Source organism: Vogesella alkaliphila, from assembly GCF_014652475.1.
Lineage (GTDB): Bacteria > Pseudomonadota > Gammaproteobacteria > Burkholderiales > Chromobacteriaceae > Vogesella > Vogesella alkaliphila.
This window is the reverse complement of sequence record NZ_BMYW01000013.1, coordinates 1-56458: the sequence shown is the minus strand read 5'-3', so window position 1 is coordinate 56458 and position 56458 is coordinate 1. Positions and strand designations below refer to the sequence as shown.

The window sequence follows — 56458 nt, the reverse complement described above, 5'->3', positions numbered from 1 at the left end:
TCTTCTGCTGGATTTTCCTGATGAACACCATGGACCTGCTGCCGGTTGACCTGCTGCCGATGGTGGCGCAGTGGATCGGTCACACCTTCTTCGGTGCCGACCCGGCTCACGTCTACCTGCGCGTGGTACCGTCCGCCGACGTGAACGCCACTTTCGCGATGTCACTGTCTGTGATGCTGTGCATCATCGGTTTCTCCATCGCTGCCAAGGGCCTGGGCGGCTGGACCAAGGAACTGTTCACCGCACCGTTCCATGCCGAAGGTCTGGTGATGACCATCATCTTGGCACCGGTCAACTTCGCGTTCCAGCTGGTTGAACTGGCCGCCAAGCCGATCTCTCTCGCACTTCGTTTGTTCGGTAACATGTACTCCGGCGAACTGATCTTCATCCTGATTGCACTGCTGCCGGTTGCGTTCCAGTGGATTCTGGGCGCGCCATGGGCGATCTTCCACATCCTGGTGATCACCCTGCAGGCTTTCGTGTTCATGATGCTGACCATCGTGTATCTCAGCCTCGCGGTCGAGAAGCACTGATTTAACGATTTTCTTAGTACCTTTTTTCAAACCATCCTTGCACTTAGTCTTTAGGAGATTTAAATGGAAGCTCTCGTTTCTCAGATCCAGTCGATGACCGCTCTGGCCGCAGCCCTGATCATTGGTCTTGGCGCGATTGGTACTGCCCTGGGTTTTGCCATCCTCGGCGGTAAGTTTCTGGAATCGTCCGCTCGTCAACCTGAGCTGATCCCTGTTCTGCAAACCAAACTGTTCATTATCGCCGGTCTGCTGGACGCGATCTCCATGATCGGTGTGGGTGTTGCCATGCTGTACACCTTCAACAACCCGTTCCTGACCGCAGCTATCGCTGCCGTTAAAGCTGGCGCTTAATTTTTAACGCAAGCGGTTGTTGTCGTAACCCCACTGGAGGAAAACAAGCGTGGAATTCAATGCAACACTACTAGGCCAGGCGATCACGTTCGCTATCCTGGTATGGTTCACCATGAAGTTTGTTTGGCCTCCGCTTACCAACATGATGGACGAGCGTGCCAAGCGTATTGCTGATGGCTTGGCCGCTGCAGAGCGTGGCAAACAGGATCTGGAAGCAGCCGAAAAGCGCGTTGCTGACGAACTTCGTCAGGCAAAACAACAAGCTACCGAGCTGGTCCTAGCCGCTGAAAAGCGTGCCAACCAGATCGTGGATGAAGCCAAGGACGCAGCTCGCACCGAAGGTGCAAAGCTGGTGGCGGACGCGAAGGCCCAGATCGATCAGGAAGTCTTGCGTGCCAAGGAGTCGCTGCGTGAGCAGGTTGCCTCCCTGGCCGTGAGCGGCGCGGAAAAGATCCTGCGCAAAGAGATCGATGCAGCCAAGCACGCTGATCTGTTAGCTTCCATCAAAGCGGAGTTTTAAACAACTCATGGCAGAACTTATTACCGTAGCAAGGCCCTATGCCGAAGCGGTATACAGCCTGGCCGCCGAGCAGCAGTCGCAGGCCAAATGGTCTGAAGCGCTCGCGTGGCTGGCTGCCATGGTGACAAACCCGGACGTGGCCCAGGTGGTCACCAACCCGAAACATACCGCGCAAGAGGTTGAGGCGCTGTTGTTGGACGTGTTGGGTGAACGTGGCAGTGACGACATCAAGAAGTTCGTTGTCACCCTCATCGAAAACCGCCGTCTGACATTGTTACCGGAAATTGCTGGCCAGTTTGAACAGCTCCGAGCCAAGTCCGAGGGAGTCGTCGACGCAGTCGTCGAATCGGCTTTCCCGCTGACCGAAGCTCAGCAAACCGATCTGATCGCCGCGCTTACCAAGAAGTATGGCAAGACCGTACGAATTGAAGTGCGCGAAGCTGCCGAGCTTATCGGCGGCGTACGCATTTTGATCGGTGATGACGTGATTGACGCGTCTGTGAGCGGCAAACTGCACGCAATGGCGGCAAGCCTCAAGAATTAGGAGAGATCATGCAGTTGAACCCCTCTGAAATCAGTGACCTGATCAAGGCCAAGATTCAGAACCTGTCCGAAGGTGTAGAGACGCGTACCAAAGGTACCGTGATCTCCGTAACTGACGGTATCGTTCGTATCCACGGCCTGACAGACGTGATGCAGGGTGAAATGCTCGAGTTCTCGGGCAACACCTTTGGCCTGGCCATGAACCTGGAGCGTGACTCCGTTGGTGCCGTGATCCTGGGCGAGTACGAGCACATCTCTGAAGGTCAGGAAGTTAAGTGTACCGGTCGCATTCTGGAAGTGCCGGTAGGTCCTGAGCTGGTTGGCCGCGTGGTGAACGCGCTGGGTCAGCCGATCGACGGTAAAGGCCCGATCAACGCGGCCAAATCCTCCCCGATCGAAAAGATTGCTCCGGGCGTGATCGCCCGTCAGTCCGTTTCGCAGCCTATGCAGACCGGCCTGAAGTCGATCGACTCCATGGTACCGGTTGGTCGTGGCCAGCGTGAGCTGATCATTGGCGACCGTCAGACAGGCAAGACCGCTGTCGCACTGGATGCGATCGTTAACCAGAAAGGCACCGGTGTTGTCTGCATCTACGTAGCCGTAGGTCAGAAAGCATCGTCGATCGCCAACGTGGTTCGCAAACTGGAAGAGCACGGTGCACTGGCCCACACCATCGTGGTTGCCGCGACCGCTTCCGAAGCCGCCGCGCTGCAGTTCATTGCCCCGTACTCCGGTTGCGCAATGGGCGAATACTTCCGCGACATCGGTGAAGATGCGCTGATCGTATACGACGACCTGTCCAAACAGGCCGTTGCCTACCGTCAGATCTCGCTGCTGCTGCGTCGTCCACCGGGCCGTGAAGCCTATCCTGGCGACGTATTCTACCTGCACTCCCGTCTGCTGGAGCGCGCTTCCCGCATCAACGAGGACGAGGTAGAGAAGCTGACTGGTGGCGCCGTGAAAGGCAAAACCGGCTCGCTGACCGCGCTGCCGATCATCGAAACCCAAGCTGGCGACGTTTCCGCCTTCGTTCCGACCAACGTGATTTCGATTACCGACGGTCAGATCTTCCTGGAAACCGACCTGTTCAACGCCGGTATCCGTCCTGCGATCAACGCCGGTATTTCGGTGTCGCGCGTGGGTGGTGCAGCTCAGACCAAAGTCATCAAGAAGCTGGGCGGCGGTATTCGTCTGGCCTTGGCCCAGTATCGCGAACTGGCTGCGTTCTCGCAGTTTGCTTCCGACCTGGACGAAGCAACCCGCAAGCAGCTGCAGCACGGTGAAGTGGTTACCGAACTGATGAAGCAGAAGCAGTTCTCGACCCTGTCGACCGCCGAAATGGCGCTGACTCTGTGGTCCGTGAACAAGGGTTACTACGAAGATGTGCCAGTGAAGAGCGCGTTGGCTTTCGAAGCCGCCTTCCTGGCCTATGTTCGCGCCAACCATGCTGATGTACTGGCTGCAACGGATGCGAGCGGTGACCTGTCTGCCGACAACGAAAAAGTACTGGCCTCGGCGATCGCGTCGTTCAAGGCTGGCTACAGTTTCTAAACTGAGTCTTTCGGACAACCTCGAGTTAAAGAAAGGTTCGGGATATGGCAGTCGGTAAAGAGATTCTCACCAAGATCCGAAGCGTGCAGAACACGCAGAAGATCACCCGCGCTATGCAAATGGTGTCAACCTCCAAGATGCGCAAAACGCAAGAGCGTATGCGCGCTGCCCGTCCTTACGCCGAGAAGGTGCGCTCCGTTATGGCGCACCTGGCTTCGGCCAACACGGATCTGGAGCACCCACTGCTTGCACGTCGTGACGTTATCAAGCGTGCCGGTATTCTGTTGATCACTTCGGACAAAGGCCTTTGCGGTGGCTTGAACGCCAATACCCTGAAGCGCTTTTATGCCAAAGTCAGCGAACTGCAAGCGCAAGATGTCGCAGTTGACGTCTGCGCGATCGGCCAGAAAGGCCTTGCAGCATGCCAGCGCGCCAAACTGAACGTTGTGGCAAGTGCGGTTCAGCTGGGCGATGTGCCCAAGCTGGAAAAATTGATCGGCCCGCTTACAGTACTGCTGAAACAGTATGCTGAAGGCGAACTGGATGCGGTTTATATCGTGTATTCCCGTTTCATCAACACGATGAAGCAGGAGCCAGCCCTGGAACAACTGTTGCCGTTGACCGACGAGCATATGGTATCGGAGCACACCCATTCGTGGGACTACCTCTACGAGCCGAATGCCACTGACGTGATGGAGTTCCTGGTGAAGCGTTATCTGGAGTCCGTGGTGTACCAGTCCGTGGCGGAAAACATTGCTTCCGAGCAAGCCGCCCGTATGGTCGCCATGAAGGCTGCAACCGATAACGCGGGTAATGCGATCAAGCAACTGCGTCTTGTGTATAACAAGTCGCGTCAGGCAGCAATTACCAAAGAGCTGTCCGAGATCGTGTCTGGTGCCGCTGCGGTATAACCGTCGCAGGACTGTAAAAGTTTATTGAGTTAGGAACCGATAATGAGCCAAGGCAAAATCGTACAAATCATTGGCCCGGTGGTTGACGTGGAATTCCCACGCGACGCCATGCCAAAGATTTATGATGCCCTGAAGCTGGTTGACGCAGATCTGACGCTTGAAGTCCAGCAGCAGCTGGGTGACGGCGTCGTGCGTACCATCGCGATGGGTAGCTCTGACGGCCTGAAGCGTGGCATGGCGATCACCAATACCGGCGCACCGATTTCGGTACCGGTTGGCGCTGCCACCCTCGGTCGTATCATGGATGTACTGGGCAATCCGGTTGACGAAGCAGGTCCGGTGGCTAGCGAATCCGTTCGCGCCATTCACCAGACTGCGCCGAAGTTTGACGAACTGTCCTCCGCTACTGAACTGCTGGAAACTGGCATCAAGGTTATTGACCTGCTGTGCCCGTTTGCCAAAGGCGGTAAGGTGGGTCTGTTCGGTGGTGCCGGTGTCGGCAAGACCGTTAACATGATGGAACTGATCAACAACATTGCCAAGGCACACTCGGGTCTGTCCGTGTTTGCCGGCGTTGGTGAGCGCACTCGTGAAGGTAACGACTTCTACCACGAGATGAAGGACTCCAACGTTCTGGACAAGGTGGCAATGGTGTACGGCCAGATGAACGAGCCGCCAGGCAACCGTCTGCGCGTAGCGCTGACCGGTCTGACCATGGCCGAGCATTTCCGCGACGAGAAGGACGAAAACGGCAAGGGCCGCGACGTGCTGTTCTTCGTGGACAACATCTACCGTTACACACTGGCCGGTACCGAAGTATCCGCACTGCTGGGCCGTATGCCTTCCGCAGTGGGTTACCAGCCGACCCTGGCCGAAGAAATGGGCCGTCTGCAAGAACGTATTACCTCGACCAAGGATGGTTCCATTACCTCCATCCAGGCCGTTTACGTTCCAGCCGACGACTTGACCGACCCGTCTCCTGCCACAACGTTTGCCCACCTGGACGCAACCGTGGTGCTGTCGCGTGACATCGCTTCCCTTGGTATCTACCCTGCGGTAGACCCACTGGATTCGACTTCCCGTCAGTTGGATCCGCTGGTTGTTGGCGACGAGCACTACACCGTTGCCCGCGGCGTGCAGACTACCCTGCAGAAGTACAAGGAACTGCGTGACATCATCGCGATTCTGGGTATGGACGAACTGTCTGAAGAAGACAAGCTCACCGTATACCGCGCGCGTAAGATCCAGCGTTTCCTGTCCCAGCCGTTCCACGTGGCAGAAGTGTTTACCGGCTCGCCGGGCAAATACGTTCCGCTGAAGGAAACGATCAAGGGCTTCAAGGCAATTATCAGCGGCGAGTACGACCATCTGCCGGAACAGGCGTTCTACATGGTCGGCTCCATCGACGAAGCTGTCGAGAAAGCCAAGACCCTTTAATCAAGGAGAGGGCTAATGGCCAAGATGCATGTGGAAGTGGTCAGTACCGAACAGCAGATCTACTCCGGTGAAGCCGAATTTCTGGTGGCACCGGCTCAGGAAGGCGAGATCGGTATCTATCCACGTCACGTGCCGCTGTTGACCCGTATCAAGCCAGGTCTGTTGCGTTTGACAGTGCCTGGTTCCAAGGAAGAAGTGCTGGTGGCGGTATCCGGTGGCATGATGGAAGTGCAACCGAACCACATCACGGTTCTTGCGGATACGGCGATTCGCGGTGAGGATCTCGACGAAGCGCGTGCGGCAGAAGCCAAGCGTACTGCTGAGGATGCCCTCAAGCATGCGGCCAGTGATCAAGACACGGCGAAAGCACAAGCTGCTCTGGCTTCTGCGATTGCCCAGCTCAAGGCACTGGAGTATCTGCGCAAGCGCGTGCACTAAGCGCGTCAGCGTTTGCTGTATAGTTCAGGCTGTCACTCCGGTGACAGCCTTTTTCATTTCTGGATAGACAGGCATACTCGCCGCCTGGCTATTGTCATTATCTGGACGGTTCATGGACTCTCTCAGCGTTGTCATTCTGGCTGCCGGCAAAGGCAAGCGTATGTATTCGGCCTTGCCCAAGGTATTGCACCCGATCGGCGGACAGCCGATGCTGGCGCGCGTGATCGCGACCGCCCGCCAGCTGCAGCCGGCCAAGATCGTGGTGGTCTACGGTCACGGCGGCGAACAGGTACGCGAGCAGATCCAGGACCCGGACATCGCCTGGGCGCTGCAGGCCGAGCAGCTGGGCACCGGCCACGCGCTGAAGATGGCGCTGCCGCACCTGCCCAAGGTTGGCCGCACGCTGGTGCTGTACGGCGACGTGCCGCTGACCACGGTGGCGACCCTGCAGCAGTTGCTGGCGGCGGCGGAGCAGGGCATGGCCTTGCTGGTCGACGTGTTGCCGGATGCCAGCGGTTACGGCCGCATCGTGCGCAATGCCGCCGGCGACATCGTCGCCATCGTGGAAGACAAGGACTGCAACCCGCAGCAGAAGGCGATCCGCGAGATCAATACCGGCATGCTGGTGCTGCCGAACGAGCGCCTCGACGGCTGGCTCGGCGCGCTGAAGAACGGCAACGCGCAGGGCGAATACTACCTGACCGACGTCATCGGTCTGGCGGTGGCCGACGGCCTGGCGGTCGCCGGCGTCACCGTGGCCGCCTCGTGGGAGGCCGCCGGCGTCAACAACAAGTGGCAGCTGGCCGAGCTGGAGCGTCAGCTGCAGCTGAACCAGGCGCGGGCGCTGCTCACCGCCGGCGTCACCCTCGCCGATCCGGCGCGCATCGACGTGCGCGGCGAACTGCAGCACGGCATGGACGTCAGCATCGACGTCGGCTGCGTGTTCGAAGGCCAGGTCAGCCTGGGTGATAACGTGCAGATCGGCGCCTACTGCGTGCTGAAGAACGTCACCGTCGCCGCCGGCACCCGCATTGCGCCGTACTCGCATCTGGAAGAGGCGGTGGTCGGCGAAGGCTGCCGCATCGGGCCGTACGCCCGCCTGCGCCCGGGCGCCAGCCTGGCCGCACACGTGCACGTCGGTAACTTTGTCGAGATCAAGAAGGCGACCGTGGGCGAAGGTTCCAAGGTCAATCATCTCACCTACATCGGCGACGCCGACATCGGCAGCAAGGTCAATGTCGGCGCCGGCTCGGTCACCTGCAACTACGACGGCGTCAACAAGTACCGCACCGTGATCGGCGACGGCGTGTTCGTCGGCTCCGGCACGCTGATGGTCGCGCCGGTGACGCTGGAAGAGGGCGCCACCATCGGCGCCGGCTCGGTGCTCACCAAGACCGCGCCCGCCGGCCAGCTCACCGTGGCGCGCGCCAAGCAGCTGACGGTGCCGGGCTGGCAGCGTCCGCAGAAGAAAAACTGACGCGTTTTCGTGCAGCAGAAAACCGCCTTGGCCGTCCGGCAAGGCGGTTTTTTCTTGCCTGTTTTGTCAGCAAAGGTTGGTCGCAAGACAGCTGTCCGCTAAGTCGACAAACTGGACTTGTGCCGGTCAACTTTCGCTGATATATTTCGCGAAACTTTCGAAACGAAATATTGCATGACCAAGCGAAATACTCAGCAGCGTCGTCACGCCATCGTTGCCCTGGTGCAGGAACATGGTGAAGTCAGCGTCGATGACCTGACCCGCCGCTTTGATACCTCGGAAGTCACCATCCGCAAGGATCTTGCCCTGCTGGAAACCAGCGGGCTGCTGCTGCGCCGTTACGGTGGTGCGGTGGCCTTGCCGGCCGAGATCGTGAGCGCCGATGCCGAAAAAGTTTCGCAACGAAAGATGGCGATTGCCCGCGCTGCCGCCGAGCGCATCCGCGACCACAATCGCATCATCATTGACAGCGGTAGCACCACCTGCGCCGTCATCCCGCTGCTGGCGCCGAAGCAGGGCCTCGTCGTGATGACCAACTCGCTGAACGTGGCCGCTGCACTGCGCGAACTCGAAAACGAGCCGACCCTGCTGATGACTGGGGGCACCTGGGATCCGAACTCCGAGTCCTTCCAGGGCCAGGTGGCCGAGCAGGTGCTGCGCTCCTACGACTTTGACCAGCTGTTTGTCGGTGCCGACGGCATCGATCTCGAACGCGGCACCACCACCTTTCACGAGCTGGTCGGCCTGTCGCGCGTGATGGCTGAATCGGCACGCGAAGTGATCGTCATGGCCGAGTCCGACAAGGTTGGCCGCAAGATTCCGAATCTCGAGCTGCCGTGGCAGCAAATTCACACCCTGATTACCGATGACGGCCTCAGCGATGCGGCCCGTACCCAGATTGCCGCGCGCGGCGTGCAGGTGATCTGCGCCCCAGTCGGCGAAACGCCAAGGAGAAAATGAATGTGTGGCATTGTTGGCGCGATTGCTTCGCGCGATATCGTTCCGGTACTGGTCGAGGGCCTGAAGCGCCTGGAATACCGTGGCTATGACTCGTCCGGCATCGCCGTGCACGCCGGCGACCAGATCACCCGCGTACGCCGGGTTGGCCGCGTGGCCGAGATGGAGGCCGCGGCGCAGGCCGACAAGGTGCACGGCGAGCTGGGCATCGGCCACACTCGCTGGGCTACCCACGGCGGCGTCACCGAATACAACGCCCACCCGCACGTGTCGCACGGCCTGATCGCGGTGGTGCACAACGGCATCATCGAAAACCACGAACAGAAGCGCGCCGAGCTGAAGGCCGCCGGCTACGTCTTCGAATCGCAGACCGACACCGAGGTGATCGCCCACCTGGTGCACCAGTACTACCTGCAGGAGAAGGACCTGTTCCGCGCCGTGCACAAGGCCACCCGCGAGCTGACCGGCGCCTACGCCATCGGCGTCATCGCGCTGGACCGTCCGGACGAACTGGTGTGCGCGCGCATGGGCTGCCCGCTGCTGGTCGGCCTGGGCGACGGCGAAAACTTCATCGCCTCCGACGTCTCCGCCATTCTGTCGGCCACCCGCCGCGTGATCTTCCTGGAAGAGGGCGACATCGGCCGCCTGACCCGCGACGGCGTGACGCTGATCGACAAGGACGACCAGCCGGTGGAACGCAAGGTGCACGTGTCCGACGTGTCGCTGGCCTCGCTGGAGCTGGGCCCGTACAGCCACTTCATGCAGAAGGAAATCCACGAGCAGCCGAAAGCGCTGTCCGACACCATCGAGGCGATTCTGGACGACGGTTTTAGCGCGGCACTGTTCGGCGCCAATGCGGCCAACGTGTTGCCGACGCTGAGCGGCGTGAAGATCCTCGCCTGCGGCACCAGCTACTACGCCGGCCTCACCGCCAAGTACTGGATCGAAAGCATCGCCGGCGTGGTGTGCGACGTGGAAATCGCCAGCGAATACCGCTACCGCGACGCCTTTGCCGATCCGCAGCACCTGGTGGTGACCATCTCGCAGTCCGGCGAGACGCTGGACACCATGGAAGCGCTGAAATACGCGAAGTCGCTGGGCCACCGCCACGCGCTGTCGATCTGCAACGTGCGCGAATCGGCCATCCCGCGTGCCTCCGACCTGGTGTTCTACACCCGCGCCGGTGCCGAAATCGGCGTCGCCTCCACCAAGGCGTTCACCACCCAGCTGGTCAGCCTGTTCGCGCTGGCGGTGACACTGGGCAAGGTGCGCGGCCGCGTGACTGCCGAGCAGGAAGCGCAGTACTTGGCCGAATTGCGCCACCTGCCGGGCAGCGTGCAGCACGCGCTGAACCTGGAGCCGCAGATCACCGCCTGGTCGGCACAGTTCGCCGCCAAGAACGATGCGCTGTTCCTCGGCCGCGGCCTGCACTACCCGATCGCGCTGGAAGGCGCGCTGAAGCTGAAGGAAATCTCCTACATCCACGCCGAGGCCTACCCAGCCGGCGAGTTGAAACACGGCCCGCTGGCGCTGGTGGACGAGAACATGCCGGTGGTGGTGATCGCCCCCAACGACGTGCTGCTGGAGAAGGTGAAGTCCAATATGCAGGAAGTGCGCGCCCGTGGCGGCGAGCTGTTCGTGTTCGCCGACGCCGACAGCCACTTCAGCGATTCCGACGGCGTACACGTGATCCGCACCCCGCGCCACGTCGGCGTGCTCAGCCCGATCGTGCACTCCATCCCGGTGCAGCTGCTGGCCTACCACGTGGCGCTGACGCGCGGTACCGATGTCGACAAGCCACGTAACCTGGCAAAAAGTGTGACAGTTGAATAAAAATGCTTAAATTTACATGACTACTGTTTTGATAAAATAAAGTTCTTTATTATCAAATAAAGTTCTTTCTCAATAAATAAAGTACTTTACCGTTTGATGATTGAAAAAATTACGTTTTTCATTGCATCGGCATTGCCAGCTTGTTGCTGGTAGATCAAAAAAAAGAGGCCCGGAAGGGCCTCTTTTCTTATACGACTGGTGATCTAAGAGAACAAAGTCTGTCACGAGGTAATGAAGTCTGTCACGACGATGGCATGATCAATTTTTGCCAGTAGTACTAAACAAAGAGGCCCGCGAGGGCCTCATTTCGTTTGAGATTGCTGGTTTTGACGGTGCGCAAGAGCAAGGATCGATGGGGCTGCTTGTCGGCCAGAGCAGTCATTCATGCCATGAATAAAAAATGACTGCTTTCACAACATGAAGCAGCCATTTAAGTATCTAGTAGACCCGAAGCGACTCAGGAAAGCCTATCAGACCAAGAACTGTCTAATTGTGACTCTCTTCACTCATAGGCTAACCGAACTAATTACTGACACCACAGCCTTGCCCACATCGACAGTGGTCGCATTGCCACCCATGTCCGGCGTGCGTGGCCCTTCTGCCAATACCGTTTCGATCGCGCTCATCACCACAGCAGCAGCCTCCGGATAGCCCAGATGCTCAAGCATCATCGAACCGGCCCAGATCTGGCCGACTGGATTGGCGATGCCCTTGCCGGCAATATCCGGTGCGGAGCCGTGGACCGGCTCGAACAGCGACGGGAAGCGCCGCTCCGGATTCAGGTTCGCGGATGGAGCGATACCGATCGTGCCAGTGCAAGCTGGACCAAGATCGGACAGAATGTCACCGAACAGGTTGGACGCCACCACCACATCAAACCAGTCGGGGTGCTGCACAAAGTGGGCTGTCAGGATGTCGATGTGGTATTTATCTGTGCGGATGTCCGGATAGTTGGCTGCCATTGCGGTAAACCGCTCGTCCCAGTACGGCATTGAAATCGAGATGCCGTTCGACTTGGTGGCGGAGGTCACATGCTTCTTCGGCCGTTGCTGCGCCAGCTCAAAAGCGAACTTCATGATGCGGTCGGTACCCTGCCGTGTAAACACGCTCTCCTGCACCACGAACTCACGCTCGGTGCCGGTGAACATCTTGCCACCCAGACTGGAATACTCGCCTTCGGTGTTTTCGCGCACCACGTAGAAGTCGATGTCGCCGACCTGGCGGTTGGCCAACGGTGACGGGATACCCGGCATCAGTCGCACCGGGCGCAGGCTCACATACTGGTCGAATTCACGCCGGAACTTTACCAACAACCCCCACAGCGAGATGTGATCATGCACCAGAGCCGGCCAGCCGACGGCACCGAAGTAGATGGCGTCATGCGTGCCTATCTGCACCTTCCAATCCTCGGGCATCATCACGCCGTGTTTGAGATAGTAGTCGCAGCTCCAGTCGAACTCGTCCCATTGGAACGCGATGCCGAATTTGCTGGCCACAGCATCGAGCACGCGCAGCCCTTCTGGTATCACTTCTTTCCCAATGCCATCGCCAGGGATGACGGCAATTCTGTGAGATTTCATCATTGTCTCCAGGTAAACGCTGCAGAGCAGCGATTGGGGCTGGTCTTATCGATTGGCGTAAGTCTCCGCGCTTCTGACAGCATTTCGAAGCGTTCCGATTCCTTCAACATACACCTCGACGGTGTCCCCGTCTTGCAAGAACAGCGGTGGGGTGCGCTTCTTACCGACACCACCGGGCGAGCCGGTCAGGATGACGTCACCGGCGGACAACGCACTGAAGGTGCTGATGTATTCAATCAGCGCTGGTATTTTATGGATCATGCCGCTGGTCCTGGCATCCTGAACCTTGCAGCCATTCAGGTACGTTTCGATTGCCAAATCATGAGGGTCAGGCAGTTCATCGCTCGTTACCAACCAGGGGCCAAACGCGCCAGTTTTGGGCCAGTTCTTGCCCGCAGTAAACCAGCTATGCTGCCAGTCTCGTACACTGCCATCCATATAGCAGCTGTACCCGGCCACATAGGACATCGCCTCTTTCTGATTAATGTTTCTACCGGCTTTGCCAATGACAATTGCCAGCTCACCTTCGTAATCCAGTTCATTTGATTCTTCTGGCTTAAGTACGAAATCGCCATGACCTGTTTGTGAATCAGGAAATCGGACAAACAAAGTTGGCGCGGGGCTTGAAGCATCAAACTCCTGGCGTTTTTCTTGGTAATTCATTCCCACACCAAAAATCTTGTTTGGATTATCAATGACAGGAAGGAAACAAACTTCGTTAGATTGGTAGTCTGCGGGATAATCACAGAACACCTGCAGGGATGACACCGCCTCAGCTGCAAGGACAGCCTTGAGATCAGCATACTGATAAGCGAGGCGACAGCCTATGTCGACAATGCCTTTCTCGGTAACAAGCCCATAGCTTTTCCTTCTTTCAGCAAGAGAAATAAAATTTATCAGCTTCACTTCAAAACCTCCAAGTATATAATGTTGTTTATAATTATTCTTACAAAACTAAAATGACAGTCTTCACAAAATATGTGACCAGTTTTGATAAAAAACACAACAAAACCAACGTTGATTAATTTTAAATTTTAAAAATTGCCACAGATTCATGAAGACCGCTAGATATAACCTTTACCTTTTCTACTAAATCATCACTTGATCTAATTGCAAGGTGGTTTTCGCTAGCCATCTTGGCTATTTTTTCAACATTTAATGCAATGTCTTTACTAGCCGCCGCCTGCCCCTGTACTGAATCTGCCATTAGCATGGCCCCACTACTAGTTTTTTCAACGGAGGCACCAGATGCAGAAAGTACGAGGATCATTGATTCTAAATATTTTCGACTAGCATTGAGTGATTTCTGCCCACTATCCAGAAAGCTTTCTACTTTTATTGATTGACGATTGAGGGTGGCGGTTACTTCATCAATGTGACCTGCTGACTTAGCAGATTCCTCCGCTAGTTTTCTTACTTCATCGGCAACTACAGCAAAACCACGACCAGCCTCACCGGCCCGTGCTGCTTCAATAGCAGCATTTAGTGCCAACAAGTTTGTTTGTTCGGCTATTGATTTAACCTGCTCAGTCATATCTGTAATGGAGCGTACACTTGCTACAAATTCATGAACTGAAGTGGAAATATCCTCAACTGCCTGCTCGGTATTTCTAACTTCGTCAACTATCAAGTTCATAGCCTGATTACCTTCCTGAACCTGAACAAGTCCTACTTGTGTCAACTTCTGTAATTCGTTAGCGTTTTGGCTAATAGATATAATTCCAGTAGATATTTTCTCCACAGCAACAGCAGTTGATGCAGCAGCTGTACTTTGTGTTTGCGAACGTAGCGCAATTTGTTTTGATGCACTAGCAATCTGAGAGGTCATAATAGCGGCCTCTTCTGCGTGGCATCGCACCCTCTTTACTGCTTTGGCAAGACAATCAGACATGTCGGCTAATGCCCGCAGTAAGTTACCTGTTTCATCGGAAGCACTTGTATTAACCTTAACTCTCAGGTCTCCGGCAGCAACCAGATTAGCAACATCAATGGCCTTCTTCAGAGGGCGTGTGATGCTCCTGGCAATTACCCAAGCAATAATAACTCCTAGTAACACAGCGCCAAAACCAAGGGACAGCATCCAAGTTCGACTCTCACGATATGTCTCATCGACATAACGAGCATGGTGATCGAGTTCATCTCTCTGCATTTTGAGAAATACCTGTATCTTCTCGAGATAGATCCTTGAAGCAGGAAGAAACTGGTCTTGAAATAGTTGCTCTGCAAGATCGCTCTGCCCTTCCTTCTTCGCATTGGTCATACGATCTCTAGCCTGCAGAAAGCGTTGCCTTTTGTCCCCAATTTCTGCAAATAAAGCTTTCTCACTAGGAGAAGACAACAAATCTTCTATCTGCTTTTGCAGATAATTATTCTGTTGGGTAGATTTTTTTTGATCTTCAGCGAAAAACTGAGCAAGATTTTCATCCTTGCTAACAGCTATCGCAGTACTTCGACGAACGCCAGCGTTAACATTTGTATACCAGTCACTTACTAGACGTTCTTTGACTATCGGTCGACGCATCATCTCTTGGGTGGCAAGAGCTACATCATGCAAACACCATATTCCCATGGCTGTGATTGTTACGAAGAGGCTAAGCACTGTGGCAAATCCTGCGCTCAGACGCTGACCCACGGTCATATTTAAATTAAAGATCATCCAGTATCTCTCAATATTGTTATGGCAATAATTATCTGGTTTGCTCTTAAATAAACTATGTGCAACAGAGAAAGCAAAATCAGCTCAATTGCTTGCTGCCACATTCGAAGTAGCACCGCTTCATGATATTGGTGTTTATGCAGTTCAATCTTTACATTGGAATAATTTTGGCACCACAATAACACACCACTCATTTCGAATAACAATGAAAATGCGGCGCGTGGGCAAATCACCCTCCACGCCGCACATTCATTACAGCACTAAAAATATCAACTACTTAATAAAACTCAACTCTTTGCAAATCCGATCAAGAATTGGTTTTTTCTTTTCATTGAACGAAGTTTTATTCTGCTGGATCAGATTATTTCCTTTAATGTCAATTGAAATAATAAGCGGTCCAAACTCCTTAACACGGTTTATCCAGAGAGTCTCTGGCATACCAAGATCTTGCCATTCAGCGCCCTCAATTTCCTCAACTTGAGTCGCGGCAAGTACAGCACACCCGCCCGGAAAAATGGCGTGAACTGCAATGTGCTCCTGGCACCCTGCTGCCGTTTCCGGCCCCATGCCCCCCTTACCAACAATTAGTTTGACGCCGGTTTGTTTGATAAATTCACGCTCAAACTTTTCCATACGCATACTGGTCGTTGGGCCAATAGAGACCATTTCGAAGTTACCATCATCCTTTTTACGAACGATCGGGCCGGCGTGAAAAATAGCACCGCCTTCGAGATTGACTGGCAATTCACGCCCCTGTTCGATCAGGCGGCGATGCGCCACGTCACGGCAGGTCACTAGACGCCCGGTCAAATAAACAACGTCACCGACATTAAGGCTTGCAAGATCTTCGTCCTTGATGGGTGTAGTCAGAATTTTTTTCACAGTACCACTCCTTCGTGGGAAAGAATTTCGTAAGACATATCGGCATTAATACGGATCTTGCCGCGACGGTGTGCCCAGCAACCGGTATTTACGGCTACACCGATAGTGGAAGGGTGACGAGCAGATGACTCGATATTCACACCCATCACGCTGTTATTACCAGTTAGGCCCTGTGGCCCGATGCCAACCTCATTGAGGCCCTGCTCCAATAGCTCTTCCATCAAGGCAGCACGAGGGTTGGAGCTCTTGGAATCGACCGGACGCATGATCGCTAACTTGGATAGGCGAGCTGCGGTCTCTACCGAGGTAGAGACCCCGACACCAACCAAAAGTGGTGGGCATGCATTGACACCACGTTCAGTGATGACGTCCATGACAAACTCTGCAACTCCCTCGTAGCCTTGACCCGGCATCAGCACTTTGGCTGCCCCTGGCAAAGTGCAACCGCCACCTGCCATGTACACATCGATGGTGCAACTATCCTTCTCCGGAACAATGCGCCAGTCCAACCATGGGATATTGGTTCCAGTATTAGTACCAGTGTTCTTTTCATCGAAGGTTTCGACTGCGTTATGACGCAATGGTCCGATACGGGTGGCTTCAGCAGTCGCTTCCTTTAGGATTTCCTCCAGCTCGCCGAGGAGCGGAAAGTTTGCGCCGGCTTCGACGAAGTATTGAATAACGCCGGTGTCCTGACAGCTTGGGCGGTTCAATTTGTCCGCTGCTTCCTGATTGCCAGCCATTGAGTCATAAATTGACTTGGCCAAAGGGTTGGTTTCCATCGTACGCAGGTCGGCTAGTTTGGCCTTAACGTCTTTGGGCAAGCGCTTACCGATGTAGGCGGTGAACTTAGCCATTACGTCCGTCAGGGACTGGACTGCAAATTCTTTGTCCATTGGGTACTCCTTCACTAATACATTTGGTGGTGGGTTGGGGGTAGCCTGATCAACGGGCCGCAGCATTGGCCGTTTCCAACACAGGCTTAGTTGAACGTGCCAGTACTAGAGTGAGAACAGCAGAGAGCACAAGCAAACCGGCGACGAAGTACAGGCCACCGGCGTAGCTGCCAGTTTGGTCCTTGACCCAGCCGATCATTGCCGGACCGGCAAAACCGCCGAGATTGCCAATAGAGTTGATGGTGGCAATGCCTGTTGCTGCAGCGGCACCGGACAGGAACATTGTCGGCATACTCCACAACGGTGGCTTGGCGCAGCTAATACCAACATTCACGATGGTCAGGGCGGCAATCAAACCAACGACGCTATTTGCGCCAGCGGCGATCACAAGACCGATCGAAGCAGCCAAGCAAGCCAGAATGACGTGCCAAGTACGCTCGCCAGTGCGGTCGGAATGACGCGACCACAACACCATGGCAATCACCGAGACGACCGGAGGGATGGCATTCAGGAAGCCAACAGTCATCGACGACACGCCCAACTGCTTAATGATCTGAGGAGCCCAGATACCGAGGGTGTACAGACCGGCCGAAGTACCGAAGTAAATCAGGGCCAATGCCAGTACTCGGGGATTGGCCAAGCCACTCAGAATTCCGTGCTTGGCATTGCCAGCTTTGCTGGCATTTTCCTCGGCCATCGCCTTGACCAGCCAGGCGCGCTCGTCGTCCTTCAACCACTTGGCCTGTTCAGGCTTATCGGTCATGTAGAAGAATACGACCACACCAAGGATCAGCGCCGGAATCGCCTCGAGAACGAACATCCACTGCCAGCCGTGCATACCCATGACCCCGTCCATCTCCAGCAATGCAGCAGAAATCGGAGAGCCAAGAGCGGTCGAGATCGGCGCGGCCGCCATGAAGAGAGCAGTGACACTGGCACGATGCCGGGCCGGGAACCAGTAGCTGAGATAGAGGATAATGCCAGGGAAGAAGCCAGCCTCCGCCGCACCAAGCAGGAAGCGCATGATGTAGAAGCTGGTCGCCCCTTCGACGAAAGCCATACAGCCCGAGATGATGCCCCATGTCACCATCACTCGTGCGATCCAAACCCGGGCTCCGAATTTATGTAGGACGATATTGGAGGGGACTTCAAACATGAAGTAGCCCCAGAAAAAAATGCCAGCGCCGAAACCTAGGACCGAGGCGCTGAAGCCAAGATCCTCTTTCATGGTCAATGCGGCGAAGCCGATGTTGACCCGGTCGAGGTAAGCGACGAAGTACAAAAGCATGATAAATGGCACGATGCGCCAGGTGATACGGCGCAAGGTCCGCTTTTCGATATCCATTTCCATGGAATGTCTCCTCTTTCTTTGTTAACTCTTCGTTGCGAATGGCAACGAACTCTCTACCGTCTTGTGCGGCTTGATTTGCAGTCGTCAATCCGATGTCTCGAATCGAGCGGCACTCAATCAGGTGTGGCTTGAAATGGAGAATAGAGCTTTTCTAAAGAAGATGAATCGATGTAAAGTTAAAATATCATTGCAAAAAACTTACCAATCAACATGAACTCAGAACTCGCCTTCTTCTGCCTCCTGGTCAAGCAGGGCAGTCTTATTGCCACTGCACGGGAATTGAACCTGACCCCACCGGCAGTATCCCGCCGCCTGGCTCAAATGGAGGAGCGACTGGGCGTGCGCCTGATGAACAGGACGACCCGCAGGATTAGCCTAACCAGCGAAGGTGAGGTCTACTTCCAAAATGCGATACGCATTCTCAGTGAAATAGATGAGATGGAGCGATTAGTATCTAGTAGCCGAGCCGACCCGAAGGGGCTGTTACGGGTCAATGCGCCGCTGGGCTTCGGACGCTCTTACATTGGCCCAGCCATTTCTGCGTTTACGAAGCAGTATTCGGATGTCGAGGTACAGTTGCTTCTTTCGGATCGGCCAGTCAGTCTGCCGGATGAGGCAATTGACGTGTCAATTCGCTTTGGCGACATCCCGGACTCACGCTTGATTGCCAAAAAGGTTGCTGGTAACCGGCGCTTGCTGGTTGCTTCTCCAAACTATCTGCGTGCAAACGGCCTACCAAGCTACCCCCACGATCTAACAAAGCATCAATGCATCGTGTTGAGACAAAACGAATCCGCTTATGGCAACTGGCGTTTGAGCCGGGGAAAACAGACAGAGACCATCAAAGTGAATGGCAAGTTAAGCACGAACGATGGGGAGGTTGCCCTCAACTGGGCGCTGGAAGGGCACGGCATATTGATGCGAGCAGAATGGGATGTAGCCAAGTACTTGAGAAGTGGCCGACTGATGCAGGTTCTAGCAGATTACGACACACCACCAGCCGATATCTATGCTGTCTACCCGGAAAGGCTCAATCTATCGGCCAAAGTTGCCTATTTTGTCGAACATCTGCGCAACTACCTGAGTCAACATGCTGATAGCCCAAACCCAGGTAACTCAAACTGGTAACTAGTCTGTCCTCTCTTGGGGGCAATGAGATAAGGCAGCTTTCTCACGAGCAGCTGTCAATTCAATGAAACATGGCCTATGGCTGCTTTGGCCGATCCGCGGCTTCCTCCTCGCTGTACTGCGTTGCCACCAATAATCAGATTCCTTTCCACTGAAAAGGAGTCTGTCATGGGTACCACACCGAAGCGTGAGGCATGGAACAAAGGCAAGCTGATTGGCCAGAAACCGCCTCTAAAGCCAAAAGACATCTGGGCGATCCGGATCCACCTCCAGAATAAGCACGCGGTTCGAGACTTAGCCATGTTCAATTTGGCAATCGACAGCAAACTACGTGGCTGTGACTTAGTCAGCTTACGAGTGCGCGACGTTACGAATGGAAACCAGATTTTGCCCCGTGCTATTGTCGTCCAACGCAAGACACAACGCCCGGTACAGTTTGAGCTAACAGAGCCGACCAGGTTGGCCGTTGCCGCCTGGCTAGAGAAAGCACATTTGCGCAGTGATCAGTATCTCTTCCCTAGTCGGTTGGAAGACTCTCCACATTTATCGACTCGCCAATATGCACGGATAGTGCACATGTGGGTCGAAACCGCTGGGCTGGACTCATCAATCTACGGTACTCACTCGTTGCGACGCACCAAAGCAACTTTGATCTACAAGAAAACAAAGAACCTGCGAGCGGTGCAAATTTTGCTTGGTCATACCAAGTTAGAAAGCACTGTGCGGTATCTCGGGATAGAAGTCGATGATGCTTTGGAAATTTCAGAGCAGATCGAAATTTAGGTAGTCGTTACGACCACACTTTTCCACCAAGGTGGCGGCTATCCTGTACCGCCACCAAGCTTTTCGGCCAAAGCAGTCACTCGGCTCTGGATCAACAATGGCTGTTTTCGATAAGAAAACAGCCATCAACGTATCTAGCAAATCGGAGCCGATTCAGACTTATTTCGCCTGCTCGGGCATAGAGAGACAGTCGTCAATAAAAGTTGACGGAATGGCCGATCGTCAACCATCATTGACACATGACCACTCTGAAAAATCTTCCGTCGCCTACCGACCCTGAAAAGGCGCTTGCTGCTGTCGTTTCTCTTCGCGTAACGGCTGACAAATTGGAATTAAGCGCAGTTGCTGCCGCGCTCGAACAGGGATGGTCTTGGTCCCAAATTGCTGAGGCCCTTGGTGTTTCAAAGCAAGCGGCTCACAAGCGCCTCGCAAGTTTAATTCCCAAGTCCGCTGTGCGACGTTAGGAGAAATTCGTGCTAAGCAAACTTCGACAGAAATTCCGCGACATCAAGACTATCAAGTCCCTCTTTGAGAAAGCCGAACAGCACGCCAACGCTAGCGGCCAACGAGAACCAGGATCAGAACACTTCGTGATGGCGGCATTTGGCCTTCCTGATGGCACCGCCCAGAACGCATTTCGCCGCCTAAATGCAGACCCCAATCAGTTTGCTACCGCAGTCGGCCAGCAATACATCAGTGCCTTGCACGATATCGGAATAAGTCTTTCACAAGGCAATTCACTTGTGAGCGATACTGCGCCCGTCCCGGCCAACAATGGGGTGTTCAAGGCAAAGCCTTCTGTCAAAGCACTGATAGCGGCACTATGGAAACTTAAGAAGGCCGATTCTGCCCCTCTGTTGGGTGCTCACGTGGTCTTGGCGGCGATATCAGCTCAATTCGGCGTGACGCCTCGTGCCCTTCAGAGCATGGGCATTGATCCCGCAAGTCTAGCCGCTGCAGCGAAAGCAGAAATTGCCGCTTTCCACTCAGCGTAATCGCCTGCCCCCCAACCCGGCAGTCGAGCGGACCTGCGCGAAAAGCCGCGCAGGCCGCTCACTTCTACGTTATGCATCAGCACGAGAATGATTGATGAATAGCCTTCGAAGTCGTTTTGTTCTATTTCTGCTGAAGCATCGTCATTGGTTCCGCCTGAAGCTGAAGAGAGAAACCATTGATTGGGATACTTCAATTCCAGAACTGCGTCAGCGAGTTGAGAAATCTGCGGGAAGGTTTGGCAAGCTGCCATCCGGAATCGAAGCATCACCTGTCGTGATTGATGGCCTTTCCGCTGAATGGATTCGACCTTCCCAGGTACAGGACAACCGAGCCATCTTGTATTTCCATGGCGGCGGGTATGTGATGGGCTCATGTCACGCGTACAGGGCAATCGTTGCGAAATTTGTCGCGGGCAGCGGCATAGGCGCTCTAGTATTCGACTATCGTTTGGCGCCTGAACATCCTTTCCCCGCAGCACTTAACGACTCACTGGCTGCATATACTTGGTTGCTGTCCCAAGGTTTTTCTCCTTCTCGCATCGCTTTCGTGGGGGATTCAGCAGGCGGAGGCCTCTGTCTGGCTACGCTGCTTGCCATTCGGGATAAGGCGATTCCTCTGCCAGCAGCAGTTGTTGCCCTCTCTCCTTGGACTGACCTTAAATGCACGGGAGACTCATATCGTCGCGAAGACCCCCTTGCGCCAGAAGGATCATGGCTCGTTTTCGGCAAATACTACGTCGGCGAAAATGATCCTGCCCAGCCTCTGATATCCCCCTTGTATGGTGACCTTACCGGTCTCCCTCCATTGCTTATTTACGCTGGCGAAAATGAATCGATGCTCGATGATTCGACGCAACTTGCTGAAAAGGCCCGAAACGCAGGAGTGAATGCCAGATTACAAATCGGGAGCGGAATGGTTCATTGCTATCCCGTGCTATCTCCGCTGTTCCCTGAAGCTAAAGAAGCAATGGACGACATTTGCACCTTTCTTCGCACATGTCTAGGCGCAGAGCAGTCAGAGACTCTGATGCAGTTGCAACAACAGGTCTTATCAGGCTGACTTCCAATATGCGTAGCCTGGACTGCCCCGGCTCCTGTAGGCAGTTCTGCCCTATGATTGGACTGTGGATGCGGCCAACCGTTTGTTTATACAGGGACTTCTCCGCGGCGATGCGCCAGCCCACTGCTACTGAAAACGGGGGACGTCGTCGGAGCGCCAGCTGCAGAGGCTGGCCTTTTTCGACGGTCTGACCGGGGAGGCCAACCGCACGCTGTTTAACGAGCAGCTGGAGCGCGCGCTGTAGGCCGGCCGCCCTGCTGCAACGCCTGCAGCAGGCGGTGAGCATCACGTATCCGCAGCCGGACGGGGCGCCGCTGGCGGTCGGCGCCAGCTTCGGCGTCGCCTGTTGCCACGGCGAGGCGCTGATGGCCACGGCGTGCCGGCTCGGCCGGGCTGCCGGCGGCCACGCTATGACAGACGCGGGCGGGGCGGGTATGCTGTTGTCTCCTGTCCCGTGTGTGTGCCGCCATGACCGTCAATCCCATCCTCAATAGCGATTCCTACAAGCTCAGTCACTGGGTGCAGTACCCGCCCGGCACCGATGGCATGTATTCCTACGTCGCCGCGCGTGGCGGCACCGCCTCGCATGTGCTGTTCTTCGGCCTGCAGGCGCTGCTGAAGGACTATCTCAGCCAGCGCATCACCCTGGCGCACGTCGACGAGGCGGAGGCGCTGGCCGCGCTGCACGGCCTGCCGTTCAACCGCGCCGGCTTCGAGCGCATCGTCAAGAAGCACCACGGCTACTGGCCGGTGCGCATCCGCGCGGTGGCCGAGGGCGAGCTGGTGCCGACCGGGGTGCCGATGGTCACCATCGAATCCACCGACCCGGCGCTGTTCTGGGTGGTGTCCTTCCTGGAGACCGCGCTGCTGCGCGTGTGGTATCCGATCTCGGTCGCCACGCGCAGCTTCCGCGCCAAGGAAATCATCCGCCGCTACCTGCAGCAGACCGCCGACGACCTGTCCGGCCTGCCGTTCAAGCTGCACGATTTCGGCGCGCGCGGCGTGTCCAGCTACGAGAGTTCGGAAATAGGCGGCCTCGCGCACCTGGTGAACTTCATGGGCAGCGACACGCTGGCGGCGCTGGTCGCCGCGCGCCGCCACTACCACGAGCCGTGCGCGGCGTTCTCGATCCCGGCGGCGGAGCACTCCACCATCACCGCCTGGGGCCGGCCGCACGAGGGTGACGCCTTCGGCAACATGCTGGCCCACTTCGCCAAACCCGGTGCGCTGCTGGCGGTGGTCAGCGACAGCTACGACGTGTTCCACGCCGTCAGCGAACTGTGGGGTGAACGGCTGCGGCAGCAGGTGATCGACAGCGGCGCCACCGTGGTGATCCGCCCCGATTCCGGCGAGCCGGTGCAGGTGGTGGCCGAGGTGGTGGAAAGGTTGGCCGCAAGCTTCGGCACCACGGTGAACGGCAAGGGCTACCGCGTGCTGAACCACGTGCGCGTGATCCAGGGCGACGGCGTGAACCTCGCCAGCATCGACGCGATCCTCTCAAGGCTGGCCAAGCTCGGCTACAGCGCCGACAACGTCGCCTTCGGCATGGGCGCCGAGCTGCTGCAGAAGCTGGACCGCGACACCCACAAGATGGCGCTGAAGTGCTCGGCGATCAGCGTCGGCGGCCAGTGGCGCGACGTGTTCAAGGACCCGGTCACCGACCCCGGCAAGCGTTCGCTGGGCGGGCGCGTGGTGGCGGCGCGCAACAGCCGCGGCGCCTGGGGCGTCAACACCCTGGAACGGGTGAGCGACGCCGACCTGCAGATGCGCGTGGTGTGGGAAAACGGCAAGCTGCTGCTGGACGAGGATTTCGCCACCATCCGCGAGCGCGCCGCCGCGCATCTGGAGCACTGACATGCTGAGCCCCGAACAAGTGGTGCAGGCGCAACTGGACGCCTACAACCGCAAGGATCTCGACGCGCTGCTGGCCTGCTACGCCGCGGATGCACGCATGTATGTCTATCCGGCCACGCTGGTGGCCGAAGGCCGCGAGGCACTGCGCGAACGCATGCGCCAGCGCTTTGCCGAACCGGACCTGCGTGCCGAGCTGCGTCGGCGCGTGGTGCTGGACGAGCTGGTGATCGACGACGAGATCGTCACCCGCACCTTTCCGGAAGGGCGCGGCCGCATGAGCATGACCATGATCTACCGCGTGGCGGACGGCCACATCATCGATGCCTCGGTGATCGCCGGCGCGGCGGTGCTGGACGAGCGCTGAAGCCGCGAGACGGTTCAGCAAAAAGGTTGGCCGCATGCGGCCAACCTTTTCATTTTTACGCGGCCTGCAGCCGCCGGCCACGCTCCGTGCGTAGCGGGCTTCAGGCGGCATCGTCACCGTCTTGCAGCGCCGCCAGCGGCAGCACGCGGATGGGGTTGCCCGGCACGTCCATGTTCGCCCACAGCCAGTTCAGGTGCGCGACCAGCGTCTCGCCGCTGGCGTGCGGTCTGTCCTTGCAGGTGTGGGCGTCGGCCACCACGGTGACGGCGTAGCCGAGCGAGGCGGCGCGGCGCACGGTGGTGTCGACACAGAAGTCGCTGGCGTAGCCGCCGATCCACAGGTTCTCGATCTCCTCGCTGTCCAGGTACTGGCGCAGGCTGGTGTCGAGGAAGCTGTCGCAGGCGGTCTTCTCGATCACCGGGTCGTCGGCCTGGCGCTGCAGGCCGGGGTGCAGCTGCCAGGCCTCGCTGCCGCGCGGCAGGTCGTCGGCGTGGTGCTGGATGAACAGCACGCGGTGGCCGCAGTCGCGGGCGTGGTCGATCAGGCGGTTGAGGCTGGCCAGGGTCTCGGCGCCGCGCGTGGCGCGCGGCGGCTGCTCGATCAGGCCGTACTGGAAGTCGATGACAAGCAGGGCGGTATGGCTCATGGCGGTCTCCGGTGGGCCCGGCCGGCGGTAGCCAGCCGGGGAAGCCGCATGCTAACAGCAAATCCGCCGCCCACGACAGGGGCACTCCCGCCGGGGATGGGACCGTTGCGGCCAACCTTGCGGCCAAGCTGACGACGGGGGCGTCAGGCGTCGTCGTCGGTGGCGTCCATGTTCACCGGGATGTACAGCTCAACCACGCTGTCCGGGTGGTCCGGCCCCAGGAAGCGGGCATCCACCAGCTCGAACTCGATGCCGGGCACCGCCACCAGCCCGGCTTCCGGCAGCCACTCGTCGTAGGCGGCGCAGAAGGTATCCGGCAGGCCCTGCACCGGGCCGTGGTGTTCCACGACCGCGTAGTGCTGCGCCGGGATGTCGATCGCCACCATGCCGGCCGGCACCGGCGCGTCGGCGCTCACTTCCAGCCCGGCGATGTAGCGCCAGCTGCCGTCCGGGTGCGCATCGCACACGCCGTAGCTGTTGGCGGACTGCACGTGCTGGATTTCCGGGATGCGCGGCAGGAAGCGCGCCCACAGCTGGGCGATGGTGCCGCCGTCGCTCTGCTGCCATTGCAGGCCGATGACGCGGAAGGCGGGGCGGGTGACCAGGGAGGGGGTTGGCATGGTGGACTCCGTTAGCAAGGTGTGGATGCAGGGTAGGCTGCTATGAGGGTAGTGTCGAGGCTGCGCTTTCGCCACCGTGGCGTGCCGGCAAAAAATTGGCCGCCAGCCCGTTGCCAGGCTTGCGGCCAACCTTGTTCACGCCGGGTGCGCGCTTACAGCAGCACGCGCTCGATGCCGCCGTTGCGGGCGTTGTCGACGTAGTCCTTCATCCAGTTGTCGCCCAGCAGGTGCTTGGCCATCTCCACCACGATGTAGTCGGCCTGGGTGCCGGTGTCGTCGCTGTAGCGGGACAGACCCTGCAGGCAGGACGGGCAGGAGGTCAGGATCTTCACCGGCTTGTCGGCGTCGCCCAGCTTGATCAGGTCCTTGTTGATCTCCTCTTCCTTGCGGAAGCGCACCTGGGTGGCGATGTCGGGGCGGCTGGCGGCAAAGGTGCCGGATTCGCCGCAGCAGCGGTCGTTCTGCACCACGCCGCCGCCCAGCAGCTCGTTCACCACCTTGATCGGCTGGTAGGCCTTCATCGGGGTGTGGCAGGGGTCGTGGTACATGTACTTCTGGCCGCCGACGCCGTCCAGCTTCAGCCCCTTCTCCATCAGGTATTCATGGATGTCGATGATGCGACAGCCCGGGAAGATCTCCTCGAAGCGGTACTGCGCCAGCTGGTCGTAGCAGGTGCCGCAGCTGACCACCACGGTCTTGATGTCCAGGTAGTTCAGCGTGTTGGCCATGCGGTGGAACAGCACGCGGTTCTCGGTGGTGATGGCGTCGCCCTTGTCCTTGAAGCCGGCGCTGGTCTGCGGGTAGCCGCAGCACAAATAGCCCGGCGGCAGCACGGTCTGGGTGCCGACGTGCCACAGCATCGCCTGGGTTGCGAGGCCGACCTGGCTGAACAGGCGCTCCGAGCCGCAGCCCGGGAAGTAGAACACCGCTTCCGCTTCCTCGCTCAGCTGCGGATTGCGGATCACCGGGATCACGTTGCCGTCTTCCACGTCCAGCAGCGCGCGCGCGGTTTTCTTCGGCAAGCCGCCCGGCATCGGCTTGTTGATGAAGTGGATCACCTGTGCCTTGATCGGCGCCTTGCCCAGCGTGGCCGGCGGCTGTGCCGTCTGGCTGCCGGTGAGGCCCAGCTTCTTGCCGATGCGGTTGCCCAGGCGCTGCAGCTTGTAGGCGCCGCCGACCAGGCCGGCACGGATGCCCTTGATGGTGGCCGGGTCCTTGGCGGTGAGGAAGGCCATGCCCAGCGCGGTGCCGGGGTTGAACTTCTTGTTGCCGGTCTTGCGCAGGAAGTTGCGCATCGCCACCGACACGTCGCCGAAGTCGATCTTCACCGGGCACGGCTTCACACAGCGGTGGCACACGGTGCAGTGGTCGGCCACGTCGGACAGCTCCTCGAAGTGCTTGAGGCTGACGCCGCGGCGGGTCTGCTCCTCGTACAGGAAGGCCTCGGTCAGCAGGCCCACGCCCAGGATCTTGTTGCGCGGCGAGTACAGCAGGTTGGCGCGCGGCACGTGGGTGGAGCACACCGGCTTGCACTTGCCGCAGCGCAGGCAGTCTTTCACCGAGTCGGAAATCTGGCCGATGTCGGACTGTTCCAGGATCAGCGATTCGGCGCCCAAGAGCGAGAACGACGGTGTGTAGGCCATCGCCAGGTCCGCGCCCGGCAGCAGCTTGCCCTTGTTGAAGTGGCCGTTGGGGTCGACGCGCGCCTTGTAGTCGCGGAACGGCTGGATTTCCTCTTCGGTCAGGAATTCGAGCTTGGTGATGCCGATGCCGTGCTCGCCGGAGATCACGCCGTTGAGCGAACGCGCCAGCTTCATGATGCGCTCCACCGCGCGGTGCGCGGTCTGCAGCATCTCGTAGTCGTCGGAGTTGACCGGGATGTTGGTGTGCACGTTGCCGTCGCCGGCGTGCATGTGCAGCGCGACGAAGGCGCGGCCGCGCAGCACCTTCTGCTGGATCAGGCGGATGGCCTCGGTGATGGGGCTGTCGGCCTTGCCGGCGAACAGCGCTTCCAGGTCGGCCTGCAGCTCGCGCTTCCAGCTGACGCGCAGCTTGAAGTCGCGCATCGCGGTGAACACGCTGGCCTCAAGGTTGGCCGCAGCATCTTCCAGCGGTGCTTGCGGCCAACCTTGCAGGTATTGCGCCAGCGGCGTGTCGAGGTTGTCCAGCAGCCACTGCCAGCGCTGCTGCACGGCGCCGATCAGCTCCAGCGCGGTCTCGCGGCGGTCGCCGATCAGCTCGTCGGCGGACAGGGTGCCGCCCTCGGTATCCACCGGCAGGCGGCCGTGGAAGAACTCGGCCAGCTGGCCCAGCAGCTTGATCTTGCTGGCGATGGACAGCTCGATGTTGATGCGCTCGATGCCGTCGCTGTAGTCGCCCAGGCGATCCAGCGGGATCACCACGTCCTCGTTGATCTTGAAGGCGTTGGTGTGGCGGGCGATGGCGGCGGTGCGCGAGCGGTCCAGCCAGAAGGTCTTGCGCGCCTCAGGGGTGACGGCGATGAAGCCTTCGCCGTGGCGGGCGTTGGCGTAGCGCACCACCTGGCTCGCGGCCTCGGCCACCGCGTTCTCGTTGTCGGACACGATGTCGGCGATCAGCACCATCTTCGGCCGGCCCTTGGACTTGGCCTTGGTGGCGTAGCCGACGGCGCGCACATAGCGCCAATCGAGGTGTTCCAGACCGGCCAGCTGCACGCCGGCCAGCACGCCGGCGCCGTTCGGCTTGAAGTAGTCGGTGATCTCGACGATGGCCGGCGTGGCCTCGGCCACGGTGCCGAAGAACTCCAGGCACACGGTGCGGGTGTGCGCCGGCATCTTGTGCAGCACGAAGCGCGCGCTGGTGATGATGCCGTCGGTGCCTTCCTTCTGCACGCCGGGCAGGCCGGCGAGGAATTTGTCGGTCACGTCCTTGCCCAGGCCGACCTTGCGGAAGCTGCGGCCGGGGATGTCCAGCTGTTCGCTGGAGATCACGGTCTGGCCGTCGTCCTGCAGGCGGGTGACGCGGAAGCTGGCGACGTCCACGTCGTGGATCTTGCCGTAGTTGTGGCCCAGGCGTTCGACGAACAGCCAGTTGCCGTCCGGATCGACCATCTTCCAGCTGGCGAGGTTGTCCAGCGCGGTGCCCCACAGCACCGCCTTCTTGCCGCCGGCGTTCATGGCCACGTTGCCGCCGATACAGGACGCCTCCGCCGAGGTCGGATCGACCGCGAACACCAGGCCGGCGGCGCTGGCCGCTTCCGATACCCGCGCGGTGACCACGCCGGCGCCGCACTGGATGGTGGCGCGCTTGCCTTCCAGCCCCGGCAGCTCGATGTACTCGACGCCGACGTGGCGGTCGAGCTTCTCGGTGTTGATCACCGCGCTGCGCTTGTCCAGCGGCACGGCGCCGCCGGTGTAGCCGGTGCCGCCGCCGCGCGGGATGATGGTCAGTTCCAGCTCGATACAGGCCTTCACCAGCGGCGCGATCTCGGCCTCGGTATCCGGGCACAGCACCACGAACGGGTACTCGACGCGCCAGTCGGTGGCATCGGTCACGTGCGACACGCGCGCCAGGCCGTCGAACAGGATGTTGTCGCGGCGGGTGAGCTTGCCGAAGCGCTTGAGGATGGCGGCGCGCAGCTCGCGCGTCTCGCCGAACTGCTGCTCGAAGCTGTCCACCGCCTGGTAGGCGGCGGCGATCATGCGGCCAACCTTGTCGTTGCCGTCGCGGCGTTTTTCCACTTCGCCCAGACGGTGGCGCAGCGCGCCGACCAGCGCGCTCAGGCGTTGCGGATTGTCCAGCAGGTCATCGACCAGATAGGGGTTGCGGTCCACCACCCAGATGTCGCCCAGCACTTCGAAAAGCATACGGGCAGAACGGCCTGTTTTCCGTTCTGCCCGCAGCTCTTCGAGTAATTGCCACATCGGTTCGCCCAGCAGGCGAATGATGATCTCGCGATCCGAATATGAGGTGTAGTTGTACGGGATTTCCCGCACGCGTGTGTGAGTGGTGGCGCTCATTGTGTCCCTGAACTTCGGCGATGATGTGTGGAGAGTTGCCGCGATTTTACCGCAATTGCTGCGCCGCGAAAAATGCCGCTCACGTCAGGCTGATATAACCGTTAGTGATTGGATATTGTCGCCATTATGCAATTAGCGCGGGCTGTTTTCCGGCGGGTGCGGCAGGGCAAGCGGCGGCCAGGATGGGCCGCCAGCGGGGTGAACCGGGGGAGCTTCAGGTCGCGAGCTGGGCGGCCAGCCGCACCGCCTCGAACAGGCTGCCGGGATCGGCGCGGCCGGTGGCGGCGAGGTCGAGCGCGGTGCCGTGATCGACCGAGGTGCGGATGATGGGCAGGCCCAGCGTGATGTTGATGCCGGCGCCGAAGCTCGCGTGCTTGAGCACCGGCAGGCCCTGGTCGTGGTACATCGCCAGCACCGCGTCGCCCTGCGCCAGCTTGTCCGGGTTGAACAGGGTGTCGGCCGGCAGCGGACCGATCAGGTTCATGCCCTCGTTGCGCAATGCGGCCAACGTCGGCTCGATGACGTCGATTTCCTCGCGCCCCATGTGGCCGCCCTCGCCGGCGTGCGGGTTGAGGCCGGCGACCAGGATGCGCGGCGCGGCGATGCCGAACTTGCTCACCAGGTCGGCGTGCAGGATGCGGATGACTTCGCCCAGGCTGTCGCGGGTGATGGCGTCCGGCACCGCGCGCAGCGGCAGGTGGGTGGTGGCCAGCGCCACGCGCATGCCGGCCCCGGCCAGCATCATCACCACCCGTGGGGTGGCGGTGTGCTCGGCGAGGTACTCGGTGTGGCCGGAGAACGCCACGCCGGCGTCGTTGATCACGCCCTTGTGCACCGGTGCGGTGACCATGGCGGCGAACTCGCCGCGCACGCAGCCGGCGATGGCGACGTCCAGCGTGGCCAGCACGTAGCGGCCGTTGGCGGCATCCAGCACCCCTGGCCGGCAGGGCGCGGCCAGCGGCACGTGCCACACCTCCAGCGCCCCGGCCGGTGCGGGCTGCTCGTGCCGGTAGTCGAGCAGCGGCACGTGCAGCCCCAGCGCGGCGGCGCGCTGTTGCAGCAGGGTCTTGTCGGCGATGACGACGCAGCGCGCCGGCAGCGCCAGCTCGGGCAGGCGCAGCACCAGGTCGGGGCCGATGCCGGCTGGTTCGCCGGCGGTGACGGCGAGGAGGGGGAGCGGGGTGGACATGAGCCTTCCAGCGATAAAAAAAGGCCGGTGCGAGCACCGGCCTTGGGGTTATTTTTCGATCAGCCGGTCATCGATGAAGGCCGAGGCGCGCAGCTGCTGCAACCAGTCGTTGTAGTTCTGCTCCGCCTTGCGCTGGCGGATCTGCTGCTTGATCGCCAGCTTGGCGCGCTCGCCGGACACGTCCTGGCTGCGCACTTCGTCCAGCCGGATCAGGTGCCAGCCGAACGGGCTGCGTACCGGCTCGCTGTTTTGCCCGGCTTGCAGCGCGGTGAACGCGCGCTCGAATTCCGGCACCGTGTCGCCGGGGTTGAGCCAGCCCAGATCGCCGCCGAGCGAGGCGCTGCCGTCCTCGGAGAACTGGCGCGCCAGCGCCTCGAAGCTGGCGCCGCGCTGCAGGCGGTCCTGCACCTGCAGGATGCGCGCGCGGGCTTCTGCTTCCGAGGTGGCCTCGTTGGTCTTGATCAGGATGTGGCGCACCTTGTGCTGCTGCACCAGCTGCTCGCCGGCGCTGTTGCGCTTGTCGGTGAGCTTGAACAGGAACAGACTGCCGTTGGCGCGCACGATGTCGGTGACGTCGCCGACCTTCATGCTGTCCAGCAGCTGGATGAAGTCCGGCGGCAGCGCGCTGGCGCCTTTCCAGCCCATGTCGCCGCCGCTGAGCGCGGTAGCGGCTTCGGAGTAGCGGGCGGCCACTTCGGCGAACGGCTGGCCGTTACGGATCGCCTGTTGTGCCTCCTGCAGACGCAGGCGCAGTTTCTCGATCTGCGCGGCATCGGCGCGTTCCGGCACGTTGAGCTGGATCATCGCCAGCCGGTACTCGGCGTTGGACAGGCCCTGGGTGCTCTTCAGCACCTGTTCCACTTCGCTGTCGGTGACATTGACGCGGCCGGCGATCTCGCGCTCCTTGATGCGGTCCAGCAGCAGGTCCTTGCGCAGGCTCTTGCGGAACTGTTCCAGCGACAGGCCGTCCTGCTGCAGGCGGGCGTACAGTCCCTGCAGGTCGGTCTTGTTCTGTGCCGCCAGCCGTTGCAGGGTCTGGTCGATTTCGCTTTCGCTGACGCGCAGGCCGTTGCTGGCGGCGTACTGCAGCTGCAGCTGCTCGTTGACCATCAGGTCCAGCACCTGCCGCGACAGCACGCTGGCCGGCGGCAGCGCCACGTTCTGCCGTTTCAGGCTGGCGATGATTTCGGCTTCGCGCTGTTGCAGTTCGCTCAGCGTGATCACGCCGTTGTTGATCACGGCGACGATGCGGTCGGCGGTCTGCACGGCAGCGCTGGCCGGGGTGGCCAGGCTGAGGGCGAGGGTCGCGGCAAGGAGGAGCTGTTTCATCAGTTACCTGTTGTCTCGTTGATTGGGCTGTAGCCCGGAATGGCCAGGCGCAGGGCATTGAGCGGATTGCTGCCGACGCTGCTGAAGTCCTTCAGTTCCAGCTGCAGGAACACGGCATTCTTGGTTTTGTCGAGGTCGGTGACGTAACGCTGGCCGACCACGCGCATGCTCCAGCAGCCATCGTTGTACTCCACCCCGGCCAGTTGCTCCAACGCTTTTTTGTCGCGCAGCGAGTAGTTCTGTCGTGCCACCGCGTACCAGCGCGGCGCGATCGGCCACTGGCCGGCGACATCGACCTGGCGCAGGGTGTCGCGCTCGCTGCCGCTGCCGATCAGCTCGTCGCGGCCGTAGCGGTAGCGCACGCTGAGGGTCTTGCCCGGTGCCGGGTTGTAGCGCAGCTGTGCATTGTAGCGTTCGGTCTTGGACAGCGCCTGGTTGTACTGGTAGGAGCCGTCCAGGCGCAGGCTGTGGCTGAGGTCGCCGCCGACGGTCATCAGCAGGTCGGAACCGGCCTCGCTGCGTTCGCTGCTGCTGCCGTCGAGGCGGATGTCGTCGCGGCTGAGGTAGAAGCGCTGGCCGATGGCGACGCGCAGGCGTTCCAGCCCGTTTTCCTTGTCCAGGTAGCGGCTGGTCAGCGCCGCGGTAACCTGGTTGGCCGCGTTGATGCGGTCGTGGCCGGAGAAGCGGTTCTCGGTAAACAGCTGCGCGAAGTTGAAGTCGTTTTCCGAGGTGTCGAAGTTGGGCAGGCTGGACTGCTCGACCTTCGGGATCTTCACGTAGAACAGGCGCGGCTCCAGCGTCTGGTTCATGTCGCGGCCGAACAGTGTGCTGTCGCGCTCGAAGGTCAGGCCGCTGTCGAGGCTGACGATGGGCAGCGTGCGTTCGTCGCTGCGCACCGCCTGGCTGCCGTCGCTGTTGTCCAGTTCGTAGCGGGTAAAGTGGACGCCGACTTTCGGGCGCAGGAAACCCCACGGCCGCTCGATGGCATAGCTCAGGCTGGGGTAGGCGACCAGCCGCGTGCCTTCCTGTTTGCTGCTGTGGCTGAAGCGGGTCAGCTCGCTTTCGAGATTGCTGCTGAAACCGCCGAAGCGCTGGCGGGCGTTGAGGCTCAGCTGGGGCAGGCGCGCGTACGGCTCTTCCACCGTGCCGTTGTCGTCCTGCAGCGTCTGGTAGCGCTGCGCCTTCAGTGTCACCGCGCCCCACTCCTGCTGGTAGCCAAGCCAGGCCTCGCGCTTGAGGTTGACGTTGGCCGCGCTGCTGACGCGGTCGCCGAAATCATCGAAATAGTCGTCATCGGACACGTAGGCACCGTTGGCACCCGCGCTCAGCGCCGGGGCCAGCTGCTGCACGTGTTCGCCCTTCCACAGGAAGCGGCTGCGCTCACTTTTCCTGTCGTTAGGCAGCTGCTCGGTGTACAGCTGGCCCTGGGCGTCCGGCAGCAGGTAGCGCCCTTCCAGCCCCAGCATCATGCCGCGCTGTTCGATGTAGCGCGGGGTGAGGGTGGCGTCGTAGTTCGGCGCGATGTTCCAGTAGTAGGGCAGCGACACCTGCAGGCCGTCGCTGCCGGTGCTGATGGTGGGGAACAGCAGGCCGCTCTTGCGGCCGCCGTCCAGCGGGAAGTCGATCCACGGCGTGTACAGGATGGGCACGCCCTGGAACTCCACCCGCGCATTGCGCGCCACGCCGACATTGCGACCGTAGTCGAGGTCGATGGTGCTGGCCTTCAGGTACCAGGAGTCGTCGTTGGGGTCGCAGGTGTTGGCGCGGGCACTCTGCAGGCGGTAGTTGTCCTTGCCCTGGAATTCGAGCTTGCCGGCATTGCCGCGCAGCGTCTTGCCGTCGCGGCCGAAGCTGAAGCTCGCGTTGCTGGCGCTGCCGCTGCGCTCGCCCAGCAGGTAGTCGAGCTGCTCCGCCTCGATGCGGCCGTCGGCCTGCGTCAGGCGCACACGCTCGCCGGCGCGCAGCTGCTGGCGCTGCACGAAGTATTCCAGCCAGTCGGCCTCGACGGTCTGGTCGTCACGGACGGCCTTCACCTGGCCGCTGGCCTTCAGCTCGACGTCCATCTGGCCGCTCAGATTGTCGGATTCGACACTCAGAGTCCCCGCCGGCAGGGAGTCCGCCTGCGCCGTCGGCAGCAGGAACAGGGGGAGCAAGGCCGCCATCACGGGCGTCAAACGGAAGCGTGTCTGCATCGGAAGAAGTCGGGCCGGCCATGTTGGGGCGCGGTCAAAGCGGTTACAATCGCGTCATTGTACCCAATTTGCCGATATACGCGACTATGCAGCGACTCGAAGCCCTGAAAGCGTGGCTGGCCACGCAGTTTCCCGATCAAGACATCGCGGTGGTCTTTGCCGCCGCCGATGCCGATTTCCGCCGTTACTTCCGCGCCACCTTCCCCGATGGCAGCACCCGCATCGTGATGGACGCGCCGCCGGAAAAGATGAACACCGACGCCTACGTCAGCGTGCGCGAGCTGTTCGCGCCGGCGGCGCATGTGCCGGCCATCCTGCTGCGCGACCGCGAGCAGGGCTTCATGCTGCTGGAAGACCTCGGCACCGTCACCCTGCTGGCGGCGCTGCAGCACGACGAACGGGACATGGTGCACAAGCACCTGCTGCTGGAAGCGGTCGATACCCTGATCGAGATCCAGAAGATCAGCCGGCCGGGCGTGCTGCCGGACTACGACCACGCGCTCTTGACCCGCGAGCTGAACCTGTTCCCGGAGTGGTACGTGGCCAAGGAGTTGGGCAAGCCGCTGACCTTCGCCCAGCGCAAGCTGTGGGACGCGGCGCTGCAGGCGCTGCTGCCGCGCATCGAGGCGCAGGGCAAGGTCTACGTGCACCGCGACTTCATCGTGCGCAACCTGATGCTGACGCCGGATCGCCCGGGCGTGCTCGACTTCCAGGACGCGGTGTACGGCCCGGTCAGCTACGACATCGTGTCGCTGCTGCGTGACGCCTTCATCGGCTGGGACGAGGAGTTCGTGCTCGACATCGCCATCCGCTACTGGGAAAAGGCGCGCGCCGCGGGCCTGCCGGTGGCGGACAGCATCGACGAGTTCTACCGCGACTTCGAGTGGATGGGCGTGCAGCGCCACCTGAAAGTGGCCGGCATCTTCGCCCGCCTGTACCACCGCGACGGCAAGGATAAGTACCGCGCCGAGATCCCGCGTTTCATCAAGTACCTGAAGAAGACCAGCCGCCGTTACAGCGAGCTGGCGCCGCTGTTCCAGCTGCTGGTGGAACTGGTCGGCCTCGACGAGGACGACAACGACGACAGCATCCAGTCGGTGTTCAGCGCCACCAGGTTGGCGTCGGACCAGTAAACCCGAACCTTTGCCACGGAATCCACGGCAAACCACAGACAGCGCGCTGCGCGGTAACGGTTAGGCTGATGACGGGATACTCCCTGCCTCGGCAGGACGGCCATCTCGTCCGTGGCTTCTGTGGGTTCTGTGGCAATAGAAAAGCCCGATAAATGAAAGCAATGATCCTCGCCGCCGGCCGCGGCCAACGCATGCGGCCGCTGACCGACCACACCCCCAAGCCGCTGCTGCCGGTCGGCGGGCAGCCGCTGATCGCCTGGCATATCCGCCACCTGGCCGCCGCCGGCTTTACCGACATCGTCATCAACCACGCCTGGCTGGGCGACCGGATCGAAGCCACGCTGGGCGACGGCAGCCGCTACGGCGTGCGCCTGGCCTACTCGCGCGAGAAGAGCGCGCTGGAAACCGCCGGCGGCATCGCCACCGCGCTGCCGCTGCTGGGCGATGCCCCGTTCGTGGTGGTGAATGGTGACGTGCTCACCGACGTCGACTTCGCCGCCTTGCGGCCAACGTTGGCCGCACTGGACGGCGAGCGCCACCTGGCGCACCTGCTGCTGGTCGCCAACCCGCCGCACCATCCGGGCGGCGACTTCGGCCTGCTGGCGGACGGCAAGCTGGCGGGCAATGCCTCCGACGGCATCGGCCTGACCTTCTCCGGCATCGGCCTGTACCACCCGGCGCTGTTCGCCGGCATGCCCGCCCACCAGCCGGCCAAGCTGGCGCCGCTGCTGCGCGCGGCGATGGCGCGCGGCCAGGTGAGCGGTGCGCGCCACGACGGGCTGTGGCTGGACGTGGGCACGCCCGAGCGGCTGGCGGAGGCCGACGCCATCGCCAAAGGTTGGCCGCAAGCGTGAAACGCCGCATCCTCGGCATCGACCCCGGCAGCCGCATCACCGGCTTCGGGGTGATCGACATCGTCGGCAACCAGCGCCTGTACGTCGCCTCCGGCGCCATCCGCACGCCGCAGGGCGCCAGCCTCGCCGAGCGCATCAAGGTGCTGGTGCACGGCATCCACGACGTGATCGCCACCTACCAGCCGACCGAGTCGGCGCTGGAGCAGGTGTTCGTCAACGTCAACCCGGCGGCGACGCTGATGCTGGGCCAGGCGCGCGGCGCCTGCATGACGGCGCTGGTGATGAAGGATCTGCCGGTGGCGGAGTACACCGCGCTGCAGGTCAAGCAGTCGGTGGTGGGGCAGGGCAAGGCGCCCAAGGAGCAGGTGCAGTTCATGGTGGTGACCATGCTGAACCTGTCCGGCACGCCGCAGGCCGACGCCGCCGACGCGCTGGCGGTGGCGCTGACCCACGCCAACCACAGCGGCGGCGCCATCGGCCAGCTGGCCAAATTGGGCTACAAGGTGCGCGGCGGGCGGCTGGTGTGAGCGGCGGCTGACTGGGCTGGACGGCGGGGGCGCCGGTTTTTGTTCGCCGGGTGCCATGGCCGATTATGGCGATGGTATTATTTGCGGCCATGCCTGCTGCCGAGGAGACCCGAATGAAGCTCTATCTACTGTTCCTGCTGATGGCGACCACCACGGTCCTGAGTCCCGGCCCCGGGGTGGTGATGACGCTGAGCAATGCCTTGCGCTTCGGGCTGCGTGGCACCCTGGGCGGCATTGTCGGCATTGCCGCCGGCGCCATGCTGGTGGCGGCGATCTCCGCCACCAGCCTCGGCATCTTGCTGGCAACGTCGGCGCTGGCGTTTACCGTGCTGAAACTGCTGGGTGCCGCCTACCTGTTCTATCTCGCCATCCGTCTGTGGCGTGCGCCGTCATTCAGCTTCACCGCGCAGCCGACCCACGACGCCAGCCTTGGCCGGCGTTTTGTCGAGGGGCTGTCGCTGCAGCTGACCAATCCCAAGGCAATCTTTTTCTTCCTGTCGGTGTTTCCGCAATTCATCGATCCGGCACAGCCCTATCCGCGGCAGTTTGCCACCCTGGTGCTGACCTACAGCACGCTGGTGGTGGTGATCCACTGCGGCTACGCGCTGTTTGCCCGCCGCGCCAAGGGCTGGCTGCAGTCGGAGCGCGGCGGCCGCCTGCTCGGCAAGCTCTCCGCCGGCAGCTTTGCGTACTTCGGGGCCTCGCTGGCAACGGCACAGCGCTGAGCACACGGTTGCCGGCGATACCGGTCATCGCTTTCTTGTCCGCGCCCAAGGTTGGCCGCACCGCCGCGTGGCACACTGCGGCCAACCTTTCCGTCTGGAGCCTGCGATGTGGAATGACTATGCCATCGCCCGCGCGCTGCACGTGCTGGCGATCGTGATGTGGGTCGGCGGGGTCGCCTTCGTCACCACGGTACTGATTCCGGCGATCCGCCGCCGCTTCGTTCCCGAGCAGCAGTACGCGATGTTCGAGGACGTCGAGCACCGTTTCGGCGCGCAGGCGCGGCTGTGGGTGCTGCTGGCGCTGGCCAGCGGCGCGTGGATGCTGCACGCCAGCGACGGCTGGGCGCGGCTGCGGGACACCGGCTGGCTGCAGCTGATGCTGGCGGCGTGGCTGCCCTTCCTGCTGATGCTGTTCGTGCTGGAGCCGTTCTTCATCCACCGCTGGCTGAAGCGGCGCGCGCAGCGCGACCCGGCCGGCACCCTGCGCCTGTTGCAGTGGCTGCACGTCGGCCTGCTGGCCTTGACGCTGAGTGCGCTGCTGGCCGGCGTGGTCGGCGCCCACGGCGGCTGGCGTTTCTAGCCGCGGCACGGTGCACGGCGGCGCTGTGGCACAATGCCGGACACGCCGCCGGTTTACCCGGCCAGCCTCCTCGCCACCGGCCCGCCGGCGCTGGCCGTCATCCTGTACTGTCAAGCGCCGCGCTGCGGCCAACCTTTTGAAAGCCCCGAAATGATCGGACGACTCACCGGCACCCTGCTCGAAAAACTGCCTCCGCAAGTCACCGTCGACGTGAATGGCGTCGGCTACGACGTGGACGTGACCATGACCACCTTCTACCAGCTGCCGGCGCTGGGGCAGAAGACCACGCTGTTCACCCACCTGGTGGTGCGCGAGGACGCCCACCTGCTGTACGGCTTCGGCAGCCGTGACGAGCGCGAGACCTTCCGCCAGCTGATCAAGATCACCGGCGTCGGCGCCAAGATCGCGCTGGCCATCCTGTCCGGCATGACCGCCGACGAGCTGGCCATCGCGGTGGCCAGCGAGGACATCAAGCGGCTGTCGTCGGTGCCCGGCATCGGCAAGAAAACCGCCGAGCGCCTGGTGCTGGAGCTGCGCGGCAAGCTGGCCACCGGCGGCAACCTCACCGTGCCGGGCGGACTGCCGTTCGCCGCCACGCCGGACGAGAAGAGCGACATCGTCAACGCCTTGCTGGCGCTGGGCTACAACGAAAAAGAGGCCGCCGCGGCCACCAAGGGCCTGCCGGCGGACGTGACCGTCAGCGACGGCGTACGCCTCGCGCTGAAGAACCTGATGAAAGGCTGAACATGAGCAAGGTGCTGCTGATCACCGGCGCCAGCCGCGGTATCGGCGCCGCCACCGCGCGGCTGGCCGCGCAGCAGGGCTACGCCGTGGCGGTGAACTACCACCGCAACCATGCCGCCGCCGAGGCGGTGGTGGCCGACATCCACGCCGCCGGCGGGCAGGCGGTGGCGATTGCGGCCAACGTGGCGGACGAGGTGGACGTGCTGCGCCTGTTCGCCGAGTGCGAGGCGGCGCTGGGGCCGCTGTCGGCGCTGGTCAACAACGCCGGCGTGCTGGAGCAGCAGATGCGGCTGGACGAGATGAGCGTGGCGCGCTGGCAGCGCATCATGGCCACCAACGTCGTCGGCCCGCTGCTGTGCTGCCGCGAGGCGGTGAAGCGGCTGTCCACCCGCCACGGCGGGCCGGGCGGCGCCATCGTCAACGTGTCCTCCGCCGCCGCGCGCCTGGGCTCACCGAACGAATACGTGGACTACGCCGCCAGCAAGGGGGCGCTGGACACGCTGACCGTGGGTCTGGCCAGGGAAGTGGCGGCCGAGGGTATCCGCGTCAACGGCGTGCGTCCCGGCTTCATCTACACCGGGATGCACGCCGACGGCGGCGAGCCGGGCCGCGTCGACCGCGTGAAGAGCGCGGTGCCGATGCAGCGCGGCGGCCAGCCGGAGGAGGTGGCGGCGGCGATCCTGTGGCTGCTGTCCGACGCCGCCTCGTTCACCACCGGCAGTTTCATCGATGTCGCCGGCGGCCGCTGAGCGCGCCGCCGCATCGTCAACAAGGGGAAAACAATGGCCAACGTAGCGGTACTGATCGACGCGGACAACGTGTCGCCGGGCTGGATCGAGGACGTGCTGGAAGAGGCCGGCAAGCTGGGCGTGCTGGCGCTGAAAAGGGTGTACGGCGACTTCAGCCGTCACGACAAGGCGTGGCGCGACCTGTGCGCGCGCTTCGCCATCCACCCGATCCAGCAGTTCCCGAACACCAAGGGCAAGAACGCGTCCGACATCACGCTGGTGATCGACGCGATGGACATGCTGCACTCCGGCCGCTACCACAGCTTCTGCCTGGTCTCCAGCGACAGCGACTTCTCGCGGCTGGCGACGCGGCTGCGCGAGGACGGGCTGGAGGTGTGGGGCTTCGGCGAGGAGAAGACGCCGTCGGCCTTCGTCAACGCCTGCAGCAAGTTCGTGTACGTGGAGGTGCTGGCGCTGAGCGACGAGGCCAAGGCGGAGGAGAGCGCGGCCAAGGAGGGCGACGGCGCGCGTGGCGGTGGCAAGGCGGCGCCGGCGGCGCGGGTGCTGCGGCCGCTGGACAAGAAGCTGCGCGCGCAATTCCAGAAGGGCATCGAGAGCATGGACGACGACGAGGGTTGGGCCGACCTCGGCGGCGTCGGCAGCCTGCTCGGCCAGTGGATGCCGGACTTCGACCCGCGCAATTACGGCTTTGCCAAGCTGTCCGAGCTGGTGCTGAAGTCGGGCTGGTTCGAGGTGCGCAAGGCCACTGGCGGCCGCGGCGGGGTGTCGATCCGCCTCAAGCCGGGCAACGGCGGCGGCCGCAAGGCGGCCAAGTAGGGCGCTTGCCGGCGCCAACCGGAAAAAACCGCAGCGTGTTCACTATATGGAGTAGGCGCTGCGGTTTTTGTTTGCGGGCAAGGTTGATGGCCAAGGTTGGCCGCAAGCCTTTACGGGTGTTCGCGTGCCAGCCACTCCACCAGCTCGGCCACCGTCAGCTGCGGCAGGTCGTGCTGTGCGGCGTAGGCGTCCAGCTCGGCGCCGCGCATCATGCTGCCGTCCGGGTTCATCAGCTCGCACAGCACGCCGGCCGGGCTGAAGCCGGCCAGCCGCGCCAGCTCCACCGCCGATTCGGTGTGGCCGCGCCGTTCGCGCACGCCGCCGGCACGGGCGATCAGCGGGTAGACGTGCCCGGGGCGGGCGAGGTCGGCGGGCTTGGCGTCCGGCGCGATGGCGGCGCGGATGGTGGTGACGCGGTCGGTGGCGGACACGCCGGTGCTCACGCCCTCGGCGGCCTCGATGCTGACGGTGAAGGCGGTGCCGTAGCGGCTGCCGTTGTCGGCCACCATCGGTGGCAACTGCAGCCGCGCCGCGTGCTCCGGCGTCAGGCACAGGCAGACGATGCCGCTGCAGTCGCGGATCAGGCGCGCCATTTCCGGCACCGTCAGCGCGTCGGCGGCCAGGATCAGGTCGGCCTCGTTTTCGCGGTCGTGGTCGTCGGCGACGATGACCGGCTTGCCGGCGCGCAGCGCGGCCAGCGCGGCGTGGAGGCGCAGGGAAAGGAGATCGGTGTGGGCATTCATGGATAACGGTCCTCGATTCAGCTAGTGAGAAACACGTCACGGGGCGTGAAGCGGCCGGCCTTGCAGCCAACCTTGGGCGCACGGCGTGCGCGGACAGCATCCTCCGCCGCAGGCCTGCGGGCGGGGGATGCGCCATCTTCTTTCATCCGGACTGTGACCGTCGGCTCTGGCATCGCACCAGATCTGCTGACCTTTTGCCGGGCGGCAAAAGCGCTCGCGGGCTCGGCTGCGCGGGCAGCCATACCGCCGGTGGGGAATTGCACCCCGCCCTGAAGACGTCGCTTGCGGCCAACGTTGGCCGCAAGCGGGGCACAGTATAGCAGTGGTAACATCGGGCGATTGATCCCGAGTGATAGCGACATGATCCAGACCGACAACCTGATAGGCGGCGCGCCGGAGCGCCGCATCGTCACCCAGCAAAGCCTGTCGCAGCAGGAAGAGGCGCTGGAGCGCGCACTGCGGCCGAAGCAGCTGGACGAATACGTCGGCCAGAAGAAGGCGCGCGAGCAGCTGGAAATCTTCATCGAGGCGGCCAAGAAACGCGGCGAGGCGCTGGACCACGTGCTGCTGTTCGGCCCGCCCGGCCTCGGCAAGACCACGCTGGCGCACATCGTCGCGCGCGAGATGGGCGTCAACCTGCGCCAGACCTCCGGCCCGGTGCTGGAGCGCGCCGGCGACCTGGCGGCCTTGCTCACCAATCTGGAGCCGCACGACGTGCTGTTCATCGACGAGATCCACCGCCTGAGCCCGGTGGTGGAGGAGATCCTCTATCCGGCGCTGGAGGACTACCAGATCGACATCATGATCGGCGAAGGGCCGGCGGCGCGTTCGGTGAAGATCGACCTGCCGCCGTTCACGCTGGTGGGTGCCACCACCCGCGCCGGCATGCTGACCAATCCGCTGCGGGATAGATTTGGGATTGTCGCGCGGCTGGAGTTCTACACCCCGGAGGAGCTGCAGCGCATCGTGGTGCGCTCCGCCGGGCTGCTGAACGTGCCGCTGGGCGACGACGGCGCGTTCGAGGTCGCGCGCCGTTCGCGCGGCACGCCGCGGATCGCCAACCGCCTGCTGCGCCGCGTGCGCGACTACGCCGAGGTGCGCGCCGACGGCACGGTGACGGCGGCGGTGGCCGACGCCGCGCTGGCGATGCTGGACGTCGATCCGGCCGGCCTGGACGTGATGGACCGCAAATTGCTTCAGGCCATCCTGGACAAGTTCGGCGGCGGCCCGGTGGGGCTGGACAACGTCGGTGCCGCCATAGGTGAGTCGACCGACACCATCGAGGACGTGATCGAGCCGTTCCTGATCCAGCAGGGCTACCTGCAGCGCACGCCGCGCGGGCGGATGGCCACCGCGCTGGCCTATACCCATTTCGGGCTGCCGACCCGGGAGTAAGCGGCGGCAGCGCCGGTTCACGAGCGAACACGATGCAGAAAAAGCTGATTATCCGCACCGGCCGCGTCTATGCCGGGTTGCGTGGCGAGCTGGGCGATTTTGACGACTGGATCCGCCGCGAGCTGGGCGCCGACGGCGACAGCTGGCAGGTGATCGACGTGCAGGCCGGCGAGGCGCTGCCGGCGGTGGCGGAGGTGGCCGGCGCGGTGATTACCGGCTCGGCGGCGATGATCAGCGAGCGCGCGCCGTGGAGCGAGGCCACCGCCGCCTGGCTACGCCGCGCGCATGCGGCCAACGTGCCGCTGCTGGGCATCTGCTTCGGCCACCAGCTGCTGGCGTCGGCACTGGGCGGCGAGGTGGATTACCACCCGCAGGGGCCGGAGGCCGGCACGGTGACGGTGCACACCACCGCCGCGGCGGCCAGCGACCCGCTGCTGTCGGCGTTGCCGGCGAGCTTTGCCGCCAACGTGATCCACTGGCAGAGCGTGCAGCGGCTGCCGCCCGGCGCGGTGTGCCTGGCGCACAATGCCTTCGAACCGCACCACGCCTTCCGCCACGGTTCGGCGTGGGGCGTGCAGTTCCACCCGGAATTCAATGCCGAGGCGATGACGCGCTACCTGGCGCAACTGGCGCCGCTGCTGGACAAGGCGCAGCTGTCGCTGCCGGCGCTGCAGCAGAATGTTGCAGCGACACCACATGCGGCGGCTTTATTGCAGCGTTTCGCCGCCTTGCTGCCGGCGGCTGCGCAAGGCTGACTACCCGGCGTACAATGCGCGCCGGATGTTTTATTTGCTCATGATTGCTCAGGGAGTATGCAGGCATGTTTTACGCCATTTTGCTGGTGACACTGGCGGTCGCCCTGGTGACCTCGATACTGGTGGTCCGTTTTTTCAACGAGGCAGTCAAGAAAATCCTGTCGCGCATCGTCGGCGATGATCTGGCCGAGGCCTGGCGCAAGTACATGAGCTTCGCCATCGTGGTGGTCGGCGTGTCCGGCGGCGTGCGCATCTGGGATCTGGAGAAGTTCGTGCCCAACGGCCGCGAATCGGCGCTGGAGCTGAACGGCGTGCGCTGGACCATCCAGATCTACCGCACCGTGATCGACACCCTGTCGCAGATCGCGTGGGTGATGCTGCTGTTCTTCCTGTGCACCATGGTCGCCTACGTGATCATGCGCGCGGTGGAGGCTCGCGCCAACGAGCGTAACGGCAAGACGCCGGAGTAAGCGTTCGTTCCGGCCGTTCGGGTCGGGCCATCATGCAAACAGGGCTGCCGCGGCAGCCCTGTTGCTTTGTGTGCGTTGCCGTAGAACGTGTTCACGACCTCGCACGCTCACGCGAGACAAGACGAAAACGGCTGAGGAAGCGGAGTTTACAAGTAGTAAATGAGCATTCCGAAGCCGTTTTTAACGCGGTATCGCCGAAGCGCAGCAGATCGTGAACAGGTTCTTACAGCGCGACCATATTGTCGCGGTGAATCAGCTCCGGCTCGATCAGGTAGCCGAGCACGCCCTCGATGTCGCGGGTGGCCTTGCGCATGATCAGGCGCGCCTCTTCCGAGCTGTAGTTGACCAGGCCGCGCGCCACCTCGACGTGCTGTTCGTCGACGCAGACCACCGCATCGCCGCGCAGGAAGCTGCCTTCCACCGCGATGACGCCGATCGGCAGTAGGCTGGTGCCTTTTTCGCGCACCGCCAGCGCGGCGCCGGCGTCCAACACCACCTTGCCGGACAGCTGCAGGTGATCGGCCAGCCACTGCTTGCGTGCGGCCAACCGGGTGGTCGGCGCATTGAGCTGGGTGCCGATCGCCTCGCCGTCGGCCAGCCGCGACAGCACGTTGGCCTCGCGGCCGCAGGCGATCACGGTGGCGGCGCCGCTGCGCGCGGCGCGCTTGGCGGCGATGATCTTGGTGTACATGCCGCCGGTGCCGACGCTGGAGCCGGCACCGCCGGCCATCTCCTCCAGTTTGCTGTCGCCGGCCTCGGCCTCGTGCACGAAGGCGGCGTCGGGGTGCTTGCGCGGGTCGGCGGTGTACAGGCCCTGCTGGTCGGTGAGGATCACCAGGCTGTCGGCCTCGATCAGGTTGGTGACCAGCGCGCCGAGGGTGTCGTTGTCGCCGAAGCGGATCTCGTCGGTGACCACGGTGTCGTTCTCGTTGATGATCGGCACCACGTTCAGCGCCAGCAGCGTCGACAGCGTGGTACGGGCGTTGAGGTAGCGCAGGCGGTCGGACAGGTCTTCGTGGGTGAGCAGCACCTGCGCGGTTTTCAGGCCGTGCTCGCGAAAGGCGCTTTCATAGGCCTGGCACAGCCCCATCTGGCCGACGGCGGCGGCGGCCTGCAGCTCGTGCACCGCCTTCGGCCGCTTCGCCCAGCCCAGGCGCTGGCAGCCTTCGGCGATGGCGCCGCTGGAAACCAGCACCACTTCCTTGCCGCGGCGTTTCAGGTCGGCGATTTCGGCGGCCCAGCGCGCCAGCGCGCTCATGTCCAGACCTTTGCCGTCATTGGTCACCAGGCTGGAACCTACTTTCACCACGATGCGCGTGGCGCTGTGAATCACCGATTGCATGTCGCCGAATCCCGTCAGAAGCAAAGCCGTCAGTTTACCCGATTCCGCCGCCATGCCGCAGTGCGTCACGGTCTACGGCAGCGCGGCTTCCGGCGACGACGACGGCCGGTCGCCGGCCAGCAGTTGCGTCAGCGCCGACAGCGTGGCGTCGACCAGCTGCCGCATATGGCTTTCCTCGATGATGTAGGGCGGCATGAAATACACCGTCTTGCCGATCGGGCGCACCAGGCAGCCCTGCTGCAGCATCAGGCTGAAGAAGGCAGGGCCGAAGTCGGCGCGCTGGCAGTCGACGTCGAACGCCCAGATCATGCCGCGCTGGCGGAAGTGGCGCACCGCCGGGTGGGCGGCGATCACCGCCAGATGGCGGCTGAACAGCGCGGCGGTGGCAAGGTTGGCCGCAATCACCTGTTCGTCCTCGAAGATGTCGAGCACGGTCAGCGCCGCGCGGCAGGCCAGCGCGTTGCCGGTGTAGCTGTGCGAGTGCAGGAAGCCGCGGCTGACGTCGTCGTCGTAGAACGCGGCGTAGATGTCGTCGGTGGTCAGCACGCAGGACAGCGGCAGGTAGCCGCCGGTGATGCCCTTCGACAGGCACAGGAAATCGGCGCGGATCGCCGCCTGTTCGCAGGCGAACAGCGTGCCGGTGCGGCCGAAGCCGACCGCGATCTCGTCGGCGATCAGGTGCACCCGGTACTGGTCGCACAGCCGGCGTGCCTCGGCGAGGTACAGCGGGTCGTACATCACCATGCCGGCGGCGCCCTGTACCAGCGGCTCGATGATGAAGGCGGCGAGCTCGTGGCCGTGCCGTTGCAGCAGGGTCTCCAGCGCGCTGGCGGCGCGGCGCGCGACGTCGGCGGCCGTCTCCCCCGGCGCGGCGAGGCGGGCGTCGGGGCTGGGCGCGCGCAGGTTGTGCTGCAGCAGCGGCGCGTAGGTGTTGGAGAACAGCGGCACGTCGGTGACCGCCAGCGCGCCGACGGTTTCGCCGTGGTAGCTGTGTTCCAGGCTGAGGAAGCGTGTCTTCTGCGTCTGGCCGTGATTGCGCCAGTAGTGGAAGCTCATCTTCAGCGCGATCTCGGTGGCGCTGGCGCCGTCCGAACCATAGAAGGCGTGACCGAGGCCGGTGAGCGCGGCCAACCTTTCCGACAGCTCCACCACCGGCTGGTGGGTGAAGCCGGCGAGGATCACGTGCTCCAGGGTATCGAGCTGCTCCTTCAGCGCCTGCTTGATGCGCGGCTGGTTGTGACCGAACAGGTTGACCCACCACGAGCTGACGCCGTCGATGTAGCGTTTGCCGTCGAAATCCTGCAGCCAGATACCGTCGGCCGAGGCAATCGGGATGATGGGCAGGGTTTCGTGGCGCTTCATCTGGGTGCAGGGGTGCCACACCGCGGCGCGGCTGCGCGCCAGCCAGTGTTGTGCTTGCGAGTCATGCATGGTGGGGCCTCCGGAGGACAAGGCGGGCATCGTAACATGGCGCCGCGCCGCGCAAGGTTGACGAAAATTGTCAGTCGCTTGCCGTTTTTGCGCCAGCCTGCTACGGCGGCTCTGGCGACGATAAGCGCGAAAAGCCAGCTACGGCGGCCTTGTCCGGCTATTGCTGCCGCGCTGGCACAGCCTGGCGCCGATTTTGCTCTGCTTTGTCAGGAATCAAGCTGCACGGCCCCGTTGCCGTGTATCCTCGCCGCGACGGTTGTTAAGGCGGCTGGCAGTGGAGGGCGCAGTTAGGCATGACCTAGCCTCGGCCCTGCGATTGACCGGAGCGGCTTGAGTGTCGATTGGCAATTGCAACGCCGGCTTGCGGGAACAGGATTTGTTTTTTCGCTGGTAGTTTGCCATTTTTCATTTTCAAACAGGAGCACTACGCATGAAACGTGCACAACAAGGTTTTACCCTGATCGAACTGATGATCGTGGTAGCGATCATCGGTATTCTGGCAGCGATCGCGATCCCGGCGTATCAGGACTACACCAAGCGAGCCCATGTCGGGGAGGGGTTGCAACTGGCGGCCGGCTCGAAAACTGCGATCGCTGAGTACTACGCCAGTAATGGCGTTTGGCCAACTTCTAACGCTTCGGCCGGTATTGCATCTGCTGTTGATATCAAGGGTAATGCGGTTGTTTCGGTATCAGTTGGTGCCAGTGGTGTAGTGACTGTGGAGTACAATGAAAAAGTAGCTTCGGGGGCTCAGTTGGCCATTACACCGACAGCGGCTTCTGGTTCCATTACTTGGGCATGTGATGCTTCTGGCTCCGCGATGAGTACCAAGTGGTTGCCATCCAATTGCCGTTGATACGCTGATAAGTAAAAATAACAAGGGTGCTACGGCACCCTTTTTTCATTTTGCCGGATTTCCCGATGCGTCTCTCTTCGTTCACTGCCGATCGTTTATTGCTGCTGTTGTTGTCGCTGATGCTGGTACTGCCGTTCTTCAACTTTGCCCGTTACTCCCCAGCACCCGATTGGTGGACCAATAGCGTCGTGGTGATGTTGCTGGTACCGGTGCTACTGCTGGCGTTGTGGAGTGACGTGGCTGCGGATGAGCCATGCTCGATTGCCGTGCCACGATTATTACCATTGGCAGGGCTGTGGTGGTGCATGGTGTTCCTGCCGGCAGCCTTGCACCGCGATGGTGGTATCTACAGTCTGGCGCTATCGGAATCGCTGGCGGTGGTGCTGGCTCTAGTTGCGGCCAGCCTGTTGTTTCAGCTGCAAAGCAGGCTGGGACGAGCACAGTTACTGATCACCTTGGCTGCCGTAATGTTGGGGGGAGGCTTGTTGCAAGCGCTGATCGGTATTGCGCAGTTGCTGCAAGTGGCGCAGTTAGCCGATGGTTGGCTGGTGTATCACCAGTCTGTTCCGTTAATCATGGGCAATATCGCGCAGCGTAACCAGTTTGCACATGTGCTGACTTGGGGTGTTTTGGCGGCCGTGTATTTGTGGCTGGGACAGCACTTGCGTAGCTGGTTGGCGTGGCCAGCGATAGGCTTGTTGGCATTGGTGATGGCGTGGTCGGGCGGACGCTTGCCGCTGGCCTATGCCGGATCGATGCTGCTTGTGGCGGTTGTCTGGTACTGGCGTGGCCGTGATCGTCGTTTGTTATGGGGTTTGCTGTCGGCTGTCTTGTTGATTTTGCTGATGCAATGGGGTGGTACCTGGCTTGCCCAAGTGCTCACAGGGCAGAGTATTGGCAGTGGTTGGGATCGGTTGGGTGATGCCGGTTTTGGCGCCCGGCGCCGTATCGAATGGCAAAAAGCATGGTTGATGATTTCGGCCTACCCCTGGTTCGGGGTGGGTTTGGGCGGCTACGCTTACCACTCAACCTGGCTAGAAGCGTTTGGCGGTCTGCCCAAGCTGCCGGAAAGCGTACTGTTTACTCATAGTCATAATCTGGTCATGCAGTTGCTGGCTGAAACGGGTATACCGGCAACCCTGCTGGCGGCAGTGACGGTATCGCTGTGCCTATTACCATTTTTGCAAACGCAACATGCCAATCGTGAGAATGCTTTCCTGCTATTGTTGGGGGCTACCATTCTGGGGCATTCGATGTTTGAGTACCCGTTGTGGTATTTACCTTTTCTGGTAGCTTTTCTGTTCGTCTTGGCGCTATCGCCGCTGCCAGCAGTGAATGTATCGGTGCGTGCCTCATTACGACGCTTGGGCCTAAGTATGCTGCTGCTGGGGTGTTTGCTTTATCTGATGTTCGGTATTCCTGGATTTTTCACGGTAACCACGGCGCAGCCGCCGCGTAATCCTGTTGAAAATAAGCAGCGTATCGAGGACTTATTGCGGCTATCGCGCAATCCGTTCTGGGCGTATGAGGCCGAGTTGACTCTGGCAAATTATCTACGGCCATCACCGCAAGACCTTGAAATCAAGTTGCAACATTATGAACAATTAGCTCGTTATCGGCCTTATCCAATGTTGTTGTGCCATCTGGCAATGCTTCGGGCGTGGCATCAGCAACCGCAGGCTGCTCGTGAGGCCATGATTATGGCGATTGCCACGTATCCAGAGGCGTTGCCTGCCATGCAGCAGACGCTGGCAGTACGGCCTGAACCGGAGATCCTCCCATTGAAACAACTGGTGCTGCAGGCTCAACAGGCTTACCGACAGGGAGGTGGCTTGGCTGCCGTGCAAAGTGTGGCCAGTCGCTCGTTGAGTCGGCCCTTGCCGTGAGTTCTGACAGCCAAAGCGTCGGTGCGGTATGCTTCCGCCTTTGCCGTAACGCGGATTGATGATGTTTGCTTCTCTTGCGCGGCCAAGGTTGGCCGCATTGCTGCTGGCGGCGGTGACCGTGCTGCCGTTCCTGTCGCCGTTCCACTACCTGCCGCTGCCGCAGTGGTGGGGCGAGATCGCGGCCGTGGTGCTCGGCGCGCTGGCCTGTCTGTGCCTGCCGCAGGGCACGTTGCGGCTGCCGCGGATGGTGCCGTGGCTGGCGCTGCTGGCGCTGCTGTGGCTGAGCCAGCCATGGTTTGTCGACTTGCTGTTTCCCGGCCTCAATGTGGCAACGGCGCTGGCTTTTCTCGCGCTGGCACTGCTGGCGCTGGCGGTGGCGCGCTGGCAGGCGCTGAGCGACGCCGAAACGGTGATGACGGTGCTGGCCAAGGGCCTGCTGGTCGGTGCCCTGCTGCAGTCGCTGATCGGGCTGGCGCAGCTCACCGGGCTGGCGCCGCTGCTGGGCGGCGTGCTGTTCTACGATGGCGCGCATCCGACCTCCAATATTTTCGGCCACATCGGGCAGCGCAACCAGTATGCGCACTACCTGAGCTGGGGGCTGGTGGCGGTCAGCTGGCTGGCGGTGGCGCGGGTGCTGTCGCGCGGCGTGGCCGTTGCGGTGCTGCTGTGGCTGGCGCTGTCGATCGCCTTTGCCGGCTCCCGCACCGTGTTGCTTTATGCCGCCGCCTTGCTGCTGCTGGCACCGGCCTGGTACTGGCACGTGCGCGACGAGGCCAGCAAGCGTCTGATGCAGTGGCTGCTGCTGGCGGCCGGCTTGCTGCTGCTGATGCAGTTCGCGTTGCCGCTGGGCGAGTGGCTGCTGCGGCCGCTGCTGCATGGCGAGCTGGTGGCCAGCGGGGTCGAGCGGCTGGCGGCCAACTCTGACGGCATGGGCGCGCGCCGGCTGGCGGAGTGGGGCAAGGCGTGGCTGGTGTTTTGCGAGGCGCCGTGGTTCGGCGCCGGCTGGTCGCAGTACGCGTACCACAGCGTGCGGCTGCAGCTGCTGCCGCAGTTTGTCGATAGCGGTGTCAACAGCGGCCTGTTCAGCAATGCCCACAATCTGGTGTTCCAGCTGTTGGCCGAGGTCGGCCTGATCGGCACCCTGGCGGTGCTGCTGGGGCTGGTCTGGGTGCTGCTGCCGTGGTGCGGCCGGCAGGCGCGGGCGGTGCATCTGCTGCCGCTGGCCATGCTGGCCATTTCGCTATTGCACAGCATGCTGGAGTTCCCGCTGTGGTATCTGTATTTCCCGGCGGCGCTGGTGATGCTGCTGGCGCTGGCGCCGGTGGCGGAAGGGGGCAAGCGTCGTCCGTTCCGGCCGGTACAGTACGGCGCGCTGCTGATGCTGCTGCTGGCGGCCTATGGCAGCTATCGCTACGTCGAGATGCAGGGCCTGTACAACCCGCGTACCGCGCAGCAACAGCAGCGGCTGCAGCAGATCATGCGCGAGGAGCCGCTGTTCGCCTTCCACGCGCTGGGCCTGCTGGACGATGTGGTGAGACCGGGGCGCGACAGTCCGCCGCAGCAGCGGCAGTGGATCGCGCTGCTGGCGCAGATGCGGCCGTATCCTGACGTGCTGCGCAAGGAGGCGCAGTTCCTGGCGCTGGAAGGGCGTCCGCAGGAGGCCGCCTACACCATGCGGCTGGCGCTGGCCTCGTTTCCGACCTACGCACCGTTCTTCCTGCGCGCGCTGTCACCGGAAGAGCCGGCGTGGCAACCGCTGAGGCAACAGGTCGAGGCGGCGATGTTGAAGCCGTGAATGGCGGCAGCTGGCCGGCAATGAAAAATCCCTGCTCATGGCAGGGATTTTTTGTGTCTGGCAGGGCCGTGTGGCTCAGCCGTCGATAACCACGCCACTGTGTAGCGCCGCCTTCATCTTACCCAGCGCCTTGGCTTCGATTTGGCGGATGCGCTCGGCGGAGACGCCGAATTCGGCGGCGAGGTCATGCAGCGTGGCGCCGCTGTCGTCGGCCAGCCAGCGCGCCTCGATGATGCGGCGGCTGCGCGGGTCCAGTGTCGACAGCGCTTCCAGCAGGCCTTCGCTCTGCAGGCGATCCACTGCGCGGCGCTCCAGCGTCACGGTCGGCTCGTTGTGGGCATCGGCCAGCCAGTCGATCGGGGCGTAGGCGTCGTCGTCGTTGTCGTCGGCCAGCAGCGACACGTCCTGGCCGCTCATACGCGTTTCCATTTCGCGCACTTCTTCCGGCTTGACGCCGAGGTCTTCGGCGATGGCGCGGGCTTCGCTGTCGCTGAGCGCGGCAAAACCCTTCTTCATGCTGCGCAGGTTGAAGAACAGCTTGCGCTGTGGCTTGGTGGTGGCGATACGCACCAGGCGCCAGTTGCGCAGGATGAATTCATGCATCTCGGCCTTGATCCAGTGCACCGCGAACGAGAACAGGCGCACGCCGCGGTTCGGTTCGAAGCGCTTGACCGCCTTCATCAGGCCGATATTGCCTTCCTGGATCAGGTCGGCCTGTGGCAGGCCGTAACCGGCGTAACCGCGGGCGATGGATACCACCACGCGCAGGTGAGACATCACCAGGCGCTTTGCCGCTTCCAGGTCTTCGTGTTGCTGATGACGCGTGGCAAGCTCGATCTCCTCTTCCTGGGTCAGCATCGGGATGCTGTTAACGGTCTGGATGTATTGCTCCAGGCTACCGTTGGAAGAAAGCACGGGCAGGGCAAAAGTGGACATGTATTCGCAATCCTCCTAGATGGACCGACTTATCTTAGCACTCGGATTATGAGAGTGCCAGACGACAGGAGTTCCTGCCAATGGCAAATTTCAATCAGACCGATTGTCTCGATCTTGGGGTCACGCCGGCTGGTTTTTGCGCAGATGATGGTCTGCGGCCAACCTTGCACCGAGCATGCTCAGCAGCATGGCGCCCAGCAGCATGGCCAGCACCTCCAGCGGCTGCAGGCTGCGCAACTGGGCGTCGATGCCGTACAGGCTGGCGAACTCGGCCAGCGCCGGATTGGCCTGGTAGGCCAGCCAGCTGCTCAGGCCCCAGCACAGAAGTGCGGACAAGCTGCCCTGCCACGCCGCGTGGTAGAGGAAGGGACGGCGGATGAAGCTGTCGGTGGCGCCGATCAGCTTCGAGACCGCGATCTCCTCCTGCCGCGCTAGGATCTGCATGCGGATGGTGTTGTGGTTGATCAGCACCATCGCCAGCGCAAACACCACCGCCAGCAGCCAGGCGAGCTGGCTGGCGAGGGTGATCATCGCGTGCAGCTTGCGCGCCCAAGCGGCATCGAACTGCGCCAGCTCCACCATGGGCAGGCCGGACAGCTCCTTCTGCAGCAGGTCGAGCATCGCCGGCTCCAGCGGTTGCGGGGTGACGATGAAGGCGTGCGGCAGCGGATTGCTGCCGAGGCCCTCGCTGATCGCGTTCAGGCCGCTGCGCTGCTCCAGCTCTTTCAGCGCGGCGTCCTTGTGCGCGAAGCGGTAGGCGGCGACCCGCGGATGGTGCTTCAGGCTGCTCTCCACCGCGGCCAGGTCGGCCGGTTCGCTGGACAGCTCCATGAACAGCGTGATCTGCGGCGTGGTGTTCAGCCTGGCGGTCCACTGCTGCAGGCTGCTGACGCCGAGATACAGCGATACCGGCAGTGCCAGCGCGATGGCCAGCATCAGCAGGTTGAGCAGGTTGCCGAACGGCTGGCGCAGGATCTTCAGCAGCGCGCTGCGGGCGCTCTGCGCGTGCAGGTACAGGTAGTGTTTCATGCGGCGAATTGTCCTTCACGAAGCCGGATGATGCGGCGGCCGTAGTCTTCCATCAGCGTTTCGTCGTGGGCCGAGATCAGCACCGTGACGCCGACCTGGTGGAAGGACTTGAACAGCTCCATGATGTCCAGCGCGTAGGCGCGGTCGAGGTTGGCCGACGGCTCGTCCGCCAGCAGGATGCTGGGGCGGTGCACCACGGCGCGGGCAATGCACAGCCGCTGCTGTTCGCCGCCGGACAGGCGGATCGGCATCACCTTTTCCTTGCCGGCGAGGCCGACCTTGTCCAGCGCCGCGCGCACGCGGCGTTGCGCATCGCGGCGGTCGAAGCCGATGATGTCCAGCGGCAGCATCACGTTGTCGAATACCGTGCGGTCGAACAGGATCTTGTGATCCTGGAACACCACGCCGATGTGCTGGCGCACATAGGGCAGCTGGCTGGCGCGCAGCTTGCTCAGGTTCTGGTTGTTGACCAGCACATTGCCGCTGGTGGCGCGCTCGATGCCGGAAACCAGCTTCAGCAAGGTGCTTTTGCCGGCGCCGGAGTGACCGGCGAGGAACACCATCTCGCCGCTTTCCACGGTGAAGGACAGGTTGCGCAGCGCCTCGTGACCGCCGGGGTAGCGCTTGGTGACTTGGTCAAATCGGATCATCGGCAATCATTCCGCACTAAAGGTTGGCCGCAAGTTCTGTGACCGCAAGTGGATCAGGCCGCTCAGTCGAACAGCGCGTCGACAAAGTCGCGGGTCGAGAACGGACGCAGGTCGTCGATGCCTTCGCCGACGCCGATGAAGCGCAGCGGCACCGGGTGCTGTTTGGCGATGCCGGCGATGACGCCACCCTTGGCGGTGCCGTCAAGCTTGGTGAGGATCAGGCCGGTAAGGCCCAGCGCCTGATCGAAGGCCACCACCTGGTTGATCGCGTTCTGGCCGATATTGGCGTCCAGCACCAGCACCACCTCGTGCGGGGCGTCCGGGATCGCCTTCTGGATCACGCGCTTCACCTTCTTGATTTCTTCCATCAGGTGCAGCTGCGTCGGCAGGCGGCCGGCGGTGTCGGCAATCACGATGTCGATGCCGCGGGCCATCGCCGCCTGCATCGCGTCGTAGCAGACGGCGGCGGCATCGCCGCTCTGCTGCGCGATCACGGTGACGTTGTTGCGCTCGCCCCAGGCGATCAGCTGTTCACGCGCGGCGGCACGGAAGGTGTCGCCGGCGGCGAGCAGCACCGACTTGCCCTGGCTCTGGAAGTACTTGGCCAGCTTGCCGATCGAGGTGGTCTTGCCGGCGCCGTTGACGCCGGCGAGCATGATCACGTACGGCTTCTTGCCGTGGGTCTGCAGTGGCTGCTCCAGTGGCTGGATCAGCTCGACCAGCGCCTCCTTCAGCGCCCCCTTCAGCTCGCTGGCGTCCTTCAGTCCCTTCAGCGACACCCGCTCGCGCACGTCGCGTAGCAGGTGGCTGGTGGCGTCCATGCCCATGTCCGACGTCAGCAGCACCGCTTCCAGCTCTTCGTACAGGTCTTCGTCGATCTTGCCGCCACCGAACAGGCCGGCCAGCTGCTTGCCCAGCTTGTCGCGGGTCTTGGCAAGGCCAGATTTCAGGCGTTCGGTCCAGCTCGGCTTCGCCGGCGCCACGCTGCTGGCCGGCGCAGCGGTAACCGGCGGTGTCGTTACCGCTGCGGCCGGTGCCGGCTCGACACTTGCCGGTGCTGCGGTGACGATGTCCGCTGCGGGCGCGACGGGAGCGGCCGGCGGGGTCGGAGTGGAGTCGGGAACGGTTTTTTTCTTGAAAAAGCTGAACATGCGAAATGGCTGAGTCGAAGTAAGAGATTAGCGCTGGATTGTACCGGCAAAAGCCGGGGCAGGGGCAAACCTGAGTATAAAGCGCGACATGGCGTTAACGGATTGATTCACGACAGAAGTTCTGCGGCGCTAAATGGAGTAAAATCTCGCCCTTCTTTGAACAGGGCAGGACAGGGCATGGCGCAGCAACGCAACAGGGTGCGGATCATTGCCGGCAAGTATCGCCGGCGCCTGCTGCCTTTTCCGGATGTCGACGGCCTGCGGCCGACCCCGGACCGGGTGCGCGAAACCGTTTTCAACTGGCTGGCCGATCGTGTTGAAAACGCCGACTGTCTCGACCTGTTCGCCGGTAGCGGGGCGATGGGGTTCGAGGCCGCGTCGCGCGGTGCGCGCAAGGTGGTGCTGGTCGAGAAAAGCCGTACGGCGCTGCAATGCCTGCGCGACAGCAAGGCGCTGCTGGCCGCGTCCGAGGTGCAGCTGCACTCCGGCGCCGCGGAGGACTATCTGGCCCGCAGTGCGGAGCGCTTCGACCTGATCTTCCTTGATCCGCCGTATGCGCTGAACCTGCTGCCGGCATTGCTGCCCAAGGTTGGCCGCATGCTGAAGGCGGGCGGATGCATATATATAGAATCGGATCGGCCGGAACAGTTCGCCGGCTGGCAGGTGCTGAAAGAGGGCAAGGCGGGGGCGGTGCGCTTCGCGCTGCTGGTGGCCGGGTCCAGCGAATAAACATATAACGGCATGGGCTTGCGATGGTGTGCCGGCGGTGCCAGAATTCACTAGTGAAATACCTGAGGAAATTACTATGTCTTTGATCATTACCGACGAATGCATCAATTGCGATGTCTGTGAGCCGGAGTGCCCGAACAACGCCATTTCGCAAGGTGAAGAGATCTACGAAATCGATCCTAACCTGTGCACCCAGTGTGTCGGCCACTACGACGAGCCGCAGTGCCAGCAGGTCTGTCCGGTGGACTGCATCCCGCTGGATGCCTCCAATCCGGAAACGCACGACCAACTGTATCAAAAATACCTGGTGATCACCGGCAAGGCCTGAGTGTGCTAAGCCGTTGATTTGTGACGCAGCCGCCACCGAGTGTGGCGGCTGTTCGCATTCTGGCTGCAAAAAATCCGAAAAATCACGGAAAAGCTGTTGACGATCGCCGGAGCTGTCTATAATATTCGGGCTTCTTCACGGGGGGATTCCCGAGCGGTCAAAGGGATCAGACTGTAAATCTGACGGCTCAGCCTTCGAAGGTTCGAATCCTTCTCCCCCCACCAAAGTTACCAGCATCTTGGCGGCGAAAGCAGTTAGAGTTGGCCGGGATCGTAAGGCGGGTGTAGCTCAATGGTAGAGCAGAAGCCTTCCAAGCTTACGACGAGGGTTCGATTCCCTTCACCCGCTCCAAGTGCAGCAAGTTGTAAAGTTTTTTGGCTCATGTAGCTCAGGGGTAGAGCACTCCCTTGGTAAGGGAGAGGTCGGCGGTTCAATTCCGCCCATGAGCACCAAACTCATTTTATTGTATTCAGGGAATTTGCCATGGCTAAGGAAAAGTTTGCGCGGACCAAGCCGCACGTAAACGTTGGTACCATCGGTCACGTGGACCATGGTAAAACCACTCTGACTGCAGCGATCACCACCATTCTGTCGAAGAAATTCGGCGGTGAAGCGAAAGATTACTCGCAGATCGACAGTGCGCCAGAAGAAAAAGCACGTGGTATCACCATCAACACCGCTCACGTAGAGTACGAGACTGAGACTCGTCACTACGCTCACGTTGACTGCCCAGGTCACGCCGACTACGTGAAGAACATGA

At 61.7% G+C, this 56458-nt stretch carries 54 protein-coding genes, 3 tRNA genes and 1 riboswitch (1 of these 58 cut by a window edge); of the genes, 38 read left to right on the top strand and 19 right to left on the bottom strand.

Features of this window, described 5'->3' with window-relative positions; genetic code table 11:
• The 11 genes from atpB to glmS form a co-directional block, all read left to right on the top strand.
• Window positions 1–533: the 3' portion of a F0F1 ATP synthase subunit A gene (atpB, locus tag IE100_RS15315; RefSeq protein ID WP_189375388.1), read on the top strand. It extends 280 nt beyond the left edge of the window; 533 of the gene's 813 nt are visible here — the last part of the coding sequence; its start codon lies off the left edge, out of view; the stop codon is at window positions 531–533.
• A gap of 63 nt (window positions 534–596) precedes the next feature.
• Window positions 597–884 (top strand): F0F1 ATP synthase subunit C, encoded by a 288-nt coding sequence (gene atpE, locus IE100_RS15310; protein ID WP_047968194.1) that lies wholly within the window; start codon window positions 597–599, stop codon window positions 882–884.
• Between the two features lie 49 nt (window positions 885–933).
• Entirely contained in the window at window positions 934–1404 is a 471-nt protein-coding gene (locus IE100_RS15305; RefSeq protein WP_189375386.1) for a F0F1 ATP synthase subunit B, read from the top strand.
• 7 nt (window positions 1405–1411) lie between these two features.
• Window positions 1412–1948 (top strand): F0F1 ATP synthase subunit delta, encoded by a 537-nt coding sequence (locus IE100_RS15300; protein ID WP_189375384.1) that lies wholly within the window; start codon window positions 1412–1414, stop codon window positions 1946–1948.
• A gap of 8 nt (window positions 1949–1956) precedes the next feature.
• Complete coding sequence (gene atpA, locus IE100_RS15295) at window positions 1957–3498, top strand: F0F1 ATP synthase subunit alpha (RefSeq protein ID WP_189375382.1); 1542 nt, start codon at window positions 1957–1959, stop codon at window positions 3496–3498.
• Window positions 3499–3542: 44 nt separating this feature from the next.
• Window positions 3543–4409 (top strand): F0F1 ATP synthase subunit gamma, encoded by an 867-nt coding sequence (gene atpG / locus IE100_RS15290; RefSeq protein WP_047968190.1) that lies wholly within the window; start codon window positions 3543–3545, stop codon window positions 4407–4409.
• A gap of 42 nt (window positions 4410–4451) precedes the next feature.
• Window positions 4452–5846, top strand: coding sequence for a F0F1 ATP synthase subunit beta (atpD, locus tag IE100_RS15285; RefSeq protein WP_189375380.1), 1395 nt, complete (start codon window positions 4452–4454; stop codon window positions 5844–5846).
• A gap of 15 nt (window positions 5847–5861) precedes the next feature.
• On the top strand, window positions 5862–6284 hold the full coding sequence (locus IE100_RS15280) for a F0F1 ATP synthase subunit epsilon (protein ID WP_047968188.1): 423 nt from the start codon (window positions 5862–5864) through the stop codon (window positions 6282–6284).
• A gap of 112 nt (window positions 6285–6396) precedes the next feature.
• Entirely contained in the window at window positions 6397–7761 is a 1365-nt protein-coding gene (glmU, locus tag IE100_RS15275) for a bifunctional UDP-N-acetylglucosamine diphosphorylase/glucosamine-1-phosphate N-acetyltransferase GlmU (protein ID WP_189375378.1), read from the top strand.
• Window positions 7762–7935: 174 nt separating this feature from the next.
• The gene (locus IE100_RS15270) at window positions 7936–8721 is read left to right on the top strand and encodes a DeoR/GlpR family DNA-binding transcription regulator (RefSeq protein ID WP_189375376.1); all 786 of its coding nucleotides are present in this window, start codon (window positions 7936–7938) and stop codon (window positions 8719–8721) included.
• Window positions 8722–10551, top strand: a complete 1830-nt coding sequence (gene glmS / locus IE100_RS15265) for a glutamine--fructose-6-phosphate transaminase (isomerizing) (RefSeq protein WP_189375374.1) — start codon at window positions 8722–8724, stop codon at window positions 10549–10551. It begins immediately after the preceding gene.
• 506 nt (window positions 10552–11057) lie between these two features.
• Here glmS and IE100_RS15260 read toward each other — a convergent pair.
• From IE100_RS15260 to IE100_RS15235, 6 genes are all read right to left on the bottom strand, one after another.
• Complete coding sequence (locus IE100_RS15260) at window positions 11058–12134, bottom strand: tartrate dehydrogenase (protein ID WP_189375372.1); 1077 nt, start codon at window positions 12132–12134, stop codon at window positions 11058–11060.
• Window positions 12135–12176: 42 nt separating this feature from the next.
• Window positions 12177–13037, bottom strand: coding sequence for a fumarylacetoacetate hydrolase family protein (locus IE100_RS15255; protein ID WP_189375371.1), 861 nt, complete (start codon window positions 13035–13037; stop codon window positions 12177–12179).
• Window positions 13038–13158: 121 nt separating this feature from the next.
• Window positions 13159–14787, bottom strand: coding sequence for a methyl-accepting chemotaxis protein (locus IE100_RS15250; protein ID WP_189375369.1), 1629 nt, complete (start codon window positions 14785–14787; stop codon window positions 13159–13161).
• Between the two features lie 273 nt (window positions 14788–15060).
• A complete protein-coding gene (gene ttdB / locus IE100_RS15245; protein ID WP_189375368.1) occupies window positions 15061–15669 on the bottom strand; it encodes a L(+)-tartrate dehydratase subunit beta in 609 nt (202 codons plus the stop codon).
• On the bottom strand, window positions 15666–16565 hold the full coding sequence (ttdA, locus tag IE100_RS15240) for a L(+)-tartrate dehydratase subunit alpha (RefSeq protein ID WP_189375366.1): 900 nt from the start codon (window positions 16563–16565) through the stop codon (window positions 15666–15668). Before ttdA ends, ttdB begins: the two co-directional genes overlap by 4 nt.
• 49 nt (window positions 16566–16614) lie before the next feature.
• Window positions 16615–17916 carry an MFS transporter gene (locus IE100_RS15235; RefSeq protein ID WP_189375364.1) on the bottom strand — a complete coding sequence of 434 codons (1302 nt, stop codon included), beginning with the start codon at window positions 17914–17916 and terminating at the stop codon, window positions 16615–16617.
• Window positions 17917–18126: 210 nt separating this feature from the next.
• Between IE100_RS15235 and IE100_RS15230 the strand changes: the two genes are divergently transcribed.
• From IE100_RS15230 to IE100_RS15200, 7 genes are all read left to right on the top strand, one after another.
• Window positions 18127–19044: a LysR family transcriptional regulator gene (locus tag IE100_RS15230; protein ID WP_229800409.1), complete on the top strand. Its 918-nt coding sequence runs from the start codon at window positions 18127–18129 to the stop codon at window positions 19042–19044.
• Between the two features lie 168 nt (window positions 19045–19212).
• Complete coding sequence (locus IE100_RS15225) at window positions 19213–19827, top strand: tyrosine-type recombinase/integrase (protein WP_189375362.1); 615 nt, start codon at window positions 19213–19215, stop codon at window positions 19825–19827.
• A 239-nt stretch (window positions 19828–20066) separates the two neighbouring features.
• On the top strand, window positions 20067–20291 hold the full coding sequence (locus tag IE100_RS16630; RefSeq protein ID WP_189375361.1) for a helix-turn-helix domain-containing protein: 225 nt from the start codon (window positions 20067–20069) through the stop codon (window positions 20289–20291).
• Window positions 20292–20300: 9 nt separating this feature from the next.
• The gene (locus IE100_RS15215; protein WP_189375358.1) at window positions 20301–20822 is read left to right on the top strand and encodes a Clp protease N-terminal domain-containing protein; all 522 of its coding nucleotides are present in this window, start codon (window positions 20301–20303) and stop codon (window positions 20820–20822) included.
• A gap of 94 nt (window positions 20823–20916) precedes the next feature.
• The gene (locus tag IE100_RS15210) at window positions 20917–21882 is read left to right on the top strand and encodes an alpha/beta hydrolase (RefSeq protein ID WP_189375356.1); all 966 of its coding nucleotides are present in this window, start codon (window positions 20917–20919) and stop codon (window positions 21880–21882) included.
• A 468-nt stretch (window positions 21883–22350) separates the two neighbouring features.
• On the top strand, window positions 22351–23736 hold the full coding sequence (locus tag IE100_RS15205; RefSeq protein WP_189375354.1) for a nicotinate phosphoribosyltransferase: 1386 nt from the start codon (window positions 22351–22353) through the stop codon (window positions 23734–23736).
• Window position 23737: 1 nt separating this feature from the next.
• Window positions 23738–24100, top strand: a complete 363-nt coding sequence (locus IE100_RS15200; protein ID WP_189375352.1) for a nuclear transport factor 2 family protein — start codon at window positions 23738–23740, stop codon at window positions 24098–24100.
• 100 nt (window positions 24101–24200) lie between these two features.
• Here the strand turns inward: IE100_RS15200 and IE100_RS15195 are convergent, their stop codons facing one another.
• The 6 genes from IE100_RS15195 to IE100_RS15170 form a co-directional block, all read right to left on the bottom strand.
• Window positions 24201–24746, bottom strand: coding sequence for a cysteine hydrolase family protein (locus tag IE100_RS15195; RefSeq protein ID WP_189375350.1), 546 nt, complete (start codon window positions 24744–24746; stop codon window positions 24201–24203).
• A gap of 143 nt (window positions 24747–24889) precedes the next feature.
• On the bottom strand, window positions 24890–25366 hold the full coding sequence (locus IE100_RS15190; protein ID WP_189375348.1) for a GyrI-like domain-containing protein: 477 nt from the start codon (window positions 25364–25366) through the stop codon (window positions 24890–24892).
• A gap of 152 nt (window positions 25367–25518) precedes the next feature.
• Window positions 25519–29364, bottom strand: a complete 3846-nt coding sequence (locus IE100_RS15185; RefSeq protein WP_189375346.1) for a DUF3683 domain-containing protein — start codon at window positions 29362–29364, stop codon at window positions 25519–25521.
• 214 nt (window positions 29365–29578) lie between these two features.
• Window positions 29579–30553, bottom strand: coding sequence for a 4-hydroxythreonine-4-phosphate dehydrogenase PdxA (pdxA, locus tag IE100_RS15180; RefSeq protein WP_189375344.1), 975 nt, complete (start codon window positions 30551–30553; stop codon window positions 29579–29581).
• Window positions 30554–30601: 48 nt separating this feature from the next.
• The gene (locus tag IE100_RS15175; protein WP_189375343.1) at window positions 30602–31882 is read right to left on the bottom strand and encodes a peptidylprolyl isomerase; all 1281 of its coding nucleotides are present in this window, start codon (window positions 31880–31882) and stop codon (window positions 30602–30604) included.
• Window positions 31882–34044, bottom strand: a complete 2163-nt coding sequence (locus IE100_RS15170) for an LPS-assembly protein LptD (RefSeq protein WP_229800415.1) — start codon at window positions 34042–34044, stop codon at window positions 31882–31884. Before IE100_RS15170 ends, IE100_RS15175 begins: the two co-directional genes overlap by 1 nt.
• 116 nt (window positions 34045–34160) lie before the next feature.
• Between IE100_RS15170 and amgK the strand changes: the two genes are divergently transcribed.
• From amgK to IE100_RS15130, 8 genes are all read left to right on the top strand, one after another.
• Window positions 34161–35207 carry an N-acetylmuramate/N-acetylglucosamine kinase AmgK gene (amgK, locus tag IE100_RS15165; RefSeq protein WP_189375339.1) on the top strand — a complete coding sequence of 349 codons (1047 nt, stop codon included), beginning with the start codon at window positions 34161–34163 and terminating at the stop codon, window positions 35205–35207.
• A gap of 152 nt (window positions 35208–35359) precedes the next feature.
• The gene (gene murU / locus IE100_RS15160; protein ID WP_189375337.1) at window positions 35360–36061 is read left to right on the top strand and encodes an N-acetylmuramate alpha-1-phosphate uridylyltransferase MurU; all 702 of its coding nucleotides are present in this window, start codon (window positions 35360–35362) and stop codon (window positions 36059–36061) included.
• Window positions 36058–36588: a crossover junction endodeoxyribonuclease RuvC gene (gene ruvC / locus IE100_RS15155; RefSeq protein ID WP_189353864.1), complete on the top strand. Its 531-nt coding sequence runs from the start codon at window positions 36058–36060 to the stop codon at window positions 36586–36588. Before murU ends, ruvC begins: the two co-directional genes overlap by 4 nt.
• Window positions 36589–36701: 113 nt before the next feature.
• The gene (locus IE100_RS15150; RefSeq protein WP_189375336.1) at window positions 36702–37313 is read left to right on the top strand and encodes a LysE family translocator; all 612 of its coding nucleotides are present in this window, start codon (window positions 36702–36704) and stop codon (window positions 37311–37313) included.
• Window positions 37314–37419: 106 nt separating this feature from the next.
• Window positions 37420–37893 carry a hypothetical protein gene (locus IE100_RS15145; protein WP_189375334.1) on the top strand — a complete coding sequence of 158 codons (474 nt, stop codon included), beginning with the start codon at window positions 37420–37422 and terminating at the stop codon, window positions 37891–37893.
• A 150-nt stretch (window positions 37894–38043) separates the two neighbouring features.
• Window positions 38044–38637: a Holliday junction branch migration protein RuvA gene (ruvA, locus tag IE100_RS15140; protein ID WP_189375332.1), complete on the top strand. Its 594-nt coding sequence runs from the start codon at window positions 38044–38046 to the stop codon at window positions 38635–38637.
• A 2-nt stretch (window positions 38638–38639) separates the two neighbouring features.
• Complete coding sequence (locus tag IE100_RS15135) at window positions 38640–39386, top strand: SDR family oxidoreductase (protein WP_189375330.1); 747 nt, start codon at window positions 38640–38642, stop codon at window positions 39384–39386.
• Between the two features lie 33 nt (window positions 39387–39419).
• Complete coding sequence (locus IE100_RS15130; RefSeq protein WP_189375329.1) at window positions 39420–40202, top strand: NYN domain-containing protein; 783 nt, start codon at window positions 39420–39422, stop codon at window positions 40200–40202.
• 110 nt (window positions 40203–40312) lie between these two features.
• Here the strand turns inward: IE100_RS15130 and ribB are convergent, their stop codons facing one another.
• Window positions 40313–40945 (bottom strand): 3,4-dihydroxy-2-butanone-4-phosphate synthase, encoded by a 633-nt coding sequence (gene ribB / locus IE100_RS15125; protein WP_189375327.1) that lies wholly within the window; start codon window positions 40943–40945, stop codon window positions 40313–40315.
• A 130-nt stretch (window positions 40946–41075) separates the two neighbouring features.
• Window positions 41076–41226, bottom strand: a riboswitch (FMN riboswitch).
• A gap of 79 nt (window positions 41227–41305) precedes the next feature.
• Here ribB and ruvB point away from each other — a divergent pair.
• The 3 genes from ruvB (at window position 41306) to IE100_RS15110 (ending at window position 43565) form a co-directional block, all read left to right on the top strand.
• The gene (gene ruvB / locus IE100_RS15120) at window positions 41306–42340 is read left to right on the top strand and encodes a Holliday junction branch migration DNA helicase RuvB (RefSeq protein ID WP_189375325.1); all 1035 of its coding nucleotides are present in this window, start codon (window positions 41306–41308) and stop codon (window positions 42338–42340) included.
• A gap of 32 nt (window positions 42341–42372) precedes the next feature.
• The gene (locus IE100_RS15115; RefSeq protein WP_189375323.1) at window positions 42373–43095 is read left to right on the top strand and encodes a glutamine amidotransferase; all 723 of its coding nucleotides are present in this window, start codon (window positions 42373–42375) and stop codon (window positions 43093–43095) included.
• A 65-nt stretch (window positions 43096–43160) separates the two neighbouring features.
• Window positions 43161–43565 carry a hypothetical protein gene (locus tag IE100_RS15110; RefSeq protein ID WP_189375321.1) on the top strand — a complete coding sequence of 135 codons (405 nt, stop codon included), beginning with the start codon at window positions 43161–43163 and terminating at the stop codon, window positions 43563–43565.
• Window positions 43566–43788: 223 nt separating this feature from the next.
• On the opposite strand, the gene proB is transcribed toward IE100_RS15110, so the two are convergent.
• Together proB and IE100_RS15100 are read right to left on the bottom strand one after the other, a co-directional pair.
• On the bottom strand, window positions 43789–44907 hold the full coding sequence (proB, locus tag IE100_RS15105) for a glutamate 5-kinase (RefSeq protein WP_189375319.1): 1119 nt from the start codon (window positions 44905–44907) through the stop codon (window positions 43789–43791).
• 72 nt (window positions 44908–44979) lie between these two features.
• Window positions 44980–46338, bottom strand: coding sequence for an adenosylmethionine--8-amino-7-oxononanoate transaminase (locus tag IE100_RS15100; protein WP_189375317.1), 1359 nt, complete (start codon window positions 46336–46338; stop codon window positions 44980–44982).
• 430 nt (window positions 46339–46768) lie between these two features.
• Between IE100_RS15100 and IE100_RS15095 the strand changes: the two genes are divergently transcribed.
• From IE100_RS15095 to IE100_RS15085, 3 genes are all read left to right on the top strand, one after another.
• Window positions 46769–47194, top strand: coding sequence for a pilin (locus IE100_RS15095; protein ID WP_189375315.1), 426 nt, complete (start codon window positions 46769–46771; stop codon window positions 47192–47194).
• Between the two features lie 65 nt (window positions 47195–47259).
• Window positions 47260–49080 (top strand): PglL family O-oligosaccharyltransferase, encoded by a 1821-nt coding sequence (locus tag IE100_RS15090; protein ID WP_189375313.1) that lies wholly within the window; start codon window positions 47260–47262, stop codon window positions 49078–49080.
• A gap of 61 nt (window positions 49081–49141) precedes the next feature.
• Window positions 49142–50875, top strand: coding sequence for a PglL family O-oligosaccharyltransferase (locus IE100_RS15085; RefSeq protein WP_189375311.1), 1734 nt, complete (start codon window positions 49142–49144; stop codon window positions 50873–50875).
• A gap of 75 nt (window positions 50876–50950) precedes the next feature.
• Here the strand turns inward: IE100_RS15085 and rpoH are convergent, their stop codons facing one another.
• The 4 genes from rpoH to ftsY form a co-directional block, all read right to left on the bottom strand.
• The gene (gene rpoH, locus IE100_RS15080; RefSeq protein ID WP_189375309.1) at window positions 50951–51811 is read right to left on the bottom strand and encodes an RNA polymerase sigma factor RpoH; all 861 of its coding nucleotides are present in this window, start codon (window positions 51809–51811) and stop codon (window positions 50951–50953) included.
• A gap of 120 nt (window positions 51812–51931) precedes the next feature.
• Window positions 51932–52840 carry a permease-like cell division protein FtsX gene (ftsX, locus tag IE100_RS15075; RefSeq protein WP_189375308.1) on the bottom strand — a complete coding sequence of 303 codons (909 nt, stop codon included), beginning with the start codon at window positions 52838–52840 and terminating at the stop codon, window positions 51932–51934.
• The gene (gene ftsE, locus IE100_RS15070) at window positions 52837–53490 is read right to left on the bottom strand and encodes a cell division ATP-binding protein FtsE (RefSeq protein WP_120812561.1); all 654 of its coding nucleotides are present in this window, start codon (window positions 53488–53490) and stop codon (window positions 52837–52839) included. The genes ftsX and ftsE overlap by 4 nt, the downstream gene beginning before the upstream one ends.
• Window positions 53491–53552: 62 nt before the next feature.
• Window positions 53553–54641, bottom strand: coding sequence for a signal recognition particle-docking protein FtsY (gene ftsY / locus IE100_RS15065; protein WP_189375306.1), 1089 nt, complete (start codon window positions 54639–54641; stop codon window positions 53553–53555).
• Between the two features lie 177 nt (window positions 54642–54818).
• Here ftsY and rsmD point away from each other — a divergent pair, with 177 nt between their 5' ends.
• The 6 genes from rsmD to IE100_RS15035 all read left to right on the top strand — a co-directional run.
• A complete protein-coding gene (gene rsmD, locus IE100_RS15060; protein ID WP_189375304.1) occupies window positions 54819–55370 on the top strand; it encodes a 16S rRNA (guanine(966)-N(2))-methyltransferase RsmD in 552 nt (183 codons plus the stop codon).
• A 76-nt stretch (window positions 55371–55446) separates the two neighbouring features.
• Window positions 55447–55698, top strand: coding sequence for a YfhL family 4Fe-4S dicluster ferredoxin (locus IE100_RS15055; protein WP_189375302.1), 252 nt, complete (start codon window positions 55447–55449; stop codon window positions 55696–55698).
• Window positions 55699–55837: 139 nt separating this feature from the next.
• Window positions 55838–55922 (top strand) — tRNA-Tyr (locus IE100_RS15050).
• 53 nt (window positions 55923–55975) lie between these two features.
• A tRNA-Gly gene (locus tag IE100_RS15045) sits at window positions 55976–56049 on the top strand.
• A gap of 26 nt (window positions 56050–56075) precedes the next feature.
• Window positions 56076–56150, top strand: a tRNA-Thr gene (locus tag IE100_RS15040).
• A 31-nt stretch (window positions 56151–56181) separates the two neighbouring features.
• Window positions 56182–56458, top strand: a 277-nt coding sequence (locus IE100_RS15035) for a GTP-binding protein (RefSeq protein ID WP_229800408.1), incomplete at its 3' end; no start/stop codon positions are given.

Coding starts and splice junctions, on each gene's coding strand:
- IE100_RS15280 (WP_047968188.1), top strand. CDS start 5,862: ATGGCCAAGATGCATGTGGAAGTGGTCAGTACCGAACAGCAGATCTAC.
- IE100_RS15175 (WP_189375343.1), bottom strand. CDS start 31,882: ATGAAACAGCTCCTCCTTGCCGCGACCCTCGCCCTCAGCCTGGCCACC.
- pdxA (WP_189375344.1), bottom strand. CDS start 30,553: ATGTCCACCCCGCTCCCCCTCCTCGCCGTCACCGCCGGCGAACCAGCC.
- ftsY (WP_189375306.1), bottom strand. CDS start 54,641: ATGTTCAGCTTTTTCAAGAAAAAAACCGTTCCCGACTCCACTCCGACC.
- IE100_RS15260 (WP_189375372.1), bottom strand. CDS start 12,134: ATGATGAAATCTCACAGAATTGCCGTCATCCCTGGCGATGGCATTGGG.
- ttdA (WP_189375366.1), bottom strand. CDS start 16,565: ATGGACAAAGAATTTGCAGTCCAGTCCCTGACGGACGTAATGGCTAAG.
- IE100_RS15100 (WP_189375317.1), bottom strand. CDS start 46,338: ATGCATGACTCGCAAGCACAACACTGGCTGGCGCGCAGCCGCGCCGCG.
- IE100_RS15270 (WP_189375376.1), top strand. CDS start 7,936: ATGACCAAGCGAAATACTCAGCAGCGTCGTCACGCCATCGTTGCCCTG.
- IE100_RS15135 (WP_189375330.1), top strand. CDS start 38,640: ATGAGCAAGGTGCTGCTGATCACCGGCGCCAGCCGCGGTATCGGCGCC.
- IE100_RS15210 (WP_189375356.1), top strand. CDS start 20,917: ATGAATAGCCTTCGAAGTCGTTTTGTTCTATTTCTGCTGAAGCATCGT.
- rpoH (WP_189375309.1), bottom strand. CDS start 51,811: ATGTCCACTTTTGCCCTGCCCGTGCTTTCTTCCAACGGTAGCCTGGAG.
- IE100_RS15235 (WP_189375364.1), bottom strand. CDS start 17,916: ATGGAAATGGATATCGAAAAGCGGACCTTGCGCCGTATCACCTGGCGC.
- IE100_RS15205 (WP_189375354.1), top strand. CDS start 22,351: ATGACCGTCAATCCCATCCTCAATAGCGATTCCTACAAGCTCAGTCAC.
- ftsX (WP_189375308.1), bottom strand. CDS start 52,840: ATGAAACACTACCTGTACCTGCACGCGCAGAGCGCCCGCAGCGCGCTG.
- IE100_RS15085 (WP_189375311.1), top strand. CDS start 49,142: ATGTTTGCTTCTCTTGCGCGGCCAAGGTTGGCCGCATTGCTGCTGGCG.
- atpE (WP_047968194.1), top strand. CDS start 597: ATGGAAGCTCTCGTTTCTCAGATCCAGTCGATGACCGCTCTGGCCGCA.
- glmU (WP_189375378.1), top strand. CDS start 6,397: ATGGACTCTCTCAGCGTTGTCATTCTGGCTGCCGGCAAAGGCAAGCGT.
- IE100_RS15055 (WP_189375302.1), top strand. CDS start 55,447: ATGTCTTTGATCATTACCGACGAATGCATCAATTGCGATGTCTGTGAG.
- IE100_RS15250 (WP_189375369.1), bottom strand. CDS start 14,787: ATGATCTTTAATTTAAATATGACCGTGGGTCAGCGTCTGAGCGCAGGA.
- IE100_RS15095 (WP_189375315.1), top strand. CDS start 46,769: ATGAAACGTGCACAACAAGGTTTTACCCTGATCGAACTGATGATCGTG.
- IE100_RS15150 (WP_189375336.1), top strand. CDS start 36,702: ATGAAGCTCTATCTACTGTTCCTGCTGATGGCGACCACCACGGTCCTG.
- IE100_RS15195 (WP_189375350.1), bottom strand. CDS start 24,746: ATGAGCCATACCGCCCTGCTTGTCATCGACTTCCAGTACGGCCTGATC.
- IE100_RS15130 (WP_189375329.1), top strand. CDS start 39,420: ATGGCCAACGTAGCGGTACTGATCGACGCGGACAACGTGTCGCCGGGC.
- IE100_RS15170 (WP_229800415.1), bottom strand. CDS start 34,044: ATGGCGGCCTTGCTCCCCCTGTTCCTGCTGCCGACGGCGCAGGCGGAC.
- IE100_RS15200 (WP_189375352.1), top strand. CDS start 23,738: ATGCTGAGCCCCGAACAAGTGGTGCAGGCGCAACTGGACGCCTACAAC.
- IE100_RS16630 (WP_189375361.1), top strand. CDS start 20,067: ATGACCACTCTGAAAAATCTTCCGTCGCCTACCGACCCTGAAAAGGCG.
- atpD (WP_189375380.1), top strand. CDS start 4,452: ATGAGCCAAGGCAAAATCGTACAAATCATTGGCCCGGTGGTTGACGTG.
- IE100_RS15145 (WP_189375334.1), top strand. CDS start 37,420: ATGTGGAATGACTATGCCATCGCCCGCGCGCTGCACGTGCTGGCGATC.
- proB (WP_189375319.1), bottom strand. CDS start 44,907: ATGCAATCGGTGATTCACAGCGCCACGCGCATCGTGGTGAAAGTAGGT.
- IE100_RS15300 (WP_189375384.1), top strand. CDS start 1,412: ATGGCAGAACTTATTACCGTAGCAAGGCCCTATGCCGAAGCGGTATAC.
- IE100_RS15110 (WP_189375321.1), top strand. CDS start 43,161: ATGTTTTACGCCATTTTGCTGGTGACACTGGCGGTCGCCCTGGTGACC.
- rsmD (WP_189375304.1), top strand. CDS start 54,819: ATGGCGCAGCAACGCAACAGGGTGCGGATCATTGCCGGCAAGTATCGC.
- ftsE (WP_120812561.1), bottom strand. CDS start 53,490: ATGATCCGATTTGACCAAGTCACCAAGCGCTACCCCGGCGGTCACGAG.
- ruvB (WP_189375325.1), top strand. CDS start 41,306: ATGATCCAGACCGACAACCTGATAGGCGGCGCGCCGGAGCGCCGCATC.
- IE100_RS15190 (WP_189375348.1), bottom strand. CDS start 25,366: ATGCCAACCCCCTCCCTGGTCACCCGCCCCGCCTTCCGCGTCATCGGC.
- amgK (WP_189375339.1), top strand. CDS start 34,161: ATGCAGCGACTCGAAGCCCTGAAAGCGTGGCTGGCCACGCAGTTTCCC.
- ruvA (WP_189375332.1), top strand. CDS start 38,044: ATGATCGGACGACTCACCGGCACCCTGCTCGAAAAACTGCCTCCGCAA.
- glmS (WP_189375374.1), top strand. CDS start 8,722: ATGTGTGGCATTGTTGGCGCGATTGCTTCGCGCGATATCGTTCCGGTA.
- atpG (WP_047968190.1), top strand. CDS start 3,543: ATGGCAGTCGGTAAAGAGATTCTCACCAAGATCCGAAGCGTGCAGAAC.
- IE100_RS15090 (WP_189375313.1), top strand. CDS start 47,260: ATGCGTCTCTCTTCGTTCACTGCCGATCGTTTATTGCTGCTGTTGTTG.
- atpA (WP_189375382.1), top strand. CDS start 1,957: ATGCAGTTGAACCCCTCTGAAATCAGTGACCTGATCAAGGCCAAGATT.
- IE100_RS15185 (WP_189375346.1), bottom strand. CDS start 29,364: ATGAGCGCCACCACTCACACACGCGTGCGGGAAATCCCGTACAACTAC.
- murU (WP_189375337.1), top strand. CDS start 35,360: ATGAAAGCAATGATCCTCGCCGCCGGCCGCGGCCAACGCATGCGGCCG.
- ribB (WP_189375327.1), bottom strand. CDS start 40,945: ATGAATGCCCACACCGATCTCCTTTCCCTGCGCCTCCACGCCGCGCTG.
- IE100_RS15230 (WP_229800409.1), top strand. CDS start 18,127: ATGAACTCAGAACTCGCCTTCTTCTGCCTCCTGGTCAAGCAGGGCAGT.
- IE100_RS15115 (WP_189375323.1), top strand. CDS start 42,373: ATGCAGAAAAAGCTGATTATCCGCACCGGCCGCGTCTATGCCGGGTTG.
- IE100_RS15225 (WP_189375362.1), top strand. CDS start 19,213: ATGGGTACCACACCGAAGCGTGAGGCATGGAACAAAGGCAAGCTGATT.